This is a genomic window from Stenotrophomonas sp. STEN225, from assembly GCF_056756445.1.
In genome coordinates, this window is record NZ_JBRRBV010000025.1 from 1 (window position 1) to 40,936 (window position 40,936).

The 40,936-nt window shown below is 67.3% G+C and carries 32 protein-coding genes and 5 tRNA genes; 22 read left to right on the forward strand and 15 right to left on the reverse strand.

Features of this window, described 5'->3' with window-relative positions; genetic code table 11:
* Positions 1–122: 122 nt before the first annotated feature.
* On the reverse strand, positions 123–2,918 hold the full coding sequence (locus tag ACVOJ1_RS17950; protein ID WP_111185970.1) for a beta-glucosidase family protein: 2,796 nt from the start codon (positions 2,916–2,918) through the stop codon (positions 123–125).
* A gap of 334 nt (positions 2,919–3,252) precedes the next feature.
* On the opposite strand from ACVOJ1_RS17950, the gene ACVOJ1_RS17955 reads away from it, so the two are divergent.
* The 5 genes from ACVOJ1_RS17955 (at position 3,253) to ACVOJ1_RS17975 (ending at position 9,636) form a co-directional block, all read left to right on the forward strand.
* Positions 3,253–3,687 carry a VOC family protein gene (locus ACVOJ1_RS17955; RefSeq protein ID WP_053517644.1) on the forward strand — a complete coding sequence of 145 codons (435 nt, stop codon included), beginning with the start codon at positions 3,253–3,255 and terminating at the stop codon, positions 3,685–3,687.
* 210 nt (positions 3,688–3,897) lie between these two features.
* The gene (imuA, locus tag ACVOJ1_RS17960; RefSeq protein WP_053517646.1) at positions 3,898–4,512 is read left to right on the forward strand and encodes a translesion DNA synthesis-associated protein ImuA; all 615 of its coding nucleotides are present in this window, start codon (positions 3,898–3,900) and stop codon (positions 4,510–4,512) included.
* Positions 4,513–4,521: 9 nt separating this feature from the next.
* Complete coding sequence (locus ACVOJ1_RS17965) at positions 4,522–5,931, forward strand: Y-family DNA polymerase (protein WP_346480728.1); 1,410 nt, start codon at positions 4,522–4,524, stop codon at positions 5,929–5,931.
* 6 nt (positions 5,932–5,937) lie between these two features.
* Complete coding sequence (locus ACVOJ1_RS17970) at positions 5,938–9,048, forward strand: error-prone DNA polymerase (protein ID WP_346480729.1); 3,111 nt, start codon at positions 5,938–5,940, stop codon at positions 9,046–9,048.
* Positions 9,049–9,129: 81 nt separating this feature from the next.
* Positions 9,130–9,636: a hypothetical protein gene (locus ACVOJ1_RS17975; protein ID WP_053517653.1), complete on the forward strand. Its 507-nt coding sequence runs from the start codon at positions 9,130–9,132 to the stop codon at positions 9,634–9,636.
* Between the two features lie 14 nt (positions 9,637–9,650).
* On the opposite strand, the gene ptsJ is transcribed toward ACVOJ1_RS17975, so the two are convergent.
* Positions 9,651–10,934 (reverse strand): MocR-like B6 salvage transcription factor PtsJ, encoded by a 1,284-nt coding sequence (gene ptsJ / locus ACVOJ1_RS17980; RefSeq protein WP_346480730.1) that lies wholly within the window; start codon positions 10,932–10,934, stop codon positions 9,651–9,653.
* A gap of 76 nt (positions 10,935–11,010) precedes the next feature.
* Here ptsJ and ACVOJ1_RS17985 point away from each other — a divergent pair, with 76 nt between their 5' ends.
* From ACVOJ1_RS17985 to ACVOJ1_RS18020, 8 genes are all read left to right on the forward strand, one after another.
* The gene (locus tag ACVOJ1_RS17985) at positions 11,011–11,784 is read left to right on the forward strand and encodes a YggS family pyridoxal phosphate-dependent enzyme (protein WP_346480731.1); all 774 of its coding nucleotides are present in this window, start codon (positions 11,011–11,013) and stop codon (positions 11,782–11,784) included.
* A complete protein-coding gene (locus tag ACVOJ1_RS17990; protein ID WP_346480732.1) occupies positions 11,781–12,482 on the forward strand; it encodes a glutamine amidotransferase in 702 nt (233 codons plus the stop codon). Before ACVOJ1_RS17985 ends, ACVOJ1_RS17990 begins: the two co-directional genes overlap by 4 nt.
* On the forward strand, positions 12,479–12,703 hold the full coding sequence (locus ACVOJ1_RS17995) for a hypothetical protein (protein ID WP_065182742.1): 225 nt from the start codon (positions 12,479–12,481) through the stop codon (positions 12,701–12,703). The genes ACVOJ1_RS17990 and ACVOJ1_RS17995 overlap by 4 nt, the downstream gene beginning before the upstream one ends.
* 134 nt (positions 12,704–12,837) lie before the next feature.
* Complete coding sequence (locus ACVOJ1_RS18000) at positions 12,838–13,347, forward strand: RNA polymerase sigma factor (RefSeq protein ID WP_053517659.1); 510 nt, start codon at positions 12,838–12,840, stop codon at positions 13,345–13,347.
* Complete coding sequence (locus tag ACVOJ1_RS18005) at positions 13,344–14,270, forward strand: FecR family protein (protein WP_346480733.1); 927 nt, start codon at positions 13,344–13,346, stop codon at positions 14,268–14,270. The genes ACVOJ1_RS18000 and ACVOJ1_RS18005 overlap by 4 nt, the downstream gene beginning before the upstream one ends.
* Positions 14,271–14,334: 64 nt before the next feature.
* Positions 14,335–16,806: a TonB-dependent receptor gene (locus ACVOJ1_RS18010; RefSeq protein WP_346480734.1), complete on the forward strand. Its 2,472-nt coding sequence runs from the start codon at positions 14,335–14,337 to the stop codon at positions 16,804–16,806.
* Between the two features lie 10 nt (positions 16,807–16,816).
* Positions 16,817–17,593, forward strand: a complete 777-nt coding sequence (locus ACVOJ1_RS18015; RefSeq protein ID WP_065182739.1) for a ChaN family lipoprotein — start codon at positions 16,817–16,819, stop codon at positions 17,591–17,593.
* Positions 17,586–18,299, forward strand: a complete 714-nt coding sequence (locus tag ACVOJ1_RS18020) for an energy transducer TonB family protein (protein ID WP_164151877.1) — start codon at positions 17,586–17,588, stop codon at positions 18,297–18,299. The genes ACVOJ1_RS18015 and ACVOJ1_RS18020 overlap by 8 nt, the downstream gene beginning before the upstream one ends.
* A 132-nt stretch (positions 18,300–18,431) precedes the next feature.
* On the opposite strand, the gene ACVOJ1_RS18025 is transcribed toward ACVOJ1_RS18020, so the two are convergent.
* From ACVOJ1_RS18025 to ACVOJ1_RS18050, 6 genes are all read right to left on the reverse strand, one after another.
* On the reverse strand, positions 18,432–20,720 hold the full coding sequence (locus ACVOJ1_RS18025; RefSeq protein ID WP_111185977.1) for an Orn/Lys/Arg family decarboxylase: 2,289 nt from the start codon (positions 20,718–20,720) through the stop codon (positions 18,432–18,434).
* Between the two features lie 20 nt (positions 20,721–20,740).
* Positions 20,741–22,093 (reverse strand): arginine/agmatine antiporter, encoded by a 1,353-nt coding sequence (adiC, locus tag ACVOJ1_RS18030; RefSeq protein ID WP_053517667.1) that lies wholly within the window; start codon positions 22,091–22,093, stop codon positions 20,741–20,743.
* A 77-nt stretch (positions 22,094–22,170) separates the two neighbouring features.
* Complete coding sequence (locus ACVOJ1_RS18035) at positions 22,171–23,601, reverse strand: DcaP family trimeric outer membrane transporter (RefSeq protein WP_262100790.1); 1,431 nt, start codon at positions 23,599–23,601, stop codon at positions 22,171–22,173.
* Positions 23,602–24,060: 459 nt separating this feature from the next.
* The gene (gene dsbG, locus ACVOJ1_RS18040) at positions 24,061–24,903 is read right to left on the reverse strand and encodes a thiol:disulfide interchange protein DsbG (protein ID WP_053517670.1); all 843 of its coding nucleotides are present in this window, start codon (positions 24,901–24,903) and stop codon (positions 24,061–24,063) included.
* 30 nt (positions 24,904–24,933) lie between these two features.
* Entirely contained in the window at positions 24,934–25,737 is an 804-nt protein-coding gene (locus tag ACVOJ1_RS18045) for a TlpA disulfide reductase family protein (RefSeq protein ID WP_128990824.1), read from the reverse strand.
* A gap of 83 nt (positions 25,738–25,820) precedes the next feature.
* On the reverse strand, positions 25,821–26,894 hold the full coding sequence (locus ACVOJ1_RS18050; protein WP_065182735.1) for a GlxA family transcriptional regulator: 1,074 nt from the start codon (positions 26,892–26,894) through the stop codon (positions 25,821–25,823).
* A 181-nt stretch (positions 26,895–27,075) separates the two neighbouring features.
* Here ACVOJ1_RS18050 and ACVOJ1_RS18055 point away from each other — a divergent pair, with 181 nt between their 5' ends.
* The 5 genes from ACVOJ1_RS18055 (at position 27,076) to ACVOJ1_RS18075 (ending at position 28,032) form a co-directional block, all read left to right on the forward strand.
* Positions 27,076–27,474 (forward strand): heavy metal-responsive transcriptional regulator, encoded by a 399-nt coding sequence (locus tag ACVOJ1_RS18055; RefSeq protein ID WP_346480735.1) that lies wholly within the window; start codon positions 27,076–27,078, stop codon positions 27,472–27,474.
* A gap of 110 nt (positions 27,475–27,584) precedes the next feature.
* A tRNA-Ala gene (locus ACVOJ1_RS18060) sits at positions 27,585–27,660 on the forward strand.
* 54 nt (positions 27,661–27,714) lie between these two features.
* Positions 27,715–27,790 (forward strand) — tRNA-Glu (locus ACVOJ1_RS18065).
* A gap of 42 nt (positions 27,791–27,832) precedes the next feature.
* A tRNA-Ala gene (locus ACVOJ1_RS18070) sits at positions 27,833–27,908 on the forward strand.
* A 48-nt stretch (positions 27,909–27,956) separates the two neighbouring features.
* A tRNA-Glu gene (locus tag ACVOJ1_RS18075) sits at positions 27,957–28,032 on the forward strand.
* A gap of 38 nt (positions 28,033–28,070) precedes the next feature.
* Here the strand turns inward: ACVOJ1_RS18075 and ACVOJ1_RS18080 are convergent.
* The gene (locus ACVOJ1_RS18080; protein WP_053520436.1) at positions 28,071–28,487 is read right to left on the reverse strand and encodes a GNAT family N-acetyltransferase; all 417 of its coding nucleotides are present in this window, start codon (positions 28,485–28,487) and stop codon (positions 28,071–28,073) included.
* Positions 28,488–28,564: 77 nt separating this feature from the next.
* Between ACVOJ1_RS18080 and ACVOJ1_RS18085 the strand changes: the two genes are divergently transcribed.
* Complete coding sequence (locus ACVOJ1_RS18085; protein WP_111185980.1) at positions 28,565–29,521, forward strand: SOS response-associated peptidase family protein; 957 nt, start codon at positions 28,565–28,567, stop codon at positions 29,519–29,521.
* A 40-nt stretch (positions 29,522–29,561) separates the two neighbouring features.
* Here ACVOJ1_RS18085 and ACVOJ1_RS18090 read toward each other — a convergent pair whose 3' ends face one another.
* Entirely contained in the window at positions 29,562–29,942 is a 381-nt protein-coding gene (locus ACVOJ1_RS18090) for a response regulator (RefSeq protein ID WP_053520434.1), read from the reverse strand.
* 140 nt (positions 29,943–30,082) lie between these two features.
* Between ACVOJ1_RS18090 and ACVOJ1_RS18095 the strand changes: the two genes are divergently transcribed.
* Both ACVOJ1_RS18095 and ACVOJ1_RS18100 read left to right on the forward strand, forming a co-directional pair.
* A tRNA-Leu gene (locus tag ACVOJ1_RS18095) sits at positions 30,083–30,168 on the forward strand.
* 205 nt (positions 30,169–30,373) lie between these two features.
* Positions 30,374–31,810, forward strand: coding sequence for a GGDEF domain-containing protein (locus tag ACVOJ1_RS18100; protein WP_253120153.1), 1,437 nt, complete (start codon positions 30,374–30,376; stop codon positions 31,808–31,810).
* Here the strand turns inward: ACVOJ1_RS18100 and ACVOJ1_RS18105 are convergent.
* On the reverse strand, positions 31,807–33,642 hold the full coding sequence (locus ACVOJ1_RS18105) for a methyl-accepting chemotaxis protein (RefSeq protein ID WP_346480736.1): 1,836 nt from the start codon (positions 33,640–33,642) through the stop codon (positions 31,807–31,809). The genes ACVOJ1_RS18100 and ACVOJ1_RS18105 overlap by 4 nt on opposite strands.
* Before the next feature lie 424 nt (positions 33,643–34,066).
* Between ACVOJ1_RS18105 and ACVOJ1_RS18110 the strand changes: the two genes are divergently transcribed.
* Positions 34,067–35,155, forward strand: a complete 1,089-nt coding sequence (locus tag ACVOJ1_RS18110) for a DUF5694 domain-containing protein (RefSeq protein WP_346480737.1) — start codon at positions 34,067–34,069, stop codon at positions 35,153–35,155.
* Between the two features lie 9 nt (positions 35,156–35,164).
* Here ACVOJ1_RS18110 and ACVOJ1_RS18115 read toward each other — a convergent pair whose 3' ends face one another.
* The 4 genes from ACVOJ1_RS18115 to ACVOJ1_RS18130 form a co-directional block, all read right to left on the reverse strand.
* Positions 35,165–35,404, reverse strand: a complete 240-nt coding sequence (locus ACVOJ1_RS18115; RefSeq protein WP_053517894.1) for a hypothetical protein — start codon at positions 35,402–35,404, stop codon at positions 35,165–35,167.
* A gap of 62 nt (positions 35,405–35,466) precedes the next feature.
* Positions 35,467–37,662, reverse strand: a complete 2,196-nt coding sequence (locus tag ACVOJ1_RS18120; RefSeq protein ID WP_346480738.1) for a PAS domain S-box protein — start codon at positions 37,660–37,662, stop codon at positions 35,467–35,469.
* A 208-nt stretch (positions 37,663–37,870) separates the two neighbouring features.
* Positions 37,871–40,258 (reverse strand): Tex family protein, encoded by a 2,388-nt coding sequence (locus ACVOJ1_RS18125; protein ID WP_346480739.1) that lies wholly within the window; start codon positions 40,256–40,258, stop codon positions 37,871–37,873.
* A gap of 204 nt (positions 40,259–40,462) precedes the next feature.
* Positions 40,463–40,678, reverse strand: coding sequence for a hypothetical protein (locus ACVOJ1_RS18130; protein WP_005410085.1), 216 nt, complete (start codon positions 40,676–40,678; stop codon positions 40,463–40,465).
* Positions 40,679–40,936: the final 258 nt, after the last annotated feature.

The window sequence follows — 40,936 nt, forward strand, 5'->3', positions numbered from 1 at the left end:
GCGCTACCGCTCGTGCGGGTCATGGGGTAGCGCCGGGCCATGCCCGGCGAGCGCAGCGGCAGCCCGCAAACAGACACGGCCCCTTGCGGGGCCGTGTCTGCAAGCGTGAGTACCACGCGGTGTCAGCGCAGCACCTGCTCCACCAGCTGCACGTCCGCGCTCTGCAGCGGTTCGGCGGCATTGCGCGACAGCTGCACCTGGTAGGTGCCACCTTCAATCTTCCACTGGCGGGCCTGCGCATCGTAGTGGGCCAGGGTCTTCGGCTCGGCTTCGATACGGATGCGGCGCTGCTCACCCGGCTGCAACTGCACCTTGTCGTAGCCGATCAGCCGGATCGGCGTGCTGCTGCCCGCCGGCAGCTTCAGGTACAGCTGGGCCACGTCGGCACCGGCGCGCTTGCCGGTGTTGCGGATGTCCACGCTGGCGACCAGGCGCGAACCTTCCACGCTCACCTTCAGGTTGTCGTAGGCAAAGGAGGTGTAGGACAGGCCATGGCCGAAGGCGAAGGTCGGAGTCAGGCCCTTGGCGGCCATCCACTTGTAGCCGACGTTGGCGCCTTCGATATCGAAATCGAACACATCACCGAACGGTTTGGCCGGCTTGAAGCCCAGGCCATCGATATGCGGGCGCGGCAGCTGCGACTCGTCCGTCACCCAGGTCACCGGCAGGCGGCCGGACGGATTGGCCTGGCCGGTCAGCAGTGCGGCGATGCCCTCGCCACCGCGGATGCCGGGATACCAGGCCTGCAGCATCGCCGGCACCTGCGCCAGCCACGGCGTGCGCACCGGGCCGTTGGTTTCCAGCACCAGCACGGTCTTCGGGTTGGCCTTGGCCACCGCCGAAATCAGCGCATCCTGATTGTCCGGCAGCTGCATGTCCGGCAGATCCACCGATTCGGCGGCCCACTGCGTGGCGAACACGATGGCGACATCCGCCTGTGCGGCGGCCTTGGCTGCAGCCGCGGCATTGTTGCCGTCCACATACGCGATGGTGGCGTCCGGGCGCGCTGCACGCAGCGCTTCCAGCGGCGAGGACGGATGGAACATCACCGGGCCCGGCCAGGTGGTCGGCATGACGCCCGGCACCGCGTTGGTGCCCTTGGCGGTCACGCCCACCATCGACGAACCGCCACCACCGATCACGCCCTTGTCGGCATGGCCGCCGATGATGACGATGCGCTTCACGCTGTCGGCCAGCGGCAACAGGTTGCCTTCATTGCGCAGCAGCACGCTGCCCTCTTCCACCGTGCGCTGTGCCACGGCAAAACCGGCCTCGGCATCAACCTTCTGGTGCTGCGGCGGGTTGTCGAAGTTGCCGTGCAGGAACATCGTGCGCAGGATGCGCGCCACCATGTCGTTCAGGCGCGCCTGCGGCACCACGCCGCCGTGCACGGCCAGGCGCAGCGGCTCGTCGAAGAACACCGCCGCGTCGAACACTTCACCGGCCGACTGCTGGTCCAGGCCGGCCAGCGCCGCCTTTGAGCCACTGTGCACGCCACCCCAGTCGGACATCACGAAACCAGGGAACTTCCATTCCTGCTTCAGCACCTGGTTCATCAGGTAGCCGTTCTCGCAGCCGTAGGTGCCGTTGATCTTGTTGTATGAGCACATCGCCACGCCCGGGCGGCCGGTCTCCAGCGCGATCTCGAAGGCCAGCAGGTCGGACTCGTGCATGGCCTGTTCGCCGATGCGTACGTCATGGAAGTTGCGGCGGGTCTCCATGTCGTTCAGCGCGAAGTGCTTCATCGAGGAGATCACGTGCTGGCTCTGCACGCCCTGGATCAACGCGCCGACCATCGAGCCTGCCAGCAGCGGATCTTCGCCGGCGTACTCGAAGTTGCGGCCGTTGCGCGGATCGCGCTGCAGGTTGACGCTGCCGGAAAGCAGGATGTTGAAACGCTGCTGCCAGGCCTCGCGGCCCATCGTCGCGCCGCCTGCGAAAGCCACTTCGCGGTTCCAGCTCGATGCGGTGGACGGGCCGGAGGGCATGGCGGTGGCGAAGTCGCCGGGCCGGATGCCGCCGGGGTTGGTCACACCGACGCCGGCGTCGGCCGACTGCTGCGAGGGAATGCCCAGGCGTGGCACGCCCGGCACGAAACCGGCCGAACCGACCGCGCCGTCCGGCAGCGGGCCGCCGTCCTTGCCCAGCCCGAAGTAGCTGTGCAGCATCTGGAATTTCTCATCCTCGGTCATCGCCTTCAGCAGCAGCGCAGCGCGGGCGTCGGCGTTGAGGGTGGTGTCCATCCACGGCGCATCGCCCCCCTTGTCGGCGGCATAGGCCAGGGTCAGCAGGGTCGCGCGCAGGGCGCTGCCCTCAACCTTGAACGGCGCACTGCTGGCGGCCTGGAAGCCATCGCTGAAGTAGCTGGCATCGGCTTCCGGGGCCACCCGCGCCGGATCGAAACCGGCAGCCTTGGCGGAATCGCCAGCAACAGCGCCGAGCAGCACCGCCGGCGCACCCAGCCGCGAACGCGACACCAGGGCCGGCAACTGCAGGGCACCCGCGCCGGCATCGGTGTAGACCGCAACGGTGTGGCGACCGTCATCCAGGCGCAGGTAGTTCAGCCCCGGCTGGTCCGGGCCGGATTCCGCCGCGATCGGCAGCCGGGTCAGCACGGCCTGACCGCGCTGGGTCCGGCCATCGTCCTTCCCGGCGGCGATGAAGCGGTATTCGTAGCCCAGGCCATCAGCCAGCAGCTGCAGCGGATCGACCTGGTCGATGCTGCGCTGCACCTGCCGCACACTCACGGCATCCACCTGCAGGGATCCAAGCTGGGTGGCCAGGGCCGGCATCGCTTCGGCCGGCGGCGCCTGCTCCAGGGTCAACACGGTGAACGCGGCGGGATCGGCCCACGCCGGCGCGATGACGGCGGCGGACACGGCGAGGGACAGGGCAAGCGGCTTTGTAAACGTTTTCATCGACGGGCGTAATTCCGTTGCCAAGGCAATCGGTCCAGGGAAAATGCCGCCGAAGGGTGCAGCGTTCATGCCGTACAGGCGTTGCCGGGCAACACCTCAGGCCGGAGGGCGGACCGGTCTGCGCGCGGGACCCTCCTCCCGGCGTGACAACCTGCCTGCCCGGGCCACGCACGTGGCCCAACCTGTGAAGATTGTGCGAGGGCGTTCATGCCTGTCAACAGGACCTAAGGCACAGGCCAGCCCCTGCACGCCGGTTATCAGTCCATCACCGGCGGTCATCAGTAGGGTGCGCGGCGCTGCCGATAATGGAAGCCCCTGGCCACGGATCACGCCCATGAACGTACATCGCGACTTCGACCATCTCTGGCGCGACCGCTGTGACACCTCCAGCCAACGCAGCCCGCGCGTGCTGATCCGCGTATTCGTCGCTCCCGGCGAACTGGAGCGCAGTGTGGCGTTCTACGAGCAACTGCAGGGTGTGGTCGCCGATGCCGGGTTTCCGTTTCCCGATGCAGGACTGCGCCTGGCCATGGTCGGTGCCTTCCTGCTGATCGAAGGCAGCGAGACCGCACTGGCACCCTTCACCTCGACCACGGGCACCCTGCTGGTCGACGATGTCCGGCCCTATCACGACAAACTGATCGCTGCCGGAGCCGAGATCATCTTCCCGCTGCAGATCGTCCCGACCGGTGCGGCGTTCAATGCGGTACATCCCGATGGCACCGTGGTCGAGTACGTGCACCACCGCCCGGATCCGCAGGGGCGGTGAGTGCGGGGCACGTTGATCGATGAACCGCGCCCGCTCTTCAGCAACCTGAAACGCGGCGCTCGAATTCATTAGTAATTCTACTCACGAGGCGAGTAGCATGTCCGGTCTCAGCCCTTGATACCGGCCTGTCGATACTCGCTCCATGCCAGCCGTTTCCGACAACTATTGTCGCTTTCAGCCAGCCCCCACGCGTTTCCGGACGGTGGGCTGATGGGTGCGGTCATTGCCCTCGACCGTCTCCTGGACGGTCGCCAGCTATGGCGCGGTCCGGCGCGGCACGGCCCGGCCAGCGACCATCTGGCCAGTGGCCACCCCGCCCTGGATGCACGCCTGCCCGGGGGGGGATGGCCGGCCAGCGGGCTGTGCGAGGTGCTGCAGGGCGCGCCGGGTGTAGGCGAACTGGCGCTGGTCTGGCCGGCATTGGCAAAGCTGAGCCGCCGCGAGCGGCCGATCGTGCTGGTCGCGCCGCCTTACCGGCCGCATGCGCCGGCCTGGGCCGCGGCCGGGCTGGATCTGGCGCAGCTGCAGATCATCCAGGCCGGGCCGAAGCAGGCGCTGTGGGCCACCGAACAATGCCTGCGCTCGGCGGCCTGCGCGGCAGTGCTGTGCTGGCCACAGCAGGCCGACGACCGCGCCCTGCGCCGCCTGCAGGTAGCCGCCGACAGTGGCCAGTGCCTGGGCTTCGTGTTCCGCGAGGCGCGTGCGGCCCGCAACCCGTCCCCGGCCAGCCTGCGCCTGCAGCTCGACCACGGCCAGGTCCGGGTCCTGAAGTGCCGTGGCGGATTGCCGCCGGCACAGCCGCTGCCACTGGCCATCGCCCACTGAGGCGGCCGCATGGACTGGGCCTGCCTGTTGTTGCCGCAGCTGGCGCTGGATTGCGTGCTGCGCCTGCAAGCGGATCCGCAGCGGCCACTGGTGCTGCTGCAGGGGCCGGCGCAGCGTCGCGTGCTGCGCGCCGTCAGCCCTGCTGCGCGTGCAGCCGGCCTGCGTCCGGGCATGCTGTTGTCGGCCGCACAGGTACTGGTGCAGGACCTGCAGCTGCATGACTACGATCCGGCCACCGAGCTGCACACCCGCCAGTTGCTGGCCAGCTGGCTGTACGGCTTCAGTTCGCAGGTCAGCCTCGACTTTCCTCATGCCCTGGTCCTGGAGATCGGTGCCAGCCGTGCCCTGTTCGGCGATTGGCTGGCGATCGAACGGCGCCTGCGTGATGGCCTGCATGAACTTGGATTCCGTCACCGCCTGGTCGCGGCGCCCAATCCCCATGCCGCACGGGTGCTGGCCAACGTGCATGATGGCCTCGGTATCGATGCAGAACAGTTGCCAGCCCTGTTGACGCAGCTGCCCTTGCCGCGCAGCGGATTGCCGGCCGATGCGGTGACCGTGCTTGGCCGCTCCGGGCTGCGTACGCTGGGGGCAGTGTTCGACCTGCCGCGCGAAAGCCTGGCGCGCCGCTTCGCACCGGACGTGCTGCAGCAGCTGGACGCGCTGCGTGGCCTGCCCACCGCACCCCTGCGCTACTACCAGCCACCAGACCGTTTCGACGCACGCATCGAATTCGAGTACGAGATCGAATCCAGCCAGGCCCTGCTGTTTCCGCTGCGGCGCCTGCTGCTGGATCTGGCGGCCTTCCTGTGCTCGCGCGATGGCGGCGTGCAGCGTTTCGACCTGCATTTCGAACACGACCTGCTGCCTGCCAGCGTGCTGACCATCGGCCTGCTCGCACCCGAGCGCGATGCCGCGCTGCTGTTCGAGATCGCCCGTAACCGCATGGAGGCTTTCCCGCTGCCGGCGGGCAGCCGGGCCCTGCGCCTGCAGGCCGAACAGCTGCCGCCCTTCGTGCCCGCCGCACGCGATCTGTTCGACACCCGCCCGGCACAGGCGATGCCGTGGACCCAGCTGCGCGAGCGCCTGCGTGCACGGCTCGGCGATGACGCCGTGCAGCCCCTTGCCGTGCAGGCCGACCATCGCCCCGAACGCGCCAGTGGCACCCAGGCACCCGCCAGGCCACCGGCGTACTGGCCGCTGCGCCCCGGCTGGTTGCTGGACACACCACAGGTGCTGCGTGACCCGCGGCTGCGCATCGTCACCGGGCCGGAGCGGATCGAATCAGGCTGGTGGGACCAGGCCGATGCGCGCCGTGACTACTACGTGGTGGAAACCGCACACGGCCAGCGCGGCTGGGCCTTCCGTGAGCGCAATGATCCACATGCACCGTGGATGCTGCACGGCTGGTTCGGCTGAACCACCATGCACGATGAGCTGCCCGGCTATGCCGAACTGCACTGCCTGTCGGCCTTCAGCTTCCAGCGCGGTGCCTCCACCGCCGAGGAACTGTTCGCACGTGCCCGCGGCCAGGGCTACCGCGCGCTGGCGATCACTGACGAGTGTTCGCTGGCTGGCATCGTGCGCGCCTGGCAGGCAGCGAAGACACAGGGCGTGGCGCTCATCGTCGGTGCCGAGTTCCAGGTCGAAGAGGGCCCGAAGCTGGTGCTGCTGTGCACCGACCAGGCTGCCTACGCCGGGTTGTGCCAGTTGATCACCACCTGCCGGCGGCGGGCCGGCAAGGGCGAGTACCGCTGCCTGCGCGATGACCTGTCCGGCCTGCCCGACGGCCTGTTGTGCCTGTGGCTGGACCGGCAGCCCGCCGCCACCGATCTGCCACTGCTGCGCGCAGCCTTCAAGGATCGCCTGTGGCTGGCGGTGGAACTGCACCATGAGCACGACGACGCGCGCCGCCTGCAGCAGCTGCAGGCGTTCGGCGAACGCCACGGCCTGCCGCTGGTCGCCAGCGGCGATGTGCACATGCATGTGCGCCGCCGCCGCGCGCTGCAGGACACGCTGACCGCGATCCGTCACCGCTGCAGCGTGGCCGAAGCCGGCTGGCGCCTGTTCCCCAATGGCGAACGCCATCTGCGCCCGCGCACCGCGCTGGCCCGGTTGTATCCCCCTGCACTGCTGGCCGAGACCGTGCGCATCGCCGAGCGCTGCCACTTCACCCTGGACCAGTTGAAGTACACCTACCCGCGTGAACTGGTGCCGGAAGGTCATGACCCGGACAGCTGGTTGCGCGAGCTGGTGGAAGAAAAGATTCCCTGGCGCTGGCCGGAGGGCATCCAGGAGCCGCAGCGCAGGCAGATCGAGCACGAGCTGGCATTGATCAGGAAGAAGAACTATGCCTCCTACTTCCTCACCGTGCACGACATCGTGCGCTTCGCCCGCAGCCAGGACATCCTCTGCCAGGGCCGCGGCTCGGCTGCCAATTCAACGGTGTGCTTCGTACTGGGCGTGACCGAGATCGACCCCGCGCGCAGCAATCTGCTGTTCGAGCGCTTCATCTCCGCCGAGCGGAATGAACCACCGGATATCGATATCGATTTCGAGCATGAACGGCGCGAGGAAGTCCTGCAGTACGTGTTCAAGCGCTATGGCCGCGAACGCGCCGCGTTGACGGCGGTGGCGATCAGCTATCGCGGCCGCAGTGCGATCCGTGATGTCGCCCGCGCGCTGGGACTGCCGATGGACCAGGTCAATGAACTGGGCGCGGCGATGGACCATTGGGGTGGCAACATTCCGCTACCGGAAACCCTGCGCGAGCGCGGCTTCGACCCGGAGACGCCGCTGATGCGGCGACTGCTGTCATTGACCGCCGAGCTGATCGACTTCCCGCGCCACCTGTCGCAGCATCCGGGCGGTTTCGTGATTTCCGAACACCCGCTGTCGACGCTGGTGCCGGTGGAGAACGCAGCGATGGCCGACCGCACCGTCATCCAGTGGGACAAGGACGATCTGGATGCCACAGGCCTGATGAAGGTTGATTGCTTGGCGCTGGGCATGCTCACCGCCATCCGCAAATGCCTGGCAATGCTGAAGCAGCATGGCCTGCACGAAGGACGCATGGATGCGATCCCGCCCAAGGATGCGAAGACCTTCGACATGATCTGCGCCGCCGACACCATCGGCGTGTTCCAGATCGAATCGCGCGCGCAGATGGCGATGCTGCCGCGCATGCAGCCGCGCACGTTCTATGACCTGGTGATCGAAGTCGCGATCGTGCGGCCCGGTCCGATCCAGGGCGACATGGTGCATCCCTATCTGGAGCGGCGGCGGATCCTGCGCGAGCACGGCCCTGATGCACTGAACGATCCACACAATCCGCTCTACCCACCGCGGCTGGAACGCGTGTTCGCACGTACGCTGGGCGTGCCATTGTTCCAGGAACAGGTGATGCAGCTGGCGGTGGATGCGGCCGGTTATACCCCGGGCGAGGCCGATGCCCTGCGCCGTTCGATGGCGGCCTGGAAGCGCCGCGGCGGGCTGGAGCCGCATCGCGAGAAGCTGTTGGCCGGCATGCTGGAGAACGGCTTCAGTCGCGAATACGGCGAGCACCTGTTCGAGCAGATCAAGGGCTTCGGCGATTACGGCTTCCCGGAAAGCCACGCCGCCAGCTTCGCCCTGCTGACCTATAACAGCTGCTGGCTGAAGTGCCATCATCCGGCCGCGTTCACCGCCAGCCTGATCAACAGCCAGCCACTGGGGTTCTACAGCCCCGACCAGCTGCTGCAGGATGCGCGCCGGCACGGCATCATCGTGCTGCCGGTGGACGTGCGCCACAGCGACTGGGACTGCACGCTGGATTTCAGCAGGGGTCCCGCGGCGATCCGGCTGGGCCTGCGCCTGGTCGATGGCTGCAACGAACAGGTGGCACAGGCCATCATGCGCGAACGCGCGCGACGGCCATTCGACGATGTCGGCGATCTGTGCCAGCGCACCGTCCTGGACCGGCGCCATCAGGGCCTGCTGGCCGATGCCGGCGCGCTGCGCGGCCTCAGCGGGCATCGTCATCGTGCGCGCTGGGATGTCTCCGGCGTGGAAAACCGCCTGCCGCTGTTCGATCAGGCCCGCACCACCGCTGAAGCACGCGTGCCATTGCCGTTGCCCAGTGCGTGGGAAGACATGCAGGCCGACTACCGCAGCATCGGCACTACCCTGGGTCGCCATCCCATGTCATTCCTGCGCACGCAGCTGCGCAGCCGCGGCTGCCTCGACGCCGCACAACTGGCCGGCCACGGCCATGGCCGCCGCGTACGCATCGCCGGGCTGGTACGCATGCGCCAGCGTCCCCAGACCGCCAGCGGCGTCACCTTCCTTACCCTGGAAGATGAAACCGGCATGGTCAATGCCGTGGTCTGGCGGCACCTGGCCGACCGGCAGCACCGTGTACTGGTCGATACCCAGCTGATGCAGATCGACGGCCGACTGGAGCGTGTCGATGGCGTGCAGCATGTGATCGTGCAACGCATGCACTGCCTGGATGAGCTGCTGCAGGGCCTGCGCAGCCGAAGCCGCGACTTCCACTGAGGACACACCGCGTCACACAGCGAACTGGTCATGAGCGGCCCGCTTCCGTTATCGTCGGCACATCCAAGGAAGGACGATCCGATGCCCCGTGCACTCACGCTGACCACGCTGCTGGTCTCCACCCTCGCCCTGCTCGTTTCCGGCTGGACTGCCTGGAGCCTGCATCGCAGCCAATCGCCGCAGCGGGTGATCGAAGCCCGGGGCCTGGTCATCCACGATGGCGCCGGTCAGGCGCGGGTGATCCTGGGCGCCCCGGTGCCCGACCCGCGCAGTCGCGGCCAGGTGCAGGGAACACGTGCCAGCGCCCTGTCCGGCCTGGTTCTGCTGGGTCCGGACGGCTCCGAACGCGGCGGCTACGGCACGACCGACCACGGTGGTGAAGCCCTGCTGACGCTTGACGATGCAGCCGGCACCACCGAAGTGTTCAAGGTGGTCGCCAACCCCGACCGCGGCGCCAGCCTGATGGTCAAACACCAGAACAACACCGGCGCGATGCTCACCTCCTGGCAGGGCAAGCCGGAGTTGATGTTCGTGGATGACAGCGGGCAGTCCTACTACGTGCGCCCCGGCGTCAGTGCCGCGCCCTGAAGGACGCGGGTTCATCATCCCAGCACGGCCGCCAGGTCATCGGCCAGCTGTCGCTGCTGCGGTGTTCCCAGCGCCGCACAGGTGATGCGCAGGCCATGGCCGGGGGCGGAAACCGCGAACACTTCGCCGGCACGCACATGCCAGCCGCGGGCGGCCAGCGCCAGTACCTGCGGGCGGCTGTCATCCGGCAGCGGCAACCACAGGTTCAACCCCTCCATCGGCACGGCCTGCTGCACGCCCCGCGCCTGCAGCAGCATCTGCAGCGACTGCAACCGCTGCTGGTAACGCACGCCGGCCGATGCGATCTTCGCCCGCTGCGGGGCTGATTCCAGCACCGAGACCGCCGCGTCCTGCAGCAGGTGGCTAACCCAGCCGGTTCCCGCTGCCAGCCGCAGGCGCAGCCGTACTGCGGTTTCCTCATCACAGGCCAGCCACGCCAGGCGCAGATCCGGGCCCAACGGCTTGGACAGCGAGCGCAGCAGTGCCCAGCGCCGGCCATCGACGGGCAGCACCGAGTGGTAGGCCTGCTGCGAGAGCAACGCGTAATGATCGTCGATCAGCACCGCCACCTGCGGGTAGCCGGCCAGCAGCTGGCGCAGTGCCCGCGCCCGCTTCGCATCCAGGCTGGCGCCGGTAGGATTGTGTGCGCGCGGCGTCAGCAGTACCGCGCGTGCGCCAGCCTCCAGCGCCCGCCGCAGCGACGCCACCTGCATCCCATGCGTGTCCACCGCCACGGGCAGCGGCGTGTGGCCAGCGGCATTGAGCACGTTGAGGCTGCCAAGGAAGCAGGGATCCTCTACAGCGATGCGGTCGCCGGGCAGCAGCCAGGCAGCCAGCAGGCGTTCGATGCCATCGACGGCACCGTGGCTCAGCTCCAAGGCATAGCCCTGCGGACAATCGGCATCCAGCGACGCACGTGCCAACCGCTGCATGCGCGGGTCGACCGTACCCACGCCGTACAGCCGAGGTGGCGCCGGTGCCAGGCGCAGGCTCGGCAACAGCCGTGGGTCCGGATTGCCACCTGCCAGATCGTGCAGCGCCAGCCCCGGCGGACTGCCTTCGCGCGCGACGGGGGCCGGCACGCCACGCACCGTGGTACCGCGCCGCCCCCCCGTACTGGCCAGGCCCGCCGCGTCCAGCCGCTTGTACGCGGCCGCCACCGTGTTGCGGTTGACGCCCAGCCGCTCGGCCAGCTCGCGTACCGGCGGCAGCACGCTGCCGGCGGTCAGCCGCCCGTCGCCGATGCCCTCGCGGATGCTGTCGAAGATCGATTCGGCACTGTGCCCGGTGATTTTCATTTTGTCCTATGCCAAAATAAATCTTGTCCTGTGCCAGTGTACCCCACCCTGGCCACCCTGCATTGGAGGTGCACGCATGCCCCTTGCCGCCGCCGACTGGCCTGTCGCCCAGTCCGTCGAACAGATCGCCCGCAACCTGCTCACGGTGCGCCAGCGCATCGCGCGGGCCTGTGCCCGCGCGGGCCGCGACCCGCAGAGCGTGCGCCTGCTGCCGGTCAGCAAGACCGTGGATGAGGCGCGCATCCGCATGGCCGTGGCTGCCGGCTGCCATGAGCTGGGTGAGAACAAGGTGCAGGAGGCACAGCGCAAGGCCGAGTCGATGGCCGACCTTGGCGTGCGCTGGTCTGTGATCGGCCACCTGCAGACCAACAAGGCCCGCCATGTGGCGCGCTTCGCCAGTGAATTCCAGGCGCTGGACAGCCTGCGCGTGGCAGAAGCGCTGCAGCAGCGCCTGCTGCTGGAGGACCGCACTCTGGACGTGTTCGTGCAGGTCAACACCTCCGCCGAACCCAGCAAGTACGGCCTGGAGCCCGGCGCCGTCGACGCTTTCGTGCAGCAGCTGCCCATGTTCGACCGCCTGCGCGTACGCGGATTGATGACCCTGGCCATCTTCACTCCAGAGGTGGAACGCGTACGCGCCTGCTTCGTCCGCCTGCGCACGCTGCGCGACCAGCTGCAGCGCAGCGCGCCGACCGGCATCGACCTGTCGCAGCTGTCGATGGGCATGTCCGGCGACTTCGAGGTCGCCATCGAGGAGGGCGCCACCGTGGTCCGCGTCGGCCAGGCCATCTTCGGAGCACGCGCGACACCGGACAGCGCCTACTGGCCCACCCGTGGAGGGGCCGCATGAAGCACGCGGTCGTCCTGCAACACATCGCCTTCGAAGACCTCGGCACGCTGCAGCCGCTGCTGTTGGCCCAGGGCTGGCAGCTGCACGTGCTGCAGGCCGGCATCGATGCGCTTGACGCGGCCGAAGCGGCTGATCTGCTGGTCGTACTGGGAGGCCCGGTCAGCGTCAACGATGGCCTGCTCTACCCCTTCCTGGCTGACAGCATCGAGCTGCTGCAACGGCGCCTGCACCTGCAGCGGCCGACCCTCGGCATCTGCCTGGGTGCGCAGCTGATGGCACGTGCGCTGGGGGCGGAGGTGGCGCCCAGCGGAGGCAAGGAAATCGGATTCGCGCCACTGCTGCTGACCGACGAGGGCCAGCGTTCTCCCCTGCTGGCATTGCAGGGCATTCCTGTGCTGCATTGGCATGGCGAAGCCTTCGAACTCCCGGACGGTGCGCACCGTCTTGCCAGCACACCCGCCTGCCGCCACCAGGCCTTTTCCATCGGGAAGCATGCACTGGCCCTGCAGTGCCACCCGGAACTGGACGCGCGGCAGTTCGAACGCTGGCTGATCGGCCACGCGCTCGAGCTGGCCCAGGCGGGCATCGACCCGAACGATCTTCGCGCGCAGGCACGCCGCTATGGCGCCCCGCTGGCCGCAGCCGCGACTGCGATGTTCAACCACTGGCTGCAGGAACTACCGGAGAACGCACGATGAACTACCGCCTGCTGGTCCACCGTCACGGCGCCTACTGGGGTCATTTCGACTGCCAAGGGGCCGATGCGCTGCAACGCCTGGAGACCATCGCCGCGCACCTGCCCAACGCAGCGGGATTCCAGCTGCAACGCCAGAAGGGCATTGGCGAAGAACGCATCCTGTCCAGCAGCGCCGAAGGCCTGCGCGTGCTCGCTGCACAGATCCAGTACCGCGACCTCTGACGCAGAGCGCGCTGCCGGCCCGCTCGCCTTCGATGCACCGGCACCATGGATGCAAATGATTCTCTTTTACTGTAAGGTGCAGGCGCTGCCCTTGCCGCCGCGGGCTGTTCCCTTTCCCAGTTGTAGCCCGCCCCGTGTCCACGCCTGTCGAACCGACGGATGTCGCGCATCTGTGCGCCGCCCATTACCGGCCGCTGCACGCCCACGTCCGCCGCAAACTCCCGCAACGCAGCGATGCCGATGACGTCGTCCAGGAGACCTGGCTGCGTGTCGTCAAGGTCGCCGCCAGTGGCCTGCTCAGCAATGGCCGCGCCTACCTGTACCGCGTCGCCCACAACCTGATCGCCGACCATTACCGGCAACGCCAGCGCCGCCGGGAAGACCCGCTGGACGAAGCCTCTCTGACCACCCTCGCCGATCCGGCGCCCCTGCCGGAACAACGCCTGCTCGATCTCGAGCAACTGCGTCACCTGGACGCGATCATCGCCGCCCTGCCGCCGCGCTCGCGGCAGGTGTTCCTGCTGGCCCGGGTCGAACAGATGGCCTTGGCCGAAATCGGTCGCCAGCTCGGCATCAGCCGGCAGACCGTGCATGGACACCTGCTGCGCGCGCTGGTCGCGCTGCAACAGGTGCCCGGCCCATGAGGCAGGACACGATCGCACGCGAAGCCGCACGCTGGTGGCTCGACGGCCATGACGGTACGCGCGACGAGCGCGCGTTCGCCCACTGGTATCAGGCAGACCCGCGCCATGCAGCACAGTACCTGCACCTGCAGCAGCTGTGGCAGGCCGGTGCCGGCCTGCCCAGCCTGCAACGCCAGCAGCAGCGTCACCGCCGGCGCGCCCTGCGCGAGGCGGGCATCGGCGCCCTGCTGCTGTGCGTGCTGGGCCTGTCGCTCCGCCAGGACGCACCGCCGCCAGAACTGGTGCTGCGCACCACCGTCGGCGAGATCCGCGAGACACCCTTGCAGGACGGTTCGCGCGTCGTGCTTTCTCCGGGCAGCGAGGTGCGCGTCCGCATCGACGGGCAGCGCCGGCAGCTGCAGCTCAAGAAGGGACAGGCCTGGTTCCAGGTTGCCGCCGATGCCGACCGGCCGTTCCAGGTGCGCACGCCGCATGGCAGGGTCACCGCGCTGGGCACCGCATTCGATGTCGCCGTGCAGAACGGCAGCAGCGTGGTGACCGTCACCGAACACCAGGTGCGGGTGGACAGCGGCAGCGGCAGCGGAGAGGCAAGCCAGGGCGAACAACTGCGCTTCGATGGCCAGACACCCGGCACCCCGTCGGCCGCACCGGCAGGCGTGCTCGCCTGGCGCGAGCGGCGCCTGCACTGGGTATCGGCCCCATTGGAGGATGTCGCCCGGGGGCTGGACCGCTGGGACGGTGGGCACACCTGGATCATGGGCGCGCACCTGCGCCAGCAGCGGGTCACCGTGCTGGGCAATGCCACCGGCGCCACCGGCACCCGCGACCAGCTCGCCCGGCAATTGCAGGTCCGCGTGCTGCGCATCGGTCCCGGACTTCAGCTGTGGCTGTCATCAACGCACGGCGCCGGCCATGCACCCTGACATCGTCCCTGCCCGTGCGTCTTCCCAGGCTGACGACGCTCTGCGTCACTCCCTGGAGACCTCGATGCTGTCCCACCGCCCCCTTGTCCTGGCCTTGTCGCTGGCCTGCGCCAGCCCGGTTCCATTCCTGTCCGGCCATGCCCAGGCACAGACCGCAACCCGCCACTACGACCTGCCTGCACAGCCGCTGGCCGGCGCACTGGATGCCTACAGCCGGCTCACCGGCATCGATCTTGTAATCGGTGGCGCGCTGCCCCAGCGCCAGATGGCGCCCGCCCTGCGCGGCAACTTCGACGACAGGCAGGCGCTGTCACAATTGTTGGCCGGCACCGGCCTGCGGCCCCGCTTCATCGATGCACGGCGTGCCACCCTCGAGCCGGCGCCTGCCAAGTCCAGCGATGGCAGCCGCCGCACCGGTCCGTTGCGCGTGCAGGGCACTCCTGCACAGGGCCATGCGCCCGGCACCGGCGCCAGCCAGTACGTCCCCGCCACCCGCGATGGCTTCGCGCCAGCCGTTGGCAGTGAACGCGTGGCGATGGCCGAACGCCAGGAGGGCAACAGCCTGCTGCGCTCGATGCCCGGCACGCACAGCTTCCACTCGCGCAGCCAGGCCGGCCTCCAGGTCAACATCCGTGGCATGACCGGCGCCGGCCGCGTCAACACGATGATCGACGGTGTCACCCAGACCTTCCGCAACAACGCCGGGCACGGCTCCGGCGGCCCGTTCGCCTATGTCGATCCATTCCTGCTGGCCGGGGTGGATGTGCAGCGCGGTGCCGTCGCTGGCGGCGATGGCGCTGGCACCCTGGCCGGTACCGCCAACTTCCGCACGCTGGATATCGATGACCTGCTGGGTGAGAGCCGCGACTGGGGCCTGCGCGCCGGCTACCGGCACGGCGACAACGGCTATGGCAGTGGCCGCACCTTCGCCGGCGCCTGGCGCCACAGCGAGGAAGGCGGTGACCGTCAGTTCGGCCTGCTTGCGGCGGCCAGCAGCAGCCGCAGCAGCGAGTACGCGACCGCCAACGGGCAGAAGAACAGCGCCGACCCGGGCAGCCAGCACCCCAGAAGCTGGCTGCTCAAGGCCCGCCTGCAACCCAGTGAGCTGCACCGGCTGGACCTGAGCCACATGCGCTACGAGAACGACTTCTATCACAACTACCCGTGGCAGATTTCGGCACGCAACCAGCGCGCCAGCTATCACTACACGCCCTACACGCCCTGGATCGATCTGCGCGCCAGCTTCGCCGCCAACAAGACGCGGCTGTTCTATCCGCCGGTGGAAGTGTCCAGCTACATCGGCCGGCGTACCCACAGCAGCCTGAGCAGCTGGAACATCGACAACACCAGCCGCTTCGAGATCGGCTCGCTGCAGGCACGCTGGAACACAGGCCTCAAGCACCAGTCGGACATTTTCGTTGCTGATACGCCCACCCTGCGCGGCGCCAACCCGCAGGGGCGCAGCCAGCTGGACAGCGTGTTCAGTACGCTCGAACTGCAGTACGGCATCTACGCACTGACCACCGGGCTGCGCCAGGATCGCTACGGCATCCGCGGGCACATCCCGGCCTGTTCGGATGTGCCGGGCCAGTGCACCCGGATCAACGGCGGGGGCATCGACATCCGCCGCCGCCAACATGCACTCAGTCCCAGCCTCTCGGTTTCGTTGCAGGCAACCGACTGGCTGCAGCTGTACGCCGAGGCCTCGCGGACATCGCGGCCCCCACGCGTGCAGGAGATGTTCTTCGAGAAGATTCCGCTGGAAGGCATGAGCGATGCCGATGGCGTAGGCGCCAATCCATTCCTGCGTCGCGAACGCTCGCGCAACCTGCAGTTCGGCGCCAATCTCAGCACCGACTCGCTGCTGCGCGACGGCGACCTGGCCCAGTTGCGGGTAACCCGCTTCGACAACCGCATTCGCGACTACATCAAGCCGCAGTACCTGCTGATCGTGCATCCACCGGAAATCGAGCCCGTCGTGGTACCGATCGACAGCGACCCGCAGCTTTCGGCCTGGACCGATGCGCTGGATGTGGACGACTTCAGCGTCACCACCCGCTGGATGAACGACCCGGGCGTGGTGCGCATGCGTGGCATCGAGCTGGAGGCCCACTACGCCAGCGAGCACTATCACGCGACGCTGAGCTGGACACGATCACACACCAGCGCGCCCACCATCGAGTTCGTCAACCTGGAAGACATCACCACGCTTCCCGACCGCTACTGGACGCTGGACGTCGGCGGTCGCTGGTGGCAGCAGCGCGTGCAGGCCGGCGTGCGCGCCGAATACTCCGGCCCCACTGAGGAAGGCTACGACTTCTTCCAGACCCGCAAGACCCGCGGCACGGGTGTGCTGCTGGACTTCTACGCCAGCTTCAAGCCACAGGCCAGCACCACCGTATGGCTGAACATCGAAAACCTGCAAAACAAAGCCTATGACAACAATGCCTCGATCGACAGCATCTTCAGCCCGATCCTGGACCGCGGCAACGGCCGCGGCCGCACCGTCTCGATGGGCGTCAACGTGGCGTTCTAGCCGACGCTGGTTGCCGCTGTGCCTGCTTGCCGTGCTGGCGACCGGGCAGGCCCAGTCGATGCCCGGCACGGTGATCGACCTGGCCAGCGGCCGGCCGTTGCAGGAAGCGGCGTTCGTGCAGCGCGTCGCCGCCGCCCGGCACCTGCTGCTGGGGGAACGCCATGACGTCGCCGCCGACCATGCCGCCGAACGCTGGCTGTTGCAGGCCCTGCACCAGCAGCGACCACAGGGTGCGCTGGTCCTGGAGATGATCGGCAGTGAACGCCAGCCCCGCCTGCAGCGCGTGCAGCGCTGGCTGGACAAGGGCAACCGTGCCGACGGGCAACACCTGCAGGAACTGCTGGGCTGGGACCCCCGTTGGCCGTGGTCGGCCTATGGCGGACTGGTGCAGGATGCCGCCGCTGCAGGCATCGCCCTGCACGGTGGCAACCTCTCGCGTGCGGAGGTCGACGCGCTGCTCGCTTCGTCGGCACCGGCGCGCTTCCCGGTGCCTGGCGCACGCCACCGCCTGTCGAACGTAGTGCTGGCCCAGCACGCCGACGCCGCACCGCTGCTGGAAGGCATGCTGGCCGTTCAGCAGGCCCGCGATTCGCGTATGGCGCAGGTACTGGCGGCCGCACAGACACCCGCGCTGCTGGTTGCCGGCCGCTGGCATGTGCTGCGCGGCACCGGCGTACCGGGCTATCTGCCCGCATCCGCGCCTGCGCTGGTGGTCGCTCTGGCATCGGCGGAAGAAGCCATCGACGCCAGCGACGCCGACCTGCTGTGGGTGATCGCAGATGAGTGAACGCAGGCAACACTGGCAGGCAATGGCGATCACCGTCGGGATCCACCTGCTGCCGCTGCTGCTGCTCGTGCACTGGGTGGCAGCCCCGCCTACGCTGCCGCCGCCAGAGCAGGATGTGCGCATCAGCCTGCGCCTGCTTGCGCCGGCTGCACCGCCACAGCCTGTGGAGGAACGCCAGGCCGAACAGCCCAGCCAGGCGCAACAGGCGCGCGCCGCGCAGCCACGGAAATCGCCGCCGCCACCCGCGCCGACCCACGCGCGTGAAGGCGAACTGGCCGCCAGCGAGATCGCCGGCGCCGGCCGGCAACCCACGCAGGTCGCCCCACCTGCGGCCGCGGCCGATGCCCGTCCCGCACCGGCATCGATCACGGCCGCGCCGCCTGCTCCGGACGCCCCACCCGCGGACGTCCAGGCCGGCGCTGCCAGCGACCAGTGGGAAGCGCGGCTGATGGCACGACTGGAGCGATACCGCTACTACCCCTCCAGCGCTAGATCGCGGCGCCAGCAGGGCACCAGCTGGGTCCGCGCCAGCATCGACCGCGACGGACGCCTTCTGGCGCTGCGCCTGGAGCAGTCCAGCGGCCAGTCCCTGCTCGATGACGCGGCGCTGCAGACCTTCCGCCGCGCACAGCCGCTGCCACGCATTCCCAACGAAATGAAGGCACCGCAGGAACTGGTGGTGCCCGTGGAGTACTACCTGCGCTAGACGGTCCGCGCCTCCGCTACGATCTCGGCCAACCACTGCCAGATGCGGCAACCGGATCAACGCGACGGTGCACCGGGCCCCCTCCTTGGCAGTCCTCCGCACCGCGACGCGTGCGGAGGACCACGGAGTGGCTCAGGCCTTCAGCACTTCCACCTTGTACGAAACGGTCTCGCCGTCGTGCTCGATGATCAGTCCGTGCACGTCCGACTCGAAGCCCGGGAAGCGCGCATTCTGCTCGCGTGCGATGCGCAGCGACTCGATGATGGGCTCATCGCTGGCACCGAAGCGCTCGCCCGGCATGATGGTGGGAATGCCGGGCGGGTACGGCACCAGCATGGTCGCCGCGATGCGGCCACTGAGCTGTTCGATGTCCACCCGTTCGATTTCCCCCTTCACCAGATGGTTGTAGGCATCGGCCGGGGTCATCACCGGCGTCGGCAGGTCCACGTACATCTCGCGCATTACCCGGGCCACTGCGAACTCCTGGTTGAAGGCGTGCAGCGCATCGCAGAGGTCGCGCAGTCCCCAGCCAGCGTAGGCAACGGGATAGTCCGCCGCCAGCGTCGGCAGCGCCTGGCTCAGGGGGGCGTTGCGGTCATACAGCTCCTTGAACGCCATCAGCTCGGTGACCAGCGTGCTCCACTTGCCCTTGGTGATCCCCATCGAGAACAGGAACAGCACCGAGTAGAGGTTGGTCTTCTCCACAGTGATGCCACGACCCCACAGGAACTTGCTCAGCACCGCCGCTGGAATGCCCAGCCGGCCCATTCCACCATCCATCGACAGGCCAGGGGTCAGCAGGGTCACCTTGATGGGATCGATCAGCACATAGTCGTCCACCAGATTCTCGAAACCATGCCAGTGCCCATCCGGCTGCAGGTACCACTCCTCCCGCTTGGCCACCATCGGCGCCGGCGTGTCGCCCTTGTCAAGGCTGCGCTCGACCTTGGTCGGCTGCCATACGCTGAACCACCAATCATCACGGCCGAGATCGTCGCGCACATGCAGCATGGCGCGCCGGAATGCGATCGCCTCGTCGTGCATCTCCTGCACCAGCGAGCGACCGGCCTCGCCCTCCATCATCTTCGACGCGACATCACAGGCAGCGATCACGCCGTAATGCGGGCTGGTGGAGGTGTGCATCATGAATGATTCGTTGAAACGCTCCGCATCCAGATTGCGCTGTGCCGAGTTGCGCACATGGATCATCGAGGCCTGCGAGAACGCGGCAAGCAGCTTATGGGTGGAGTGCGTGGTGAAGATGATCGCATCCTGCTCGCGCGGCTTGCCCTTGGCCATGCCGTAGTGGTTCTCGTAGAAGGGATGGAATGCCGCGTAGGCATACCAGGCCTCATCGAAGTGCAGAAAGTCCACCGCACTGCCGATCTCGTCGGCGATCTTCTCGGCGTTGTAGCACAGGCCATCGTAGGTGGAGTTGGTGACCACGGCGATACGCGGCTTGGAGCCCGCCGTGTATGCCTTGCTCGCCAGCGGGTTCGCGGCGATGCGCTGCTGCAGCGATTCCGGAGTGAACTGGTCCAGGCTGATCGGGCCGATGATGCCGTGCGCGTTGCGGCTGGGCGTGAAGTACACGGGTACCGCGCCCGTCATGATCAGCGCATGCAGGAGCGACTTGTGGCAGTTGCGGTCGACGAACACCACATCGCCCCGCGCCACCGTGCCGTGCCATACGATCTTGTTGGCCGTGGAGGTGCCATTGGTCACGAAGAACGTATGGTCGGCGCCGAAGTTGCGGGCCGCTTCGTTCTCGGCGTCCTTGATCGGCCCGGTGTGGTCCAGCAGCGATCCCAGCTCCGGCACCGAGATCGAAAGATCGCTGCGCAGCGTGTTCTCGCCATAGAACTGGTGGAATGCACGGCCAACCGGCGATTTGGTGAAGGCCACGCCACCGGCGTGGCCGGGCGTATGCCAGGAGTAGTTCGACTCGGCGGCATGATGGATCAGTGCCTTGAAGAACGGCGGCAGCAGGTGCTGCATGTAGTCTTCAGCGGCCCGCATCACCTGCCGGGAGATGAAGTTCTTGGTGTCCTCGAACAGGAAGATAAAGCCGTGGATGTACTTGAGCAGCTTGCTCGGTACCTTCTCGATGGTGCGGCGTTCGCCGTACAGGAAGACCGGCAGGTTCGCGCGGCGCGCGCTCTGCTCGCGCAGGAACGCGGTCAGGCGCTGGAACTCGCCATCGACTTCCTCGCTTCCATCGATCGATATCAGCACGGCTGACGCCGCAACATAGGTGCGTGCTCCTGCACGGGCATCATCCAGGTTCAACCCGCACAGCACGCGCTGGTCGTTGCTGCGCAGCTCTTCCACCAGAGCGCGGATCAGGATGCCGCCGATGCGTGGTGAGTCGTAATCACCGTCGATGACTATGATCGGATAGTCCAATGACTTGAAATACACGTTGTTTCTCCTTGTCCGAATCAGGAATGCTGCGCGCCGGCAGAAATCGCCGCCGCCTCGCGGGCACGCTGCCGCTGCTGGCGGCGCTCCTCGCTGAAGAAGGGATAGAACACGGTGATGAACAGGACGAACAGGAAGGCGTACTGCACGATCGTTCCCGACGAGCCATAGATCGCCCACAGGCAGTACACGACGGTGAGGCTGGTCAAGGTCCAGAACGCGCCGGTATGCACCAGGGTGTGCGAGCGTTCGACCACGAAGTAGCAGGCCACGCAGGAATAGATGTAGGGCAGCAGGGTCAGCACCACCGCGGCCGAGGTGATCACATCGAACTGCGCGGATGCCGTTTCCGAGGTGGAAGTGACCAGCACGGCCAGCGTCATCAGCACCGCCACGATCAGCACGCCCTTGACCGGCACGTCATCCTTGTTGGTTTTGCTGAAGATGCTCGGGAACAGGCCATCATCCGATGCGGCCTTCGCGCTCTGTGCGGTCAGCAGGATCCAGCCACCGAGCGAGCCGGCCGCACCGATGAACGCGCACAGGCTGACCAGCGCACCGCCCCACCCCCCCACGGCCTTGGCCGCCGCCAAGGCGAACGGCGCGTCCGAAGTCTGCAGTTCACCGTTGGGGACCATGCCCATGATCACCGACGAACTGGCGATGTAGGCGATGGCCGCAAGGAACACGCCGGCCAGCGTAGCGCGCGCGACATTCTTCTCCGGGTTCTCGACCACGCCGGCGGTCACCGACGCCGACTCCACGCCGATGAACGCCCACAGCGTCAGTGCGGCTGCACTGGAGATCGCACCGAAGTTGGATTCACCGGAGACGTTGTAGGCCCCTTTGAAGATGTCGGCATCGAAGAAGAACCAGCCGAAGATGGCGATGCCCAGGATCGGCACCAGCGCGAAGCTGGTGGTGACGGTCTGCACGCGGCTGACGAAGGCCGGACCGATCACGTTGGCGAAACTCAGCGCCCACACCAGCACCAGGACCGCGATGCAGCGCACCAGCGGCTCGGACAGGATCGGGAAGAAGTAGCTGAAGTAACCCACCGCCGCGATCGGGATGGCGACATTGCCGATCCAGTTGGCGAACCAGTAAATGGTATTGGTCTGGAAGCCCATGTAGGGGCCGAACCAGTCGCGCGCATAGGCATAGGGGCCGCCGGCCTTCGGGGCCAGCTTGCCCAGTTTGGCGAACACGAACGCCAACAGCAGCGCACCCGCCGTGGTGATCAGCCAGCCCCAGATCGAGGCGGTACCGATCTTGGCCAGGCTGGAGGGCAAGAGGAATACGCCTGAGCCCATCATGTTGCCCGCGACGAGGAAGGTGGCTCCCACCACACCGATCTTCTTTGCTTCTGCCATGACAATCTCCTGTACCGGCATCAGCCCGGTTGCGCCGGGCATGGGGGTTGGCTGCGCTGGCGTGCTGCCGCTGGCGCCTATTTGATGAAGTTGTACTGCAGGCTGCCCTGCACTCTTACTGTGTCGCCGCGTGCACCGTCCTGCTGCTGCAGGCGGCCGTAAAGCAGCTCCATGCCCATCGTCCACGAGGGCGCGGGGCTCCAGATCAGGTTGAAGACGCCGTAACGGCTTTGCCGGAACGCGTCACTGGCAAGAGCGGCGTTCCGCTCCAGCGTGAGCTGTCCGAAAATCAGATTCGAGCGCCACAGATCGGACCAGTAATGGGTGTAACCGACGAAGCCGCCGTGCAGATCCAGTGCCTCCAGGCGACCGTCCGCATCCACCACGGCATCCAGGCCGGAGCCGGTCAGATCAGCGGTGTAGCGGCTCAGGCCGCGGCCGCCCAGCACGCCGAACAGCAGCAGGTCGCGCGCGCCCACGGAAGCAGAACCACTGAGCTGCAGGCCGCCGGCGATGCGCCGGTCGCGCTGGTCCTGGCCGTCATAGGCCAGACTGCGGGCCACCGCACCCATCTGCAGGTGGCCCCAATCGCGCTCCATGCGCGCGGTTACCGTGACATCCGGCAGCCGGTTCACCGCCGCCAGCGTCTCGCTGGCCCCGGCCAGTTCCGTCTCCGGGTCTTCGGCGGCGATCGTCAGCGTGCTTCCCTTGCCCAGCGCGAAACTGTGGTGGATGCCGGCCACCAGCAGGTAGCCAGCACCTCCCGGGCCTGCGAAATCCAGCGTATCGGGCAGGCTGTCGGCATCCATGAAGCTGGAGTAGCCATAACCGGCATAGGTATTGCCAAGCTGCCCATAGGCGTGGCGCAGGCGGAACTGGTATCCATCGCTGCTGCCGAAGAAATCATTCTCCAGATAGAAGCGCAGGTTGCCGTGCGTGGTCGGCCGGCGCGCCTCGAAGCTGAACCGCGTCTGCTTGGCGTGGATGTTGAAGTTGGAAACATCGCGATGGCTGTCCCCTACCGGCATCGATGAAGGGATGAACTGGTCCTCGTCCCCCGCCCGGCGCGAGTCGGCGATGGCATCGAGCTTGGCATAGCCGCCGATGCGGATGACCGTGTCGGTTCCGGGGATGGCGAAGAAGCCTTTCAGATCCGCGTCGGTGGGGCTGGCAGCGTTGTCTGGACGCGAGGCGGCCGTCGACGGGTCCGCCACTGATTCGCGCGCCGGCAGCACCGGTTGCGCCACGCCGGGCACGCGGGTGGGCTGCAATGTGGCGGCCGTCGTCGCCGGAGCTGGGGACACGGGCGTAGCCGTAGCAGCAGGCGCGACGCCCGCATCATGCCGTTCGAGCTGGTCCAGGCGTTGCTGCATGCCTTCCAGGGCCTGTCGCATCGCCGCAATCTCACGGCGCAACGCCTGCGCGTCGTCGTCGGCAACCGCCTGCGCCTGCAGCGGCGCAGCGGCCAGCGCGGCCAGGCAGGCAAGACTCAGTACTGCCATGCGCATTGCATCCCCCGTGCACGAACACTCGCCACGCGATGCCGGACCGCACGCGTGCGCCGTCCTGGCTTCGCTCCGCCGTTGCTGGAAATACGGATACTGCGATTAAGACAGACGGTCGCCGGCAGGTTCGCACCGCCGATGAGGCAGCGACCGGAGCAGTCTGGGTAGCAAGCGCAGAGTGAGAGTGTCGTGAATTGCGATGCGGGCATGCTCTGGGGAGAGCCCTGCGTGTGCAGCAGTGCAGAAGCGATATCGCTGTATTTCATGCATCACAGGCTAGTGCGCATGTCGTTTTTGGCCTTGATTGGAATCAAGGCACGATGCTTGATCTCAGTCACGATTCAGACGTGACGGCGAACAAGCACTGCGCAGCAGTTCACGCCGTCATGGCCATGCAAACGCAGCAGGCCCGCACGTTTCCGTACGGGCCTGTCGATGACAGCCTGCATGCAGGATCACTTTTCAGCGTGGACCCAGCACCGTCTGCAGATCAGCACCCTGTGGAAGACCGGAGCGACGCTGCACCTGGCCCTGCGCATCCTGGAACAGGATCCCCGGCGTACCCTGGAAGCCCATCTCGATCATCAGGACCTGGTTGGCATCCAGCTTCCCCGCGATCTCGCGGCTGATGTTCGGCAGCGGCTTGATGCCACCGCGGTCGAACTGGCGCTCGTTCTCCAGCAGCGCCGCGCTGGGGTCGCGTGCGGCCAGAATCGCGGCCGCCTTGGCCGGGCTGTCCTCGCGGATCACACCGACCATCACATGACGCAGCTGCACCTTGCCGGCATCCACCCATGGGCGTGCCGCCTCCCAGAACTTGTGGCAGTACGGGCAGTTGGCATCACTGAATGTGTAGACCACGCGCGGTGCGTCGGCCTTGCCATCCCGCACCCACGCACTGGCGTCCAGCTTGCTCCACATCTTGGCCGACATCGGCGCGGCCACCAGCTTTTCCACTGCATCAGCGGCGACATCGTTACCCTCGGCATCGAACAGACTGCCTACCACCACGTGCTTGCCGTCCGCGGTCACGTAAGCGGCGGCAGGCTGCTGGCCACCGACCACGCCGGCGAAGCCGCGCAGCCCACCCGGTGCGTCGAACTCGGCGACGACCTCGAAACCATGCTTCTCGATGCCCTTCAGGACCGCCGGGCGATCCCCCTTGGCAGCGGAGGCCGGCGCACCGGCTGCCGGCGCAGCTCCTGCCTTGCCCGGTGGCGTCTGCGCCTGGCTGCAGGCGGCCAAGGCCAGCAGGGCCGGCAGCAACAGCACCGCAGGAACGGTGCGCAGGGAAATCAACGACATGGGAACTCCATAGTGGGATGCCAGCGCAGGCTACCGCAGCCGGCGCAGTTTGTGTTCAAGCCCTGCCATGGTCAGTTCACCCAGATGCAGCTCCTGCAGGCGTCCGTCAGCATCGAAGAACAGGGTGGAAGGATACGCCTGCACCCCGAGCGCCGCAGATGCGGCAGCATCGTCATCCAGCAGCACGTTGCGCAGCTGCAGGCGTTCGCCGGCAATGAAACCCTGGACCTCGTCCAGACTTTCTCCCTGATTGAGGAACACGAACCGCACATCGTCATGTGCGTCCTGCGCGGCTGCCAGCACGGGCATTTCACGTCGGCACGGACCACACCACGTTGCCCATAGATTCACGACCACGGGTTTCCCGCGGAACTGCTGCAGATCGATGACACGGCCCTGCAGGTCCATCACCTCCAGCCTGGGCAGCGGCATATGCCGCGCCTGCCACCCGGACACGCCGTGAGTGGCTGCGCCCCACAGCAGCGTACCTGCCAGCGCTGCTGCCAGTACCGGCCGGCGCAGCGCGGGATGTCCACGCAGCCGCCACAATCCCCACGCCAACGCAGCCATCAGCACGACGACCAGGTGGTATCCGCCATCGGTGATCTGCAGAACGCTCCATGGCGAGTCGCGATACAGCGCCGCATTGACGGCGACGAAGCTGATGCGGCCACACAGCAGCCCCACCAGCAGCATATCCAGCACCATGCCGGCCGCCGAAGGCTGCGGTCCCTGCGCACGGCGACCGGGCCAGAGCCGGGCGATCGTCATCGCAATCAGTACACAGATCAGAATCAGAACGACCGGCATCGGCACCGGCCCAACGCTGGACATCACTACACCCACTCAACGATCGACTGACCGCATGGTCGAAGCGTCGCGCCTGCGATGCAAGCGCGACGACCGACCGTCAATCGTCAAGCCGCGCTGCGCCCCATCTGAATGCCCGGCGTCGGCGCCGGCGCCAATCCGCGCAGGCTCCCTGCCACGGAGGGCAGCAGCGGGCGTTCGCGGCGCTTGTTGCTGACGTGACGTCGATAGTTCGCCGGCGTCATGCCGACGATGCGCAGGAACAGACGCCGGAACGCACTCTGATCGGCATAGCCGACCCCCCAGGCCACCTCATCGATACCCGCCCCCTGCTGCAGCAATGTCTGCGCCTTGGCCACCCGCAGTCGCTGGCAGTATTCGATCGGACGCAACCCGGTCGCTCTGAGGAAGCGGCGCTGCAGAGTGCGCGGCTCCAGCCCTGCCACTTCGCAGATCGAAGCAAGCGTGGCGCCGCGCGCCGCCGTGGTGTGCAGCCAGCGCTGGGCCTTCAGCACGTCGCGGTCCCCATGGGCGAAGTTGGCGCTGAAGCGCTCCAGATCCTGCTGGATCGGTTCCGGAACGGTGATCGCGAGCTGCGTGGCCACCGCGCTGGCCACGCCCTGACCGAACAGCCGGTGCAGCAGTCGCAGGCCGAGAAAGCGCCATGCCTGCACACCTGCGACGGTCAGCAGATCACCATCGTCCACCAGTGCGCGTTCGCTGGGTACCCAGCTGACAGCCTGCGCCACCAGTCCGGGATGGCGGCTGAGATCCGGACCCGACACGGTCCGGCCCGCCAGCAGGCCGGCCCGGGCCAATACGCTCACCCCATCCGCCGCGGCCGCCAGCAGACTGCCGCCGTCGTAGTGCGCACGGAGCCAGTCGAGCAGGATTTCATCGGTACGAAGAGAGGCCGTCGAACTGACCTGGCCCGGAACCGCGATCACCGCGGGAATGGCCGCGTCCAGCATGTCCGCGCCCGCGATGCGATGTACCCCGCTGCGGCTGGCCGGCACGATCCAGCGGGTCACCAGCACCCGCTTGAACGGGCGCCGCTGCTGCTGCGCCACGCGATTGGCCACATGTGCCATTTCAGCCAGTACCGATGCTGCCGACGGGTCGCCACCGGGGTACTCGACCACCCCCACTTCAACGAACCCCTCGCTCCTGATTCCCTCCACGGTGCACCTCCTCGGTTCTGGCCAGCGAATGACCGGTTCAGGTGCAGGGTAGAAAGTGCTCCATCGGCGAGGCTATGAAGAAAGTTGCAAAGTGCACTGGATGCGTATCTCACACATCGCATTGACCCTGGACCAGACTCAAGGCTTCAGAATGGCGACCGGAAACCCGAGGAATTCCGTCATGAACATTGGTCAGCTGGCGCGCCGGGCCGGCGTCCCGATCGATACGGTCCGCTACTACGAGCGCCAGCAGCTGTTGCCCATCGCGGCACGTTCGGCCGGTGGCTACCGCATCTTCGGCGAGCAGGACCTGCGTCGCCTGCGCTTCATCCGCCGTGCGAAGGCGCTGGGTTTCAGCCTGGAGGAGATCGCTGAACTGCTCGCACTGAGCGACCAGCACCAGCACGACATGGGCAGCGTGCGTGACACCGCACGGACGCGCCTGCGCGACATCGAGCAGCGCATGAACGAACTGCAGCGCATGCATGCGGCACTGTCGCAACTGGTCGAGGCCTGCCCTGGCCACGGTGCGCTGGTGCACTGCCCGATCCTGGCGGCGCTGACCGAAGACGGCGAGTGACCAGGCACCCGGCGGAACGATGGCGCACCCGGCCGCGGACGTGAAGAAAAGTGCAACAAATGCTTGCCAACCCCAGGGGGCATCGCTATTATTTCGCTCCTCAGCGACGTGGGGCCATAGCTCAGCTGGGAGAGCGCCTGCATGGCATGCAGGAGGTCAGCGGTTCGATCCCGCTTGGCTCCACCAATCTTTCGGCATTAGGCCGTCGAAAGGTCGCTAAAGAACATTGATGAGAATTGCGTCCCCATCGTCTAGAGGCCTAGGACATCACCCTTTCACGGTGGCGACCGGGGTTCGAATCCCCGTGGGGACGCCAGTTTCAAAAGGACCCTGCTCCCGGCAGGCATCCTGGTTTCATGGGGCCATAGCTCAGCTGGGAGAGCGCCTGCATGGCATGCAGGAGGTCAGCGGTTCGATCCCGCTTGGCTCCACCACTTTCGACATCAGGCCGTCGAAGGTTCTACAACTTGAAGTTTTCGTGCGTCCCCATCGTCTAGAGGCCTAGGACATCACCCTTTCACGGTGGCGACCGGGGTTCGAATCCCCGTGGGGACGCCAATTTCTGAAAACCCCGGCTTCGGCCGGGGTTTTTCTTTTCAGAAGCGTCGATACATTCCGATCGAGGCTGGCGCCGTCGGCGCGAATCCGTACTGCGCATACAACCGATGTGCCTCGCCATCGGCGAGCAGGCTCACATAGGCCGAAGGCGGAAGGTTGGCCTGCATCCATTCGTCCAGACGCCGCATCACCTCCTTGCCCAGTCCCTGCCCCTGCAACCGCGGCAGCACGGCGATATCGCAGACCTGCAGGTGGCAGCCGCCATCGCCGACGATCCGGCCCATCGCCACCAGCTCACTGCCCTGATAGGCGCAGACACCGAACAGGGTATTGGGCAGCGCACGTGCAGCCGCTTCGGCGGTCTTGGCGCTGAGCCCGGCCAGCGCCCGGAGCTGGCAATAGGCCTCGACCGTGGGCACGCCTTCACGGAAATGGCAATGGGCCGGATCGTTCATGCGGAATCTCCCTGAGTGTCAGGCTATCCTGCCGCATCCGCGTCGCAGCCGCCGCGACTCACCCCGACAGATATCGCATGTGCTACTCCGCTTTGATCCGGGCCGACTACGCCAAGCTGGTGCGCGAGTTCGGTGCCGTGCTGTCGCTGGAGGAGTTCGCCGAGCTGTACGCGTACGACCCCGGCAAGAAGCAACCCAGGACGCCCAAGGCCATGGATGACGGCTTCGCTGGCGCGCGCACGGAGCTCGGCCGCGACATCGTGGCCCGGATCCAGCGGTGGCATGCACAGGAGCAGGCCACGCTGGAAGCCGAGCTGGCCCAGCAGCGCGAACGCCGCGACATCGCAATCGCAGCCCTGGCCACCCGTCCCACACTGAAGGCGCGCAACGAGCTGCGCATCGCCGGCAACCGCATCGATCGCGCGCAGACCCGGCTCGACGACCTGCATCGCGTGCAGCTGCTGCCTCGCGACAACCGCATTTTCCCCGGCACCTACGCGCCGGTGATGGTGAGCGAGAACGGGCAACGGGTGATCAAACCGATGCGCTACCGGTGCCGTCTGCCGGATGCGCCCGCGCGCAACGACGTGCTCTATCCGGGCAGTTACAACGCCCGCCGTGACAGTCTGGAAGGCTACTGGCGCGGCGCTTTCGGGCAGCGTCATGGCGTGGTCGTCATCCAGGCCTTCTACGAACACGTGTCCCGGCACGCGGTTGGCGGACGCGCACCGGCCCCTGATGACAGGATGGGAGATGTGGTCCTTGAGTTCCGCCCCGACCCGCCCCGCGACCTGCTGGTAGCCTGCCTCTGGTCCGAGTGGGACGGCCCCGAAGGACGCCTCCTCTCATTTGCGACCATCACCGATACGCCGCCGGCCGATATCTCCGCCGCCGGCCATGATCGCGGCATCGTGCCGATCCGGCCCGAGCACCTCGATGCATGGCTCAATCCGGAACCTGGCGATCTGGCCAGCCAATACCGCATCCTCGACGATCGCGAGGAGATCCGTTACGTCTTCGAGGAGTCCGCCTGAGCACGCACTGCGGCCGGATCGTCCGGCCACCGCGCCTGGATCAGGCGCGGGCGCTGGAATGCCCGACCGCGCGGGCCAGCGCCTGCGACAGCTCCGCGGACAGGTAGGGCTTGACCAGCAGCACACCCGACTGCATGGCCTGTGGCAGCTGCTCCGCCGACATGCCGGTCGCGAGCACGAAGGGCACGCCGCGGGCGGCCAGCGCCGCCGCGACCGGCTCACTGGTTTCCTGGTGGGCCAGGCGATAGTCCAGCAGCGCCACGTCCGGCGTGGTTTCTTCCAGCAGCCTCAGCGCTTCGCCGACGCTCGCAGCCAGCCCCACCACCTGTGCACCGGCCTGCACCAGTTGCATCTGCAGCAGGGCCGCGCTCATCTCGTCGTTCTCGACCACCAGTACCCGCAGGTCCTGCAACGCCGCCATCGATTCCCGCTCCTGTGCATATCACGCCGGCGCAGTATAGCGATCACGGGGGCAATGCCGGCAGATTCGGCCGCAATCGTCCCGCGCCGGGCAGCCTCTATGAAAGTGCGCTCGACCTCGGGTAAAATCACCCGCTGCCTGCCGGTGTGGCGGAATGGTATACGCAGCTGACTCAAAATCAGCCGGGGGCAACCCCATGAAGGTTCGAGTCCTTTCACCGGCACCATGCATCAAAGGCCAGGTCCACGACCTGGCCTTCTGCATTTCCGGCCCGTCACCTGCGTCGCCCCTCCCGCGCGGCGACCGCCCAGCGCCGCCACCGTGCGCGCCGCAGCTGACAACGTTGCCAGCAGGCCAACGCTGCGGAATTCTTGCAAGGCGCACGCGCATCTGCCTATCGTGACTGGCCGTACCTGGGGGCGGGGGAATGCATGACGTTGCCGGCTGCACTGTTTTTTCTGGTCACGCATGCATTCGTCGTCGGCCTGGCAGGCCCTGGAGATCCGGTGGGTTCGTTCCTGATGTCGAGCGCCGCGCCGCTGCTGGCGGCCATGGCATGCGTGCGCCGTGCGCGTGACAGCCACGCCGCCTGCAAATGGAGGACCTTCGCTTTCGCCGTCAGCCTGTTTCCGGTCGCACTGCTGCCACTGCTGTTTCCAGGCATCACCAATGCCTGGCCGGCGCAGGTCGCACTGACATCGTTGATCCTCTACGTGTTCTATCGCATCCCGCTGACCTACGTGGCCGCCAGCGCCGACAGCCGGAACCGCCATGTCCGCAGCGTCGACCTGTCGATCATCGGCCTGCTCTGGCTGCTGTACTACACGCATGCGCAATCGACTGCGCAGCTGGATACCGCGCTGTGGACGCATGGCCTGAACGCCATCAGCACCACGCAGAACAGCCTGCTGTTCAGCTTCGCGCTGATCCGCTACCTGGCCGAGGACAACGCAGATCGCCGCGACTTCTTCCGCACCCTCACCCTGTTCCTGCTCGGCTACTTCCTGATCGAGCAGTACGTCAGCCGGTATCGGCCGCAGACCCCGGACGGCGGATGGGCAGATCTGCTCATCAGCGGCCTGTTCCTGCTGCTGGCGGTGATCGCCGGCAGTCCGCGGCGCAGGACCGCGCCGCCCGTCCCGCGCAACCTGCGGCGTTTCGTCGAGGCCAGCGTGCCGTTGATGCTGCCGCTTCTGCTGATGCTGGTCGCATTGCTGATGGCGCGCACGAACCAGACGATGGCAACGGTGGGCTTCATCGGCGCCATGCTGGGCTATGCACTGCGCAGCGTGCTGAGCCAGGTGGACATCCAGCGCCAGCGCGACGAGCTGGCAGCGCTGGCCCGGCGTGACCCGCTGACCGGGCTGGGCAACCGCCGCAGTTTCGATGAATCGCTGCCGGGCGCCCAACGGCGCGCGCGGCGCCAGGGCCTGGGCCTGGCGGTGCTCATGATCGACATCGACCACTTCAAGCGCCTCAACGATACCTACGGACACCCGGAGGGCGATCGCCGCCTGCAGGCGGTGGCCGCGATCATCGATGGCTGCCTGCAGCGCGGTGACGACCTGCTCGCCCGCTACGGCGGCGAGGAATTCATCGCTGCGCTGCCTTCCTCCGACGTGGCCCATGCGATGGCCATGGGCGAGCGCATCCGCGTGGCGGTCGAAGACGCCGCGCTGCCGTCCGGCCCGTCCAGCGTAACCGTCAGCATCGGCGTGGCATGGTTGGCTGCCGATGCTCGGCAGGAACCGGACAGCGTGGTCGAACGTGCGGACCAGGCCCTGTACCGGGCCAAGCGCGCGGGCCGCAACTGCGTCCGCGGCGAGGCTTTGCCGGAACGTACAGCGGCCCCTGCCCTGCGCGCCTAGACCACGCGAAGGGTCGGCACGCCATGCTGCAGGGTACCGCCGCCCGCCGCCCCCTGCACACGGAATCCGGCGACGGTCTGCAGCAGGTGGGCCGACTGTTCTTCCATGCTGCGCGCCGCGGCGGACGCTTCCTCGACCAGCGCCGCGTTCTGCTGGGTTCCCTGGTCGATCAGGTCCACCGCGTGGTTCATCTGCTGGATGTCATCGCTCTGCTGCTGCGAGGCGCTGCTGATCTCGGTGACCAGGTCACTGACCCTGCGCACGTTGAGTACGATCTCGTCCATCGTGCGGCCAGCACTTTCCACCTGCGCCGTGCCCGCACCGACATTGGCCACCGATGTGTCGATCAGCTGCTTGATCTCCTTGGCGGCGCTGGCCGAGCGCTGCGAAAGTTCGCGGATCTCGGTGGCGACGACCGCGAACCCACGGCCGTGCTCGCCGGCACGGGCCGCCTCCACGGCAGCGTTCAGCGCCAGGATGTTGGTCTGGAATGCGATGCCGTCAATCACCCCGATGATGTCGACGATGCGACGCGAGGAGGCGTTGATCAAGGCCATCGTCGCCACCACCTCGTGCACCACGCTGCCGCCGCGCGCAGCCACCTCCGCTGCGCCGCCGGCCAGCTGGCTTGCCTGGCGCGCATTGGCCGCCGTGCGCTGCACCGTATCGGCCAGGCCCTTCATGGACACGGCGGTCTCTTCCAGCGAGGCCGCCTGCTGTTCGGTGCGCTGCGACAGGTCGCTGTTGCCCTGCGCGATTTCGGTCGCGCCGACCGCGATGGTATCGGCAGCGAACTTGATCTGGCCGATGATGCCCGCCATGGCTTCGACCAGCGCGTTGACGCCATCGCACAGCTCGGCGATGGGGCCACTCTTGTCGGCAATGGCGACGGTGCGGGTCAGGTCGCCCTGCTTGGCCGCCGCCACGACCTCCCGGGTCTGCGCCACCGCACGCTGCATGGCCTGGTTCTCATGCACCTGCGCGGTGATGTCGGTAGCGTATTTGACGACCTTGAACGGCCTGCCGTTGCCATCCAGGATGGGGTTGTAGGAGGCCTGGATCCAGATCTCGCGGCCGCCCTTGCCGAGCCGCCGATACTGCCCGGCGTCGTACTCGCCGCGCCCGAGCTTTTCCCAGAACCGGCGGTACTCGGCGCTGTCGCGAAGCTCGGGCTCCACGAACAGCGCATGGTGTTGGCCGCGCACCTCTTCCAGGCTGTAGCCGGTGGCGGCGAGGAAGTTGGCGTTCGCCGAGAGAATGTGCCCGTCCAGGCTGAACTCGATCACCGCCTGCGACTTGTCGATGGCGGCAAGCTGCCCCGCCGAGTCCGCGGCCTGCAGCTTCTGCGCGGTGATGTCGGTCGCGAACTTGACGACCTTGAAGGGCCGGCCCTGCGGGTCCAGCACCGGGTTGTAGGACGCCTGGATCCAGATTTCGCGCCCGCCCTTGCCCAGCCGTCGGTACTGTCCGGCGTCGAACTCGCCACGTCCCAGCCGGGCCCAGAAGTCCCGATACTCGGCGCTGGACGCCTGATCGGGATCGACGAACAGCGAATGATGCCTGCCCTGGATTTCGTCCAGACGATAACCCACCGCCTGCAGGAAGTTGTCGTTGGCCTGCAGGACTGTGCCATCCAGATCGAATTCGATCACCGCCTGCACGCGATGCAGTGCGGCCACCTGGGCGGCCAGCTCGGCATGACCGCGATCGCTGTCGACCCTGCCGGGCCGAGGCTGTCCCGCCAGCGCCCCCAGCAGGGAACGCCACGGCGACCAACGGGTGTGCAGCTCGGCTGGCGCCTGTGCGCCTGCCGTAAGGCCTGGAATGAGCATTGTCTGATCCTCGGTGTCCGGTAAGCGGTTGCGATCCGCCAGGCGGGATGCCCGACGGCGACATCAATTGCTTGGACTACAGGTGCCGGCAGGCACCTCTCGAGCAACGGGCAAGAACATCTGGGGGCGGGTGCGATCGACATCCGGGAGCGGCGGAACACACTGCGCGGGCCGCCCGACGGGGCAGCCTGGGGTCCTGCAGCGGGTGACGGGAGCGGGATCCAGTGAGGTTATCGGCACCTCCGTTCCGGGCTTTAGGCCCCTCCGCAGCGGGCCCTGTCCAGCCCCCTCCCCCTGCAGCGCCTGACGGGCCCCTAGATGCAGCCTGCAACGAAAAGGTTGCCATGACCATCGGGGCTGTCGGCAAGGGGGTGGACAGGCAAGGATGCGCCCACCACGGACCGTCCATCGACACGGAGATCGCATGTTTTCACGCCTGGCTGCTCTTTTCGCCCTCGGCCTGTGCAGCAGCGGCGCGCTGGCCGCCGATGCAGGCTATCGGCCGGGTTTCAACCCCGCACAGCTCAAGGGCCCGCCCGCCGGCCGCGTCAACGAAGTGCTGGTGCTGGGCTCACCGCACCTGTCCGGCCTGCCCCCGACCTTCCAGCCGGCAATGCTGGAGCCGCTGCTGCAGCGCCTGCAGGCATGGCGGCCGACGGCGATCGCGGTGGAGAACCTGTCCGGACTGCAATGCGATTTCATGCGCCGCAATCCCGCCCGCTATGCCGAGAGCGTGGGAAGTTACTGCGTCGATCCTGCACCTGCCCAGGCCGCCACCGGTCTGGATGTTCCAGCGGCCAATGCCGAAGTCGATCGCGTGCTGGCGGCATGGCCCGCCACACCGACGCACGCACAGCGTCGCCGGCTGGCCGCACTGTTCCTGGCCGCAGGTGAGAACGGCTCTGCGCTGGTGCAGTGGCTGCGCCTGCCGGCGCAGGAGCGTCGCGCCGCAGACAGCCTGTCACCGCAACTGGTGCAGTTCCTCGACAAACGCGCCGTGCGACGCAACGAAGTCAGCCTGATCGCGGCCGAGCTTGCCGCACGCCTGGGCCTGGAACGCCTGTGGGCAGTCGATGACCACACCGCTGATTCGCCCACCCCTGCGGCACTGGAGAAGGCGGCTGGCGAAGCCATCATGAACGCCTGGAACAATCCCGCCAGCAAGGCACGACGGGCCGCCGATACGGCCCTGCACGCCGAACTCGGCAGCACGGATGGCCTGCTGGCGCTCTATCGGAACTACAACGCGCCCGACACCATCGCCCAGGTCTACAACAGCGATTTCGGCGCGGCCCTGGTCGAACCATCGCCAGAAGGCTTCGGCCGCAACTACGTCGGCTACTGGGAAACCCGCAACCTGCGCATGGTCGCCAACATGCGCGAGGTGCTGGGCCAGCACCCGGGCACCCGCATGCTGACCCTCGTCGGCGCCTCGCACAAGGGCTACTACGAGGCCTACCTCAACCAGATGCACGACGTGCGGCTGGTTGATGCCAACAGCGTGCTGGACTGAGCGCCAGGGCTAGCAGCGTGCCGGCGCATCCCCGCGCCGCGACCGCCACAGCAGCACGCAGGCGGCCACGATGGCACCCAGGGTCAGCATCAGCAGCACCACCACGCCGCCCTGCAGAGTGGGCAGCAGCGCCTGCGCCCGGGCATCGCCGTGCAGTTGCTCCAAACGCAGGCAGGCGGCTACCGCCAGCCACCAGCCGACCATTGCCGGCGCGAAGGCACGCAGGGCATCCGGGGTCCAGAAACGCATGTCGCTCTCCAACGGGGTGGGTGTGCGCGCAGTATTCGCGGCCGCCCTCTCACAGACTGAGATCAGCCGCCACCGGCGTCGCTGTCCACGCCCTCAGCCGGCCATTCGCCGGCTTCCCCCTGCACCTGCACGTTGTTGCGTCCCATTGCCTTGGCCCTGTAGCACTGCGCATCGGCCGCAGCCACGGCCTGGTCCACCCCCATGCCGCCCAGCAGCGGTGCGATACCGATGCTGGCGCCCACCCGCAGGCGGTGCTGGTCCCAGGGAATGGAGAGACTGGCCAGGGTCTGCAGCAGTTCGCCGCCGATCCGCGCCGCGCGGCGCGGCGTGCAGCCGGACAGGATCACCGCGAACTCGTCCCCGCCCAGCCGGGCCACCACGTCCGAATCGCGCACGCCGTGGCGCAGCACGCTGGCCACCGCCCACAGCACCGCATCGCCGGCCAGGTGGCCCCAGGTGTCGTTGACCGGCTTGAAGCGGTCCAGGTCGATGTACATCAGCGATGCCGCCTGGCCTGTCCGCTCGACCCGGGTGATGGCCTGCTGCAGATGGACTTCGAACCCCCGCCGGTTGCTCAGTTCGGTCAGCGGATCGATCTCCGCCAGCTGGCGCGCTTCGCGCTGCCGTGCACGCTGCTGGGTATCATCGCGCAGCACCCACACCGCACCGCGCACATGGCCCTCATCGTCGCGCAGCCAGGCGCGGGTCAGGTCCACCGGCACCGTCGCCGTGCCCAGCCGCAGCAGCAGGTCGGCATGCAGGTCGACCGCGTTGCTTTCCGGGTCCAGCAGTACGGCCACGTCCAGCATCGAGCCGGGGGCGTACTCGGTGGTCAGTTGCAGCACGTCCTGCACCCTGTAGCCGGCCAGCGCCTGTGCGCCGTCGCCGGCCAGCATGCGCACGGCAGCGGCATTGGCATATTCGATGCGGCCCTCCAGGCTGACGCTCAGCACCAGGTCGGCGACGGCGTCGAGGGTGATGCGGCTGCGCTGCTCGCTTTCAAACAGGCGCTGTTCACTGCTGCGTTGTGCGCTGATGTCCTGGATCTGCGAGACGAAATGCACCGGCTCACCGCGTTCGTTGCGCACCAGCGATACCGACAGCCGCGTCCAGATCACCCTGCCGTTGCGATCGAGAAAGCGCTTCTCCAGGTGGTAATGGCTGCACCGGCCTGCCAGCAGGTCCTGCACCAGGGCCAGATCGGCCTGCAGATCGTCCGGATGGGTCAGCCGCTGGAAATCGACCTGCAGCAGCTCCTCGCGCGCATAGCCCAGGATGCGGCACAGCGCGTCATTGACATCCAGCCAGCGCCCTTCCAGCGAAACCAGCGCCATGCCGAGCGCAGCCGAGGTGAAGGCGCCTGCGAACTTCTCCGCCGCCATGCGTGCTTCCGCACGTGCCTGCAGGATCTCGGTGATATCGATGGCCATGCCGACATAGCCGATGCGCGTGCCATCGGCGCCGTCCATGCGGCTGATCGAAAGCCGCACCTGGCGTTGCCGGCCATCCTTGCGCAGCAGCGTCCATCGCCGCGAATAGGTCTGCCCTTCGGCATGCGCACTGAGGGCCTCGAACACATCCGGCAGGCGACCCTGCGGGTCGGCCAGCGGTTGCAGCCAGGCCTTCAGCTCATCCGGCTCATGGAAGGCATCCAGCCGCCGCAGGCCGACCACCTCGGCGGCGCTGTAACCCAGCAGGCGCTGCGCCCCCGTGTTGAACAGGGTGATGGTGCCATCGGTATCGGTCGCGATCACCGCGACGTCGTCGGAGGCGTCCACCACCGACTGCAGGCGCTGGCGGCTCTCGGCCGCGTCCTGTCGTGCCTGCTGCAGCTCGGTGACGTCGGCGTGGGCACCCGCCATCCACAGCGGCCGCCCCTGACCGTCCCATTCGAACACGCGACCGCGGTCATGGACCCAGATCCACTGGCCGTTCTTGTGGCGCATGCGCACCAGGCAGGCGTAGTTATCGCTGCGCCCGTCGAAATGCTCCTGCAGCGCGGTGTCCGACAGCGCAATGTCGTCCGGATGCACCAGTGCAGCGAAGGTCTTCTGGCAGATCGGCTCCAGCTCTTCCAGCCGGTAGCCGACGATTTCGGCCCAGCGCGCGTTGACCCGCATTTCGCCGGTCTGCACGTTCCACTCCCAGGTGCCGGCAGCGGTGCCTTCGATGATCATCGCAAGCCGCCGACGCTCTTCGGCCAGCGCATGCAGACGGCGTTCGAGCAGATCGTTGCTGTTGTTGCCCTGACCCGCCATCAAGCCCTTCTCCGTCCCGCGCAGGCGTGCACGGGCCGCAGCAATCCGCTGCAGCTGTCACGGAATCGGACGGGGCGTGCTGGCGTCATGGTCCTCCCCAGCGACAGCGGGTCGGCCACACGCCTCCCCAGATGCGCAAGTGTGCGCAATCACGGGGAAAATCGACAAGTCCCCCGCCCCGGTTCAACCGTGACGGGGAACACGCTCCTCAACTGCGCTTGGCGCGGGCGAAGGCTTCAGCCAGTGCGTTGTTGGCCGGGGCTGCCGAGGGGGCGGGCCGACCGCCGTTGCCCTGGCCCCGCCCCGGGCTCCGGCCCGGCCCGCCTGCGTCACGCCGCGGCCCTTGTCCCTGACCACGCTCGTCACGGCTGCCGGGGCGGCTGGTGGCCTGGCCGGGGGTATCGTCCAGGCGCCGGGTCAGCGCGATGCGCTTGCGCGGCACATCCACCTCAAGCACCTTCACCTTGACGATATCGCCAGCCTTGACCACGTCGCGCGGGTCCTTCACGAAGGTGTCGGAGAGCGCCGAAATGTGGATCAGGCCGTCCTGGTGCACGCCGATATCGACAAAGGCGCCAAACGCGGCGACGTTGCTGACCACGCCTTCCAGCACCATGCCCTCGCGCAGGTCCTTGATGTCTTCCACGCCCTCGGCGAAACGTGCGGCCTTGAACTCCGGGCGCGGGTCACGGCCGGGCTTTTCCAGCTCCCTGAGGATGTCGCGCACCGTCGGCACGCCGAAGGTCGCATCGGTGAACTGCTCGGCCTTCAGCCCACGCAGGAAGCTGCCATCGCCGATCAACGCCTTGATCGGGCGCTGGGTACTGGCGACGATGCGTTCGACCACCGGATAGGCTTCCGGATGCACGGCGGACGCGTCCAGCGGCTCGTCGCCGTCGGCAATGCGCAGGAAGCCGGCACACTGCTCGAAGGTCTTCTCACCCAGCCGGGCGACTTTCAGCAGGTCCTTGCGGCGCTTGAACGGACCATTGTCATCGCGATGGCGCACGATGTTCTCGGCCACCGTCGCCGACAGGCCGGACACGCGCGACAACAGCGCGGCCGAGGCGGTGTTCACGTACACCCCGACCGCGTTCACGCAGTCCTCCACGCGGGCGTCCAGCGCGCGCGCCAGGCGGTACTGATCGACGTCATGCTGATACTGGCCCACGCCGATGGCCTTCGGTTCGATCTTGACCAGCTCGGCCAACGGATCCTGCAGGCGGCGCGCGATCGACACCGCGCCGCGCAGCGACACGTCCAGGTCCGGGAACTCCCTGGCTGCGAGCTCGGAAGCCGAGTACACCGAAGCACCGGCCTCACTGACCACCACCTTCTGCAGCTTCGGGTTGCCGACCGCCTTGATCGCTTCGCCGGCCAGCTTGTCGGTCTCGCGGCTTGCGGTGCCGTTGCCGATCGCGATCAGTTCCACGTTGTGCCGGGTACACAGCTGCCTGATCGTCTGCAGCGACTGCTCCCACTGGCGCCGGGGCTCGTGCGGATAGATCGTCTCGGTGGCGACCAGCTTGCCGGTGGCATCGACCACTGCGATCTTGCAGCCGGTGCGGATGCCTGGATCCAGCCCAAGCACGGTCTTCGGGCCCGCCGGCGCAGCCAGCAGCAGATCCTTCAGGTTGTCACCGAACACGGTGATCGCGTCCGCTTCGGCCTTTTCGCGGGCCTGGTTGAACAGATCCAGCAGCAGGTGCATGTGCAGCTTGGCACGCCAGGTCAGGCGGCAGGCATCGAGCAGCCAGCGGTCGGCGGCACGGCCCTGGTCGGCGATGCCGGCCTTGCGGGCCACGCGCCCCTCTGCGTACTGATGGCCTGCCTCGGCATCGCTGCCCGGGTCCAGCTCCAGGTACAGGATCTCCTCGCGACGCGCGCGGAACAGCGCCAGCAGGCGATGCGAGGGAATTTTCGCCAAGGCTTCGGCGTGCTCGAAATAGTCGCGGTACTTGGCGCCCTCGGTCTCCTTGCCCTCGGCCACGCGGGCGCGGATCACGCCGTGTTCGCCCAGCCAGGTGCGCAGTTCGCCCACCAGCGCGGCATCTTCCCCCCAGCGTTCCATCAGGATCGCCCGCGCGCCCTCCAGCGCCGCCTTGGTATCGGCCACGCCCTTGTCAGCATCGACAAAGCTGGCCGCGAAGGCCTGAGGGTCCTGCGTCGGATCGGCGAGCAGTCCATCGGCCAGCGGCTCCAGGCCGGCCTCGCGCGCAATCTGCGCGCGGGTACGGCGCTTGGGCTTGTAGGGCAGGTACAGGTCTTCCAGCCGGCTCTTGGTATCGGCGGCGAGGATGTCGTTGCGCAGTTCGTCGGTGAGCTTGCCCTGCTCGTCGATGCTGGCCAACACCGCCGCACGGCGGTCTTCCAGTTCGCGCAGGTAGGTGAGGCGCACTTCGAGATTGCGCAGCTGGGTGTCGTCCAGGCCACCGGTCACTTCCTTGCGGTAGCGGGCGATGAACGGAACGCTGGCACCTTCGTCAAGCAGGCCGACCGCGGCGCGCACCTGGCTGGGCTGGGCACCGATTTCCTCGGCGATGGTCTGGGCGATCTGCTGGGCGAGCGCGCTCTGGGCGTTCTTGGCGTCGTGCATTGCTTCAGGTCTGTGCCGCGTTACGGGAAGACCCCATTCTGGCAATCCGCGACGGAGCCGGACAAGACATTGACAGCAGACGAGGTTCAGCGGCGTGGCCGGTCTGGACGCCGGCATCCTGGCAGGGGGGCTCGGACTGGCCCGGGGCTGGGATGCCGGCGCGGGCGCGCGATGGTGGGCGCGCCCTGCCGCGTGTTGCGAGGGTCAGCGGTAGTGGCGGGCGGCGCGCTGCATGACGATCTCGTCACGCATGCCTTCCAATGCCATCAGCCTGACCTTGCCGACACCCTGCAGTTCCATGAACCGCTCGGTGTAGAACTCCGGCCCCAGCGCGGTGTCGGCGCGCGATTTGCTGAAGCCATAGGGCACCACGCCCTTCTCGCCATCCTTGCTACCACCGACATAGAGAACGATTGCCATGTGATGTATTCCTCCAAATTGCTACTGCGTACTGCACTCGATGAGCGATGCTGCGAGCCCATCGGAGAGGAGCTTACCGCGTCGTACCTGACTGGAACGTCACGCAGGCTAATGACGATCGGTTGCATGCAGATGACGGCGGGATCGCAGCAGAATGCTTACGGATCTTTAACTTCCAGCTAACGAATTCCAAGGGAATTCCCGCCAACGGCGCAGCCCCTCGCGGGCGGTCGTGTAACGCGTTTCATGTGATTGGGC

Coding starts and splice junctions, on each gene's coding strand:
- ACVOJ1_RS17950 (WP_111185970.1), bottom strand. CDS start 2,918: ATGAAAACGTTTACAAAGCCGCTTGCCCTGTCCCTCGCCGTGTCCGCC.
- ACVOJ1_RS17955 (WP_053517644.1), top strand. CDS start 3,253: ATGAACGTACATCGCGACTTCGACCATCTCTGGCGCGACCGCTGTGAC.
- imuA (WP_053517646.1), top strand. CDS start 3,898: ATGGGTGCGGTCATTGCCCTCGACCGTCTCCTGGACGGTCGCCAGCTA.
- ACVOJ1_RS17965 (WP_346480728.1), top strand. CDS start 4,522: ATGGACTGGGCCTGCCTGTTGTTGCCGCAGCTGGCGCTGGATTGCGTG.
- ACVOJ1_RS17970 (WP_346480729.1), top strand. CDS start 5,938: ATGCACGATGAGCTGCCCGGCTATGCCGAACTGCACTGCCTGTCGGCC.
- ACVOJ1_RS17975 (WP_053517653.1), top strand. CDS start 9,130: ATGCCCCGTGCACTCACGCTGACCACGCTGCTGGTCTCCACCCTCGCC.
- ptsJ (WP_346480730.1), bottom strand. CDS start 10,934: ATGAAAATCACCGGGCACAGTGCCGAATCGATCTTCGACAGCATCCGC.
- ACVOJ1_RS17985 (WP_346480731.1), top strand. CDS start 11,011: ATGCCCCTTGCCGCCGCCGACTGGCCTGTCGCCCAGTCCGTCGAACAG.
- ACVOJ1_RS17990 (WP_346480732.1), top strand. CDS start 11,781: ATGAAGCACGCGGTCGTCCTGCAACACATCGCCTTCGAAGACCTCGGC.
- ACVOJ1_RS17995 (WP_065182742.1), top strand. CDS start 12,479: ATGAACTACCGCCTGCTGGTCCACCGTCACGGCGCCTACTGGGGTCAT.
- ACVOJ1_RS18005 (WP_346480733.1), top strand. CDS start 13,344: ATGAGGCAGGACACGATCGCACGCGAAGCCGCACGCTGGTGGCTCGAC.
- ACVOJ1_RS18010 (WP_346480734.1), top strand. CDS start 14,335: ATGCTGTCCCACCGCCCCCTTGTCCTGGCCTTGTCGCTGGCCTGCGCC.
- ACVOJ1_RS18020 (WP_164151877.1), top strand. CDS start 17,586: ATGAGTGAACGCAGGCAACACTGGCAGGCAATGGCGATCACCGTCGGG.
- adiC (WP_053517667.1), bottom strand. CDS start 22,093: ATGGCAGAAGCAAAGAAGATCGGTGTGGTGGGAGCCACCTTCCTCGTC.
- ACVOJ1_RS18035 (WP_262100790.1), bottom strand. CDS start 23,601: ATGCGCATGGCAGTACTGAGTCTTGCCTGCCTGGCCGCGCTGGCCGCT.
- dsbG (WP_053517670.1), bottom strand. CDS start 24,903: ATGTCGTTGATTTCCCTGCGCACCGTTCCTGCGGTGCTGTTGCTGCCG.
- ACVOJ1_RS18045 (WP_128990824.1), bottom strand. CDS start 25,737: ATGTCCAGCGTTGGGCCGGTGCCGATGCCGGTCGTTCTGATTCTGATC.
- ACVOJ1_RS18055 (WP_346480735.1), top strand. CDS start 27,076: ATGAACATTGGTCAGCTGGCGCGCCGGGCCGGCGTCCCGATCGATACG.
- ACVOJ1_RS18080 (WP_053520436.1), bottom strand. CDS start 28,487: ATGAACGATCCGGCCCATTGCCATTTCCGTGAAGGCGTGCCCACGGTC.
- ACVOJ1_RS18085 (WP_111185980.1), top strand. CDS start 28,565: ATGTGCTACTCCGCTTTGATCCGGGCCGACTACGCCAAGCTGGTGCGC.
- ACVOJ1_RS18090 (WP_053520434.1), bottom strand. CDS start 29,942: ATGGCGGCGTTGCAGGACCTGCGGGTACTGGTGGTCGAGAACGACGAG.
- ACVOJ1_RS18100 (WP_253120153.1), top strand. CDS start 30,374: ATGACGTTGCCGGCTGCACTGTTTTTTCTGGTCACGCATGCATTCGTC.
- ACVOJ1_RS18105 (WP_346480736.1), bottom strand. CDS start 33,642: ATGCTCATTCCAGGCCTTACGGCAGGCGCACAGGCGCCAGCCGAGCTG.
- ACVOJ1_RS18110 (WP_346480737.1), top strand. CDS start 34,067: ATGTTTTCACGCCTGGCTGCTCTTTTCGCCCTCGGCCTGTGCAGCAGC.
- ACVOJ1_RS18115 (WP_053517894.1), bottom strand. CDS start 35,404: ATGCGTTTCTGGACCCCGGATGCCCTGCGTGCCTTCGCGCCGGCAATG.
- ACVOJ1_RS18120 (WP_346480738.1), bottom strand. CDS start 37,662: ATGGCGGGTCAGGGCAACAACAGCAACGATCTGCTCGAACGCCGTCTG.
- ACVOJ1_RS18125 (WP_346480739.1), bottom strand. CDS start 40,258: ATGCACGACGCCAAGAACGCCCAGAGCGCGCTCGCCCAGCAGATCGCC.
- ACVOJ1_RS18130 (WP_005410085.1), bottom strand. CDS start 40,678: ATGGCAATCGTTCTCTATGTCGGTGGTAGCAAGGATGGCGAGAAGGGC.